The following is a 57157-nucleotide window of genomic DNA, read 5'->3' on the forward strand; positions in this document are numbered from 1 at the left end:
ACACACAAAACACTGCACGCGTCCACTATGTGGTTCCCGAACAACAACCATTGTTCCCAGGAACCAACACATAACTACATAACAACCAAGCACCACAGTTGTAACCCAAAACTTCCCACCCGGAAACCCCCCAGCACACCACTGGGAACCACCCGGGACGGGTAACAGAGTTACGGCGGTCATAGCGTGGGGGAAACGCCCGGTCCCATTCCGAACCCGGAAGCTAAGACCCACAGCGCCGATGGTACTGCACCCGGGAGGGTGTGGGAGAGTAGGACACCGCCGGACAACCATTAGCCAAGAGCCCCAACCCCCCAAAAGGGTCGGGGCTCTTGCCATTTAACAAACCAACACCACTAACACCCAACCCAGAAGCCGGACAGGCCAGCGCCCAACCGCGCTCACGAGCCTTCGTGCTTGTGAGACTTGCCACGGGTGTCCCAAATAGGGGTTCCACGTTCGGGAGTGATGGCGGGGTCGAATAGAATTGAATGAGATATACGAGTCGGGAGCTTCGGGTCTCCGGCGGCGTGACAACGAAATAAGGGTTATGAGCGACTACGCACGCGCCAGTGGTCGGCTCGCAACAGGAGGAATCCACCATGGCTGAGCACAACGGCGGCAATCGCGGCGGCAATCGCGGAAACTTCGGCGGGAACCGGGACGAACGCGGTTCGTACCGCCCTAACAATAACTCCGGCGGAGATCCTCGCGGATTCCGTTCCAGGGAAAACCGGGACAACAACGATCGTCCGGCTCGTGATGGCGAGCGTCGTCCGTTCAACAACGATCGTGGAGATCGTAAGCCGTTCGGTGATCGTCCGGCTCGTGATGGTGAGCGTCGTCCGTTCAACAACGATCGTGGAGATCGTAAGCCGTTCGGTGATCGTCCGGCTCGTGATGGTGAGCGTCGTCCGTTCAACAACGATCGTGGTGACCGTAAGCCGTTCGGTGATCGTCCGGCTCGTGATGGTGAGCGTCGTCCGTTCAACAACGATCGTGGAGATCGTAAGCCGTTCGGTGATCGTCCGGCTCGTGATGGTGAGCGTCGTTCCTTCGGTGGTGACCGTGATCGTAAGCCGTTCGGTGACCGTCCGGCTCGTGATGGCGAGCGTCGTTCCTTCGGTGGTGACCGTGATCGTAAGCCGTTCGGTGACCGCCCAGAGCGTGGCCCGCGGAACTTCGATGGTCCTCGTCGTGATGGCGATGACCGCCGCCCCTTCAACAACGATCGTGGAGATCGCAAGCCGTTCGGTGACCGTCCGGCCCGTGATGGCGAGGGTCGTTCTTTCGGTGGCGATCGTGATCGCAAGCCGTTCGGTGACCGTGGCGATCGCCCCGCCCGCGGTGACCGTGATCGTAAGCCGTTCGGTGACCGTCCGGCCCGTGATGGTGAGCGTCGGTCCTTCGGCAGCGACCGCGGCAATTCCTGGGAAGAGCGTCCTGCCCGGGTGCCCAACGCCAAGGACATCCGCAGCGCCAACCGACCTGACCGCGAACGTTCCCCCGAGATCGACGATGACGTCACGGGCAAAGAACTGGATCGCGCCACAGGACACCAGATCAAGACACTCGAAGAGCAGAGCGCAGGCTGGGTCGCGAAGCACCTGGTCATGGCCGGCCGCCTGATTGACATTGAGCCGGAGTTGGCTTTCCAGCACGCCCTGGCTGCAAGCCGCCGCGGTGGCCGTCTCTCGGCTGTTCGTGAAGCCGTGGGCCTGACTGCCTACGCTGCCGGCCACTATGGCGAGGCACTGCGGGAATTCCGTACCTACCGTCGCATCAGCGGATCCAACGTGCATCTGCCGGTGATGGCTGACTGCGAACGTGGCCTTGGCCGCCCGGATCGCGCCTTGGACATGGTCCGTTCCCCCGAAGCCCAGGATCTTGACGCCCCGGGCAAGGTGGAACTGGCTATTGTGGCCTCCGGTGCACGCACGGACCTGAAGCAATTGGATGCTGCTGTCAGCGAGCTTGAGATCCCGCAGTTGGACATCAACCGGGCGTTCTCCTACAGCCCCCGCCTCTTCCGCGCGTACGCCGAGGCATTGAGCGCTGTGGGCCGCACCGAGGAAGCTGACAAGTGGGCACGTCAGGCCCTCGTGGCCGAAAATGCTTTGGGTGTGGGCGATTTCGCTGAGCCTGAGATTCTCGATCTCGGCTGGGATGAGCAGGAAGAAGAAGCCGCACGCAGGCCGCGCTTCAAGACGCCGGCCCCGGAGGCCGACGTCGTAACGGCAGAAGGCGCGACGGCAGAAACCGAGACGGTCATCGTGGAAGCCGCAGCGGCAGACGTTGAGCACGATGACGTTGAACTCGATGACGTTGAATCTGACTACTTCGAGTCGGATGACGCCGAGTCGGACGTTGACTCGGTCGAGGACGAAGAAGAGCACAAGGAAGCAGACAACGAGGGTACCGACTCCCAGCATGGCTGATTCACTGATCTCAAGGTTTGATGCTGTCCTGTCGGACCTGGATGGCGTGGTCTACGCTGGACCGCACGCTATTCCGGGTGCCATCGAAGCCCTGCAGCGGTTGCAGTCCGTAGGCGTTGGCCTGGGTTACGTCACCAACAACGCATCCAGGACCCCATCCCAGGTTGCCGCGCACTTGCGCGAGCTCGGTGCGCCGGCCGAGGACCATCAGGTAGTCAGTTCCTCGCAGGCAGCAGGGGAGCTCCTTGCTTCCATGCTGCCTGCGGGGGCGCACGTCCTCATCACCGGCAGTGCGGCGTTGGCCCATGAGATCGAATTGGTGGGCCTCAAACCGGTGCACAGTGCCGCGGAGGCCCCAGTAGCCGTCGTCCAGGGGTTCAACCCGGACATCGGTTGGAAGGACCTGGCCGAGGCATCGTACGTGGTGGCCGGAGGGGCCATGTGGTTCGCCACCAACACGGACATGTCCATCCCGCAGGCACGCGGCATGGCGCCCGGCAACGGAACCCTCGTTGCCGCCGTCGCTGCCGCCACGGGGAAGTCTCCCTTGGTGGCCGGCAAACCGGAAGCGCCGTTGTTCCATGCGGCAGCCAAGCGGCTCAAAGCGGACCGGCCGCTGGTGGTGGGCGACCGCTTGGATACAGACATCCTGGGCGGGAACCGTGCAGGATTTGCGACGGCGGCCGTCCTCACCGGTGTTGACACTACCCACACCATCCTGGCTGCGAGGACCGACGAGCGTCCCGACTATCTGCTGGCGAACCTTGAGGACCTTTACGCTCCGTATCCCGCGATTAACGACGACGGCGGCTCGTTCCGTTGCGGGGCGGCCTCGGCGGTTGCCGAAAGCGGCACGGTGACGGTGACTGGTGACGCGGGCGACCTCGACGCATGGCGCGCCGCGTGCGCGGCATGGTGGGCCGCTGTCCCGGACGCCCCGGCAGCGCAGGCGCCGCAGTTGGAATGGCGAACTCACTAGACTGGTGCGATGACCGTGCCCAACAGCTCCCCGGTGCCCGGGACGCCCCTGTCCGAGACAGATGAGAGCCAAAAGTCCCAACTCCCCGGGCAGGGGACGCCCGACTCCGGGCCCCTTGCCGTCCAGTGGCCTGACCACCCCGAGGCTACCGTGGACGCCCTTGTCGACAGGGCCCTCGGCCGGCTGGAGGGTGTCCGGGAAGCACCCGTAGCAGAGCACGGTGAACTGTACGCCGGCATTCATGACTCCCTCTTGGCGGCTTTGGACGCGGAACCGGGTCTCCCGGCAGCGCCAAGGCCCATCACTCCGGAAGGCGACAGCTAACGCATGGCAAGACTCGATCAGGAACTCGTCACCCGCGGGCTGGCGAGGTCCCGTACCCATGCGGCCAAACTCATCAGTGACGGCAAGGTTAGTTCAGCAGGCAATGTGCTCGCCAAGGCTGCCCTGCAGGTCGACACTGAGACTGAGCTTTCCGTCGAAGCCCATCTCGAAGACATCTACGCAAGCCGGGCCGGCCACAAACTGGCTGGTGCGCTGGAGGCGTTTCCCGCCGTCGCGGTGGCAGGGAAGCGGTGCCTCGACGCCGGTGCCTCCACCGGTGGTTTTACCGATGTGCTGCTCCGGCAAGGCGCCGCCCGGGTGGTGGCGGTCGATGTCGGGCACGGACAGTTGGTGCCGCACCTTCGGGACGATCCGCGCGTGGACGTCCATGAGGGCCTCAATGTCCGGTATATGACGCCGGAGCAGATCGGCGGCACGGCCGCGCTGACGGTTGCGGACCTGTCCTTCATCTCGCTGACACTTGTGGTGGCACCGTTGGCGTATTGCACCGATCCCGGTGGGGACCTGGTCCTGATGGTCAAACCCCAGTTCGAGGTTGGCAAGGAGCGGCTGAGCCGGACCGGAGTTGTTTCTTCCGAGAATGAACGACGCCGGGCAGTTACCCAGGTTGCCCGCGCTGCGGTTGATTCGGGGTTGGATCTTCGGGGCCTTGCGGCCAGTCCCTTGCCGGGCCAGGACGGAAATGTTGAATACTTCCTGTGGATGACGCGGCGGATGTCCGCTGCGTTGCCTAAGATCGAAGAGCGGGACGAGCACGTTGCTGCGTTGTTGAAGAACCTCTGGCCAAACCACTAGAAAGCAGAACCCGATGAGCAGGCGTGTACTTGTCCTTGCCCACACTGGGCGGGAGGAATCGCTCCGCGCTGCATGGGATGCCTGTACGCAATTGCACTCGTCAGGTTTGGTTCCTGTGCTGCAGAAGTCCGAACTTGCAGATATTGAGCGGTTTTTCGGTGCCCTGGACACCCCGATTGAGATCTTGAACGACCACGTCAGCTTGGAGGACGTGGAACTGGTCATGGTCCTGGGCGGCGACGGTACCATCCTGCGCGCCGCTGAGCTGGTCCGCGAGGTCGATGTCCCGCTGCTTGGGGTGAACCTTGGGCATGTGGGCTTCCTGGCCGAAAGCGAACGTGCTGACCTCGCCCAGACGGTGGAGTGGATCGCGAGCCGCCAATACACGGTGGAAGAACGCATGACCATCGATGTCCAGGTGTGGATCAAGGGCCAGAAGATCTGGCACACGTGGGCTTTGAACGAGGCGGCGATCGAGAAAGCCAACCGGGAGCGGATGCTGGAGGTCGTGACGGAAGTGGACGAGCGTCCCTTGACCTCCTTCGGCTGCGACGGCGTGGTGATGGCTACCCCCACCGGTTCCACGGCCTACGCTTTCTCGTCGGGCGGACCTGTGGTGTGGCCCGAAGTTGAAGCACTCGTGATTGTCCCCATCAGCGCCCATGCACTGTTCGCCAAGCCCCTGGTGGTGTCTCCACGCTCCAAACTGGCGGTTGAAATCATGAACCGGACAGATGCGCTGGGTGTTCTCTGGTGCGATGGGCGGCGCTCAGTCGATCTGCCGCCTGGCGCCCGTGTGGAAGTAACCCGGTCAGCCACCCCCGTGCGGCTTGCCCGCACCCACAAGACGCCGTTCTCGGCCAGACTCGTCCGCAAATTCGAGCTTCCCATCCATGGCTGGCGTGGTCCGGCCCCCCGGAGCGGCGAAGTCCACACAGGTCCCATCCCGGTGATCCGGACCTTGTCTCCGGCTCCCTTGCCCAGTCCGCGGGATGTTGAAAGTCCCCAGGACGGTGAACCTTCCGACCCCACGAATGCGAAGTGAACCATGCTTGAAGAACTCCGAATCCGTGACCTGGGCGTCATCACCGACGCAGCACTGCCGCTGGGGCCCGGCCTCAGCGTCGTCACGGGCGAGACCGGTGCCGGCAAGACCATGGTGGTGACCGCCGTCGGGCTTCTTCTCGGTGCCCGATCAGATGCCGGTGCCGTCCGGAGCGGCGCCAAGTCCGCTTCCGCTGAGGCCGTGTTGAAGCTTGATCCCGCGCACAGCGCTGTACAGCGGGCCAAGGAGGCCGGTGGAGACGCAGAAGAGTTCGACGGCGTGGCTGAACTCCTGCTGGCCCGCACTGTGGGTGCGGATGGGCGCAGCCGGGCCTACGTTGGCGGGCGCGCGGCACCGGTAGGGGTGCTGGCTGAGCTGGGGGAGAGCCTGGTGGTTGTCCACGGACAATCGGACCAGATCCGCTTGAAGAGTGCCACTGCACAGCGCCATGCTTTGGACCGCTTTGCGGGGGCGCCCCTGGCCAAAATCCTCGGGGAGTACCAGGAGAAGTACAACCACTGGAAAGCAATCCAGTCGGAGCTCGAGACTTTGCGCAGGGAGGCCCGCGAACGCTTGCGCGAGGCTGAGTCGCTGGACGCGGCCCTCAAGGAAATTGACGAGGTGGACCCGCAGCCCGGCGAGGACGAGACCCTCAAAGCCGAAGCGGTGAAGCTGGCCAATGTCGAAGAGCTCAGGCTTGCTGCTGCAGCGGCCCACGAGTCGCTCATTGCCGAGGAATTCGGTGAGTCGGGAGACGCCACCACCATGGTGGATGCGGCGAAGCGGACACTGGAGCATGTTGCCGAGCATGACGAAGAGCTGCGCTCAGCTGCCACCCGGCTGGCGGAGGTGGGTTTTCTTCTGAACGACATCGCAGCGGAGCTGTCCAGCTATCAGGCGGCGCTCGATACGGAAGGCCCTGAACGGCTTTCCGAAATCGAGGACCGCCGTGCGGCCCTGGCCAAGCTGATCCGCAAGTATGCGCCCAGCATTGACGAGGTACTTGAGTGGGCCGCCACAGCCAGGACCCGCCTGGATGAGCTTCAGGATGACTCCAGCCGCATTGAAACCCTCGCCACGGATGTGGCCGCCACGGAGGTGGCACTCCGCAAGCAGGCCGCGGCCATCAGCAAAGCACGCGCGAAGGCTGCCAAGGACCTGTCAGGGCGCGTGAGTGCCGAACTCAAGGCACTGGCCATGGCCGATGCAACCCTGGTGATCGAGGTGGAGAGCACTGATTCATTGGGTCCGTGGGGAACCGACGAGATCGCCTTCCTCTTGCAGCCGCACTCAGGAGCGCCTGCCCGTCCCCTTGGCAAGGGAGCCTCGGGAGGTGAACTGTCCCGGGTCATGTTGGCCATCGAAGTTGTCCTGGCCGCGGTGGATCCGGTTCCGACCTTCGTCTTCGATGAAGTGGACGCGGGCGTGGGCGGCCGTGCCGCCGTCGAAATCGGACGTCGGCTGGCCATGTTGGCACGCCACGTTCAAGTGTTGGTGGTTACCCACCTGCCGCAAGTGGCGGCTTTCGCTGACCAGCACATCCGTGTAACCAAGACCTCGGTGCGGGGTTCGGACGGCAAGACGGCCACGGGCTTCACTTCCAGCGATGTGCAGTTGCTCAGTGACGACGAACGCGTCAAGGAGCTGGCCCGTATGCTGGCAGGTCAAGAAGATTCCGAGTCCGCGCAGGCCCACGCCCAGGAACTGCTGGATGATGCTAAGCTCCTGCCGCAGCGCGCCTGATGCCGTAGCGGTGCGGTGCCGTGCCCTGCGGAATCGAATGCGAGCACCATCACATCAACCGGCTTTTGGCCGCCCGGCTCTTGATTGAAACCCGGTCCTGGGCAACTATTGACCATTTGGGGAATCCGAACAGGACGCTTGGAAGGCGTAATTGATGATAAGCTCGAATTCCGTGGTGCAGCGATCAAATTCCCGTGTAAATTCCCGGTTCCCGGGCTCGTCCAAGACGACCAAACACATCTTCGTCACCGGTGGTGTGGCGTCCTCGCTCGGTAAGGGTCTGACGGCTTCCAGCCTCGGCCACCTGCTGCGGGCACGCGGTTTGTCTGTAACTATGCAGAAGCTCGATCCCTACTTGAATGTGGATCCGGGCACGATGAACCCCTTCCAGCACGGCGAAGTATTCGTGACGGATGACGGCGCCGAAACCGACCTCGACATCGGACACTACGAGCGCTTCCTTGACGAAAACCTCGAAGGGTCGGCCAACGTCACAACGGGCCAGATCTACTCCACTGTTATTGCCAAGGAACGTCGCGGCGAATACCTCGGAGACACTGTCCAGGTCATCCCGCACATCACTGATGAAATCAAGCGACGCATGCGTCTGCCGGCCGAAGGCAAGAATGCTCCGGATGTCATCATTACCGAAATCGGTGGCACCGTGGGTGACATCGAGTCCCAGCCGTTCCTGGAATCGGCCCGCCAGGTCCGCCAGGACGTGGGACGCAACAACGTTTTCTTCCTGCACGTTTCTTTGGTGCCGTACATCGGTCCTTCCCAGGAACTGAAGACCAAGCCGACGCAGCACTCCGTGGCTGCCCTTCGCTCCATCGGTATCCAGCCCGAAGCCATCGTGATCCGCTCGGACCGTGAAGTGCCCGAAGCAATGCGCGAGAAGATCGGCCGCATGTGCGACGTCGATATCGACGCCGTGGTTAACGCTGCAGACGCCCCCAGCATTTACGACATCCCCAAGACTTTGCACTCGCAGGGTCTGGACTCGTACATCGTCCGTGCGTTGGACCTGCCGTTCAAGGACGTCGACTGGAGCAAGTGGGACAAGCTGCTTGAGGCTGTCCACAACCCCAAGCATGAAATCGAGATCGCCCTGGTGGGCAAGTACATCGACCTGCCCGACGCGTACCTCTCGGTGACAGAAGCCCTCCGCGCCGGTGGGTTCGCCAACGAGGCCAAGGTCAAGATCCGCTGGGTACCGTCGGACGAGTGCGAGACCCTGGCCGGTGCCACCAAGTCCCTGGCCGGCGTCGACGCCATTTGTGTTCCCGGCGGCTTCGGCATCCGGGGCCTTGAAGGCAAGTTGGGCGCTTTGAAGTTCGCCCGCGAATCCAAGCTTCCGGTCCTGGGTCTGTGCCTTGGCCTGCAGTGCATGGTGATCGAGTACGCCCGCAACGTGGTCGGCCTTGAAGGTGCTTCCTCCAGCGAGTTCGAGCCCGACTCCAAGTACCCGGTCATCGCCACGATGGAAGAGCAGCTGGACATTGTTGATGGCAAGGGAGACCTGGGCGGCACCATGCGCCTTGGCCTGTACGAAGCCAAGCTGGACGAGGGTTCGGTCATTGCCGAGACCTACGGCACCACAACTGTCAGCGAACGTCACCGCCACCGCTACGAGGTCAACAACAAGTACCGTGACCAGATCGCGGCAGCAGGATTGGTCTTCTCCGGTACCTCTCCCGACGGCAAGCTGGTGGAGTACGTGGAGCTTCCCCGGGAAGTGCACCCGTACTACGTGGCAACCCAGGCGCACCCGGAGCTCAGCTCCCGCCCCACGCGCCCTCACCCGCTGTTCGCAGGTCTGGTGAAGGCTGCCCTGGAGCGTCGTGAAGGCACCTCCGTTGCCACCAAGACCGGCGACCGCACGGTAGCAGCCAAGTAAACAGCAAGCACTAACGAAGGACGGCGCGATGCCCGGTATTTCTGAAACCCCCCGCACATCAAGGCAGGTTTCGGACATGCCGAGCCCGCGCCGTCTTTTGTCTACCAACAAGGTTTACGAGGGACGCATCTGGGATGTGGTCAGTGACTCGTTCCAGCTCAGCGAGGGCACGGACACCCTGGTCCGTGACTACATCGACCACCCAGGCGCAGTAGCGGTGCTCCCCATGAATGTTGACGGGGAAATCCTGCTGTTGAAGCAATACCGTCACCCCGTGGGCATGGACCTCTGGGAGATTCCGGCCGGCCTGCTGGACGTGGAGGGCGAGGATTTCGTGGTGGGTGCTGCCAGGGAACTTGCCGAGGAAGCTGACCTTGTGGCGGCGACGTGGAATGTCCTGGTCGATTTCTTCAACTCGCCGGGCTCCTCCAGCGAGGCCGTGCGTATCTACCTGGCGCGCGGGTTGCGGGACGTTCCCGAAGCCGAGCGCCACGTCCGCACGGACGAGGAGGCCGAGATCGAACTCCATTGGGTTCCGCTTGAAGAAGCGGTCAAGGCCGTCCTGGAGGGGCGCCTGCACAACCCATCGGCTGTGTTGGGTATCCTTGCCGCAGCAGCCGCGAAGGCCGATGGATTCACCAACCTGCGTCCTGCCAACGCGCCGTGGCCGGCACACCCGAGCCAGCGCTGAGCATGACCGAGGCCGCTACCCGACCCATCAACGGGATTGACCGTGCGGTCACGGACTACCTGCAGCACGTAGGCGTGGAGCGTGGTCTGGCGGCGAACACCTTGGCTGCCTACCGCCGTGACCTGGCGCGATACTCCAGGTTTCTGGCAGCGCAGGGCGCGGAGCGGCCCGGAGACATCACCCGTCACCACGTGACAGCCTTTGTCCAGGCGTTGTCCGACGGTTCGGACGGAGGCGCTGTCCTGGGCGTCCGCTCGGCGGCACGGACTGTGGTTGCCGTCCGTGGACTCCACAAGTTTTGGGCCTTGGAAGGGACCACGACGGCGGACCCCGCCAGCGACGTCCATCCGCCCATGCCAGGGAAACGGCTTCCGAAAGCCATCAGCGTCGGCGAAGTGACTCGCATCCTGGAGGCAGCAGGTTCGGATACGGCGACAGGTCTCAGGGACCGGGCGCTTCTTGAGTTCCTATACTCCACCGGGGCCCGCATCAGCGAAGCCGTCGGGCTGGACGTGGACGACGTCTCGTTGGAGAACCCTGAAGCCGGACCGGCAATCGTGCGGTTGTTCGGCAAAGGTTCCAAAGAGCGGTTGGTTCCGCTGGGATCATTTGGTGCCCGCGCCGTCGGAGCTTATGTTGTCCGCGGCCGTCCCTTGCTGGCCTCCAAAGGCAAGGGCACCCCGGCGCTGTTCCTCAATGCCCGGGGAGGCCGGATCAGCCGGCAAAGCGCATGGACCATTCTGAAAACGGCTGCGGAGAGGGCGAACATCACCAAGGATGTCTCGCCGCACACCCTCAGACACTCGTTCGCCACGCACTTGTTGGAGGGTGGGGCTGATGTCAGGGTGGTGCAGGAGCTGCTGGGCCACGCATCGGTGACCACCACGCAGGTGTACACGCTGGTGACGGCCGATACCCTTCGCGAGATTTACGCTGCAGCCCACCCCCGGGCGCTCGGCTAGAACGCCCGGCTGGAACGCCCGGCTGGAACCCTCTGAGCAGGCACTTCGCCGGTAGCAGGCTAGTCCAGAACGTTCAGTGTCAGTTCAACGGCGTCCACGAAGACCGCCAACAGGGATGTTCCAAGTCCTGCCACCAGCAGCAGTCCCGGATGCGCGAGTCCCACCACCACGCGTTTCAGCCGGGGACGACCCCGCAGGAATTTCTTGGGAACCCGCGTCTTGACCGGCACTTGCCGCCAACCGCGCAGCCGCCGGAGAAACCAGGCACACCGCACAATGAAGGCCATCCAAAGGACCGAGAGCACCAGGGGAACGGCCGCCAGAATGAGGTTGAAGCCGAGGGCAGTGACTTCCTTCTCCGAGTCGCCGATGACGGACTGGACAGTGGTGGAGATGGACGCGCTCATTACCACCGAAGCGGCCCACACCATGAATGCTGCAACGAGTGCGAGGAACCGGACGAAGAAGTGGCCGAGGACTGTTGCATCCACTGCACGGAGATGGCTGCGTGGGGTGGCATGCAGCACCACAAGCGTGGAAATCAGCGTAGGCAGCGCGGCCATCAGGACCAGCAGGTACCAGGTCCATCCAGCCAGGTCCACCACTTCGTCCAGGACAATCAGCCCGGCCCACAGCAGGGTCCACGCCCATCCGGCGTACAACGGATGGGCCACCAGCCAACGCGGCAGCCAGGAGTCCCGTTCGGCTTTTGCCTCGGTGCCTTCAACAGTCGCCCCGTCCGCGGCGCTTCCGGCCGTGGACGGCATCCCGCCACCTTCCTCGACGGCGGCCGCTTTGGCGCCCGCGTCACCCCCACCTTCGCTCATGGGCTCACTGTAGCAATGGCGGCAACGGCTGGGGAGATCAGGTTAAGGTAGGCAGCATGACTGCAGCCCCTGTGACCCTGTGCTTCCTGCTCCGCGACGGCGCGGACGGCGAGCACGTACTACTCGGCACCAAGAAGACCGGTTTTGGCCGTGGCAAAGTGGTGGGCGTTGGCGGGCACGTCGAAGTGGGGGAAACCGCGTCCGAGGCTGCGTGCCGTGAGGTCATGGAAGAAATCAACGTGGTGGTTCACGCGCAGGACCTGATTCCCGCAGGAACCGTTGATTTCGTTTTTCCGGCCAGACCCGATTGGAATATGGCCACCACGGTCTTCCTCACCCGCGCCTGGGAGGGCGAGCCGTCCGAGAGCGAGGAGATCGCTCCGGCCTGGTTCCCCGTTGGTCGGCTTCCAGTGGAGCGGATGTGGGCCGATGCCGAGCACTGGTTACCGGCCATGATTTCCGGCCGACGGATCGCCGTGCGCGTCGACCTGGCGGCAGATAACGAGAATGTCGCTGATGTCCACACGGTGGAGTGGGCGGAACCTGAGGCCTAAAGAGAACGACGTCGGGCCGGCCGCCTTTCGGTGACCGGCCCGACGTCGTTCTTCCCGTCTTTCGCGCCAAAATCCCTACGGAACGTGCCGCTCTTCCGGTCCGTTGTATTCGCTCAGCGGGCGGATCAGGGAGTTCGACGCCACCTGCTCCATGATGTGGGCGGTCCAGCCGGTGATGCGGCTGGCGACGAACAGGGGCGTGAACGTCTGGGTGTCGAAGCCCATGAGGTGGTACGTGGGTCCGGCCGGGTAGTCAAGGTTGGGCTTGATGGCCTTGGCCTCGTCCATGGCCTGCTCCAGACCGTTGTAAAGTCCAAGCAGTTCAGGTCGTCCGTAGTGGGCGATCATCTTGTCCAGTGCGGCCTTCATGGTGGGCACGCGGGAGTCGCCGTGCTTGTAGACGCGGTGACCGAAGCCCATGACCTTCTTCTTCTGCGCCAGGGCGTCTTCCATCCACGTCTTCGCCCGGGAGGCGGCCTCTTCGAGGGATTCCTCGCTGCGGATACCGATTTCGTCGAAGGTGTGCATCACGGCCTCATTGGCGCCACCGTGCAGCGGGCCCTTGAGTGCACCGATGGCTGCGGTGACGGCTGAGTGCAGGTCCGAGAGCGTGGAGGTGACTACGCGGGCGGTAAAGGTGGAGGCGTTGAAGGAGTGCTCTGCGTAGAGAATCATCGAGACGTTGAAGGCCTCCACTACCTCGTCCACGGGATCTTCGCCGAAGGTCATCCAGAGGAAGTTTGCCGAGTAGTCCAGCTCCTCGCGGGGTTCCACGGGTTCCTGGCCGTGGCGGCGGCGCTGGTCGTAGGCAACGACCGCGGGCATGGCAGCCCACAGGTCGATGGCCTTCTTCATGTTTGCCTCGGGCGATGAATCCTCGGCCAGCTCGTGCCGGGCGCCGAGCACGGACGCGGCTGTGCGGCACACGTCCATGGGGTGTGCTGTGGTGGGCAGGGCATCGATAACCTGCTTTACTACCGGGTCCAGCGCGCGGCCGGCGCGCTCGCGGGCTGTGAACTCGGCCAACTGTGCCTCGTTGGGCAGTTCCCCGTTCCACAGCAGATAGGCGACCTCTTCGAAGCTGCACTTGGCGGCCAGTTCCTGGACCGGGTATCCGCGGTACAGCAGGGAATTGGTGTCCGGGTTGACCTTCGAGACGGCGGTGTAGTCAACCACGACGCCGGCGAGGCCCTTTTTGATGTCAACAGCGGCCATGCTGCTCTCCTTCGTTCATAGTGCAGGGGCCGGGTAGATCCGGAGTGCCTGCTTTCCCCTTGATTGATCCGGAACCTAGCGGACGCCAGGAACCTGGAAGTTGAAAACGCCGGTATCGAATTTGTTGTATGCCTCGTAGTCGACGAGTTCGTAGAGGCGCGCACGCGTGAGCATGTTTTCCACTTGCGCTTCTTGGGTCCCCGCAGCCTTAATCGATTCCAGAGTACGCTCTGCAGCGCCCATGGCAATGCGGAGGAGGGTGACGGGGTAGATGACCATATTCACGCCGACGGTTTGGAGTTGGGCAACGGTGAAGAGGTCGCTTTTGCCGAACTCGGTCATGTTGGCCAGGATGGGCACGTCAACGGCGTCGCGGATGGCCTGGAATTCTTCCAGGGTGGCCATGGCTTCGGGGAAGATTGCGTCTGCCCCGGCGTCCACCAGTGCTTTGGCGCGGTCTTGTGCGGCCTGGATTCCCTCGACGGCGCGGATGTCGGTGCGGGCCATGATGAGGAAGTTCGGGTCGCGGCGTGCGTCTGCTGCGGCGCGGATGCGTTTGGTGGCGGTGTCGGTGTCCACCACGTTTTTGCCGTCCAGGTGTCCGCAGCGTTTGGGGTTGAATTGGTCCTCGATGTGGCAGCCGGCCAGGCCGGCGTTTTCGAGTTCCTGGATGGTGCGGGCCACGTTCATGGGTTCACCGAAGCCGGTGTCCGCGTCCACCAGGGAGGGCAGGTCCGTCATGCGGGCGATCTGCCCTGCGCGGGTGGCTACTTCGGTGAGCGTGGTGAGTCCGATGTCGGGCAGGCCGAGGTCGTTGGCGAGGACGGCGCCGGAGATGTAGACCCCGGCGAAGCCTTTTTCCTCGATCAGCCGGGCCGAGAGCGGGTTGAAGGCTCCCGGGAATTGCTGCACGGTCCCGGAGGCCAGCAGCTCCCGCAGCTTGAGGCGTTTCTGTTCGGGGGTGACTTTGGAGTACAGCATTTAGAACAGTCCCTTGGGTGCGTTGTTGAGGTCGATCACGCCGGGTGCTGCGGTGATGTTGAGTTGGTCCAGTTCGCCCTCGCCCAGTTCGGTGACGCGTTCGACGGCGGCGAGGAACCTTTCGATTTCGGCGTCCTCCACGAGTCCGGCAGCGAGGGTGCGGAACTTGTTGATGTATTGCTCGCGGGCGAACGGGCGGGCACCGAGGGGGTGGGCGTCGGCCACGGCGATCTCGTCCGTGACAACAGACCCATCCGTGAGTGTGATGACAACAGTGCCGCCGAAGGCCTTCTCCGCGATGTCCAGGGAGTGGTAGCGGCGGGTCCATTCCGGGTCTTCAACGGTGGTGACCTTGTGCCAGAGTTCCACCGTGTCCGGGCGGGCGGCGCGTTCGGGGGCGTAGGAGTCCACGTGGTGCCAGGCGCCGTCCTGCAGGGCGACGGTGAAGATGTACGGGATGGAATGGTCCAGGGTTTCGCGGGACGCAGTGGGAGAGTACTTCTGGGGATCGTTCGCGCCGGAACCGATCACGTAGTGCGTGTGGTGGCTGGTCTTGATCAGCACCGACTCCACGTTGGCCGGGTCCGTGGTCTCCGGGTGCTCGCGGTGGAGCTTGCGGGCGAGATCGATCCACGCCTGGGCCTGGTACTCGGCGGAGTGTTCCTTGGTGTAGGTGTCCAGGATGGCGCGCTTGGCTTCACCGGGCAGCGGCAACGGAACCTCGTAGGAGGAGTCCGGGCCGTCGAGCATCCAGGCGATGACGCCGTCTTCGCCTTCGTAGATCGGCACGGGGGAGGTCTGGCCGCGCATGGAGCGGTCCACGGCTTCCACAGCCATTTTGCCCGCGAAGGCCGGGGCGTGGGCCTTCCAGGTGGAGATCTCGCCCTTGCGGGACTGGCGTGTGGCCGTGGTGGTGTGGAGTGCCTGGCCCACGGACTGGAAGATCGTCTCAACATCCAGTCCCAACAACGTGCCGATGCCGGCGGCGGCGGAGGGGCCCAGGTGGGCCACGTGGTCGATCTTGTGTTTGTGCAGGCAGATGGCCTTGACCAGGTTCACCTGGATTTCGTAGCCGGTGGCGATGGCACGGACCAGGTCGGCGCCATTGGAGCCAACGTGCTGGGCCACTGCCAGGATCGGCGGGATGTTATCTCCCGGGTGGGAGTAGTCCGCAGCCAGGAAGGTGTCGTGGTAGTCGAGTTCACGGACGGCCACACCGTTCGCCCACGCTGCCCACTCGGGGGAGACCTGCTCGCTGATACCGAAAACATGGGCACCCTTGCCGCCGGTGGAAGGGCCGTGAGTGAGGGCCTGCGCGCGGGCCGCGACGATCGGTGCCCGGTTCAACGAGGCGATGGCCACGGAGGCGTTGTCGATGATCCGGTTGATCACCATGTCGGTGACCTCGGGGGTTACTTCGACGGGGTCGGCGGCGACCACGGCGATCTTGTGCGCCAGCTGCTCCTCACGGGGCAGGTTCTCTTCGCTCTTGTAGACACGGACGTGGTTGTTCTTGACCATTATGCTCCTTCTGGTGGGACGTTCAGCCAGCTGTTTGAGCGGCTTTGAGGTGAGTGAGGCTGCGGTGCAGGTGAACCATCGTGGCGGCTTCGGCCAGGCGCGGATTGGCGGTGGCGATTGCTTCGGCGATGGCGGCGTGTTCGGCGGCCGCTGCCTGGAGTCTGGCGGTGTCGTCGGCAGCCAGGCGGCGGACCCGGGCCAGATGGACCCGGAGGCTTCTCATGGCGTTGGCCATATACACATTGGAGATCGCGGCATCGATGGCTTCGTCCAGTCGGCCCACCAAGGCGTAGTAGTCGTGCCTGGCTGGATCATCGTCGCCCAACAACGTGGGAGCCAGAAGGAGTTCCGCATGCAGTTCCGAGAAAACACCGGGCTCGCCGCGTTGGGCGGCGAGGGAAGCGGCCCTTACTTCCAGGGTTTCGCGCAGTTCGAACAGTTCGTCGATGCTGTCCAGTGAGATATCGGTGACGACGACGCCGCGGCCGCCTGCCGCCGTCGTCAGCCCTTCCGCAGTGAGTCGCCCCAGCGCTTCCCTGACCGGCGTGCGCGACACCCCGAGGCGTTCGGACTGCTCCACTTCCGCCAGGACAGTACCCGGGCGCAGGCGCCACTCGAGAATGTCCTCTCGGAGGGCCGTGTAAGCCCGATCACTTGCGCGCATGCCCTCAGTGTATACATTGATGGCCAGCTATACCAGCATCAGGAGCAATGATCGGCGGTTTGTATACATTGCCTCCTAGTTGCGGTTCCACCCATACTCGTTCTCCGGGCGGCCCGGAGTACCGTAGCGCGGCGCGCGGGTCACTGTTCCGGCGTCGGCCAGATACTCCAGATACCTGCGGGCGGTGACCCTGGACATGCCCAGGGCGTCCATGACTTCACTAGCGGAAACGGGATCCTCCCGTCCCCTCACCAGGTCCTTGACCGACTCGAGTGTGGAGCCGGACAAGCCCTTGGGCAGCGGCAGCTCCGTCGGAGCCCGGAGGCTCGCAAACGCCTGGTCAACATCACTTTGTGATGCGCCGGCTTTGGAAATACCGGACAGCGAACCCGCCAACTGTTCCCGGAACGTCCGGTAGCTGCGCAGTTTGTCCGCGAAGGTAGCGTAAGTGAAAGGCTTGATGAGGTACTGCACGACGCCGATGGATACGGCACTGCGGACAATGTTCAGTTCACGGACGGCTGTGATGGCGATGATGTCGGCAAAGACACCTGCAGAGCGCATGCGCCGCGCGACGTCGAGCCCATGCAGGTCCGGGAGGTTCATGTCCAACAGGACCAGATCCACGGGGGAGCCTGACGCTGCGAACTCGCCGAGGATGCGCAGGGCCGATTGTCCGTCGGGTGCTGTTCCCACCAGGGTGAATCCGTCCAGGCGGCCGATGTAGACGGAGTGGGCATCCGATGCGATTGGCTCGTCCTCCACAACCAGGACGCGGATGTCTGTCATGCCTTCTCTTCCTCGGGAACCGGCGAAGGCAGCACAACATGGAACTGTGCACCGCCCGGATTGCTGATGGTCATCGTACCGTTCAGCCGCTGGACAGCCTGCCGCACCAGTGCAAGGCCCACGCCCCGGCCGTGCGCGCCACGGGAGTTTCCCTCCGCAGACTTTGTGCTGAATCCGTACTGCAGGACGTCGTCGATCGAACCGGGGTCGATGCCGGCGCCGGAATCACGCACGGTGAATTCGACGGCGGTGGGACCGGCGTCCACGTCCATCTCCACCTGGCGGGGGAATTCCCCGGCTGCCGCGGCATCGATCGCATTGTCCAACAGGTTACCCAGGATGGTGACGAGGTCCTGGATCTCCAGTCCGCGGACACCGCCGCTCCCTGATGTCCTGACCACCAGTTCAACACCGCGCTCGTGCGCTTCGGCCGCCTTGCCCATCACCAGGGCGCTCATGACTGGCTCATCTACCGAGGCCACCATGTCATCAGTGAGCTGTTGGCTGAGTTCCAGGTCCTTGGTGGCGAAGTCCAGGGCCTGCGGAGTCCGGCCCAGCTCCAGCAGGGAGACGATCATATGGAGGCGGTTGGCATGTTCGTGGGTCTGGGCACGCAGGGCATCTGAGAGTGTCTTCATGGTTTGCAGTTCCGTACCCAGGGATTCGATTTCGGTGCGGTCCCTGATGGTGGCCACAGTTCCATAAACCGCTGGCTTCTGACGGCTGCGCGCCGGAACGGGTCCCACCGCCGGAGCCTGGTTGATCACCAGGATGCGGGAGCCGGTGAGGTGGATTTCGTCATGGGCGGGCCGGCCGGACTCCAGCAGTGCCCGCAGGCTGCCTTCGATCGGCAGCTCGGCAAGCTTTGGTGCCGCGGTGGGTGACCTGTCGGCGTCGGAAGGCTCCAGTCCCAACAGTTCCGCCGCCTGGTCGTTGTACATCACGGCCTTGCCGTGGGTGTCGAGGAGAATCAGGCCTTCACGCACTGAGTGCAGGACCGATTCGTAGTAGGCGAACAGCTGTGCCAACTGTTCCGGCCCCCAGCCGCGGGTGACCGAGCGAAGGTATCGGCCAAGGAGCCAGGCAGCAAATGACCCAAAAGCCAGCACCACCAAAGCAATGCTGCCAATGACGCCCAACCGTTCAGCAACGTCGGTGTCCACTGTACGGACCGTAACCCCAGCAGCAACCAAAGCCTTGATGGATCCATCCGGTGCCCTGACCGGTGCAATGGTCCGGACCGAAGGGCCCAGGGTCCCGGCGGTGACTTCCGTGAAAGTTTCGCCGCGCAGCGCGGGCTCGATTGTCCCGATGTAGGGCTTGCCGAGCTCCTCAGTCCTGGGGTGGGTCCACCGGGTACGGTCCGGGGCCATGATGGTGATGAAATCGGCGTCGGCATCGTGCATGACCTTCAGGGCATAGGGCTGGAGAGTCTCCGACGGGTTGCTGGTGGCGGCCGCCTCCAGCACCAGGGGATTGTTGGCAATCGATGTGGACAGGGCAAGCATCCGCCCGCCGGCGTTGTCGTAGGCCCTGTCCCTGGCTTCAAGTACGGAAAACGTCCCGAAGACCGCCGTCATCACCAGGACGAACAATAAGTTCGCGACGAACAAACGCCGGGCAATGCTCCAGCTGTGAAACACATGGACCTCCATGACCAATATGACCGCAACGGTGATGTATGTCACCAACGGCTCAATGATGGATATCACACAAGGGCAGCGGATTGGACATCAGTGCAGGACCGCAGCGCCTTACACAGTATCCAGAAGGAGAATCCCATGACCTCTCAACGAGGAGAGTCGGCAACAGCTGCCAAAAGTGGACGCAAGGGGCTCGACAAGTCGCACTACCTGTACATCGCCGTCATCCTGGCCGTAGTACTTGGCGCTGTCGTTGGCCTCGTGTTCCCGGAGGTCGGAAAGTCACTCAAGCCGCTGGGTGACGGCTTCATCAAACTCATCAAGATGATGATCGCCCCCGTAATCTTCTGCACCATTGTCCTTGGCATCGGGTCGATCGCCAAGGCTGCGACCGTTGGCAAGGTCGGCGGGCTCGCCTTGGGCTACTTCGTAGCGATGTCGACGTTCGCGCTCGCCATCGGCCTCGTGGTCGGCAACCTCATCCACCCCGGTGAGGGACTCAAGCTGACCCCTTACGACCCCAACAAGAAGGCTGCAACGGACAGCACCGTTGACTTCCTCCTCGGCATCATCCCCGGCGACATCCCCGTCCTGCCCACGCTGCTTGCTGCAATCCTGGTTGGCTTCGCGCTGCAGAAGATGGGCAAGCAGGGCCAGCCCATCCTCACTGCGATCGGCCACGGGCAGCGACTGGTGTTCCGCATCCTCATCATGATCATGTGGCTGGCCCCCGTGGGCGCATTCGGTGCGATTGCCGCCGTCGTCGGTGCAACGGGTGCCCAGGCCATTCTGAGCATGTTCACCCTGATGCTGGCCTTCTACATCACCTGTGCCCTCTTCATTGTGGTGATCCTGGGAACGTTGCTCCGCGCAGTGGCCGGCGTGAACATCTTCCGTCTTATGAAGTACCTGGCCCGTGAATACCTGCTGATCTTCTCGACGTCTTCCTCCGAAGCGGCCCTTCCCCGCCTCATCGCCAAGATGGAACACCTGGGTGTCTCCAAGCCGGTAGTTGGCGTGACCGTCCCCACGGGCTATTCCTTCAACCTGGACGGCACGGCCATCTACCTGACCATGGCCTCGCTCTTCGTTGCCAACGCCATGGGCACTCCGCTTGACCTCGGCGCGCAGATCTCGCTGCTGGTCTTCATGATCATCGCCTCCAAGGGAGCCGCAGGCGTGACTGGCGCCGGGCTGGCCACCTTGGCCGCCGGACTCCAGGCACACAAGCCCGAACTCCTGGGCGGAGTTGGCATGATCGTCGGTATCGACCGCTTCATGTCGGAAGCCCGCGCTCTGACCAACTTCACCGGCAATGCAGTGGCCACGGTCCTCATCGGTACCTGGGTCAAGGAAATCGACAACGGCCAGGTTGAGCGCGTCCTCTCCGGAAGCGAGCCTTTCGACGAGCAGACAATGATGGCCCATGGTGACGAAGAAGCAGTCGCCGCCGACGCTGAAACCCGCAGCAAGGCTGTCGTCTAGCAGCCAAAGCACGGGAACCTTACTGCAACGCCACAGGCCGGCACCATCCAGGTGCCGGCCTGTGGCATTTTCAATTCCCGGACAACCTCCGGATCCCAACCTTCGACCTCAACTAGAGGGTCAAGGCTCAAACAAGGGACAAAGTCAAGTTCCCCGAATTACCGTGTCGGGACATGTAGCCTAAAGGGGTAGTAGCGCTGCGGCCGGGGGTACAGCGGCAGGGAAGATCGTCGTCGAAAGAGTGGTTAGATACGTGAGCATCGAACGGGGAACAGCTACGCTGGAAGGCACCGAGCTCGATCTGGAAGACGCCGTCATGGGGCCAACGGGCCGTCCTTACCGCGAATTCCCGGAACCCGCACCCCTTGCCTCCCACGGGCCGGCGCGAGTCATCGCCATGGTCAACCAGAAGGGTGGCGTTGGTAAAACGACATCCACCATCAACCTTGCAGCAGCGCTCGCAGAGTACGGACGGCGGGTACTGTTGGTGGACTTTGACCCACAGGGCGCCTTGTCGGCTGGCCTGGGTGCCAATCCGCATGAACTCGACCTCACGGTTTACAACGTCCTGATGGACCGCAAGGTCAATATCCGTGACGCCATCCAGCAGACCGGGGTGGAGGGCGTGGATCTCCTTCCCGCCAACATCGACCTCTCTGCGGCCGAAGTGCAGCTCGTTAACGAGGTAGCCCGGGAACAGGTCCTTGACCGTGCGCTCAAGAACGTCGAAGACGACTACGACGTCGTGCTCATTGACTGCCAGCCTTCATTGGGTCTCCTGACCGTCAACGCGCTCACGGCAGCCCACGGCGTCATCATCCCGTTGATCTGCGAGTTCTTTGCACTGCGCGCAGTGGCACTGCTTGTCGAGACCATTGAGAAAGTGCAGGACCGCCTCAACCCGCGACTGCAGGTGGACGGCGTCCTGGCCACGATGTACGACGCCCGGACCCTGCACAGCCGCGAAGTCATCTCCCGCCTGGTGGAAGCTTTCGGAGACAAAGTCTTCGAGACCGTCATCAAGCGCTCCATCAAATTCGCTGACGCCACGGTGGCGGCAGAGCCGATCACCAGCTACGCCGGTAACCACATTGGTGCCGACGCCTACCGCCGCCTTGCCAAGGAACTGATCTCGCGCGGCGGCGCGCCGTAGCTGACCGTGGGACCGTCACTGGCCCCGGCATCGGAAGCGATCGCCGAACGGGGAACGCCCGACGCCGAGACTTCCGCCGCTCCCAAAGCGGGCTTTGAGGTCCGACTCGCCAACTTCACCGGCCCCTTCGACCTCCTGCTGGGACTGATTTCCAAACACAAGCTGGACATCACCGAAGTGGCATTGGCTACGATCACCGATGAGTTCATCAAGTACATCCGCCGCCTCCAGGAATTGGGGGAGGACTGGGCGCTGGACGAAGCCAGCGAATTTCTGGTGATCGCTGCAACCTTGCTTGACCTGAAGGCCGCCCGCCTCTTGCCCGCAGGAGAGGTGGAGGACGCCGAGGACATTGCCTTGCTGGAGGCCCGGGACCTCCTGTTTGCCCGTCTGCTGCAGTACAAGGCCTTCAAGCAGATCGCCGGGATCATGGGCGAAACGCTGGAGCAGGAAGCCATGCGGTACCCGCGCCAAGTGGCCCTTGAAGCACACTTCGCGGCGCTGCTCCCGGAGCTCGTGTGGCGGCACACCCCTGAACAATTCGGGGAACTGGCAGCCAAAGCCCTCAAGCCCAAGGACTCAACGCCTGAACAAGTGGGTTTGGGCCACCTCCACGCCCCGCCGGTCAGTGTCAAGGAGCAGGCCGGGATCATCGGCTACCGCCTGAAGCTGGGTGCACCGCTGTCCTTCCAAACGCTGATTGCCGACGCCGAAACCACCTTGGTGATGGTGGCGCGGTTCCTGGCGTTGCTGGAGATGTTCCGCGATCGCGTGATCGCTTTCGAACAGCCAGGGCCACTGGCGGAGCTGACGGTGCGGTGGACCGGCGACGACGCGGAATGGGACAGCTCACGGCTGAGCGAGGAATATGAGGCAAGCATCAATGAGTGAAGAAGAAGCGGTCCAGGATGGCCTCGCGGAGCTGGAAGCTTTACCCGGCGGAGCCCGGGCTGCGCTGGAGGCCGTGCTCATGGTCATCGACCAGCCGGCGACTTCCGAAGAGCTGGCCGCCGGCCTCAACGTGACGGTCGCCGTCGTCGAGGATTTGCTGGAGGACCTGCAGCGGGAGTATAGCGGCTATACTGTTAAAGCCCCGGACGTGGATGCTGTCGGCTTTGCCGTTGCCAGCACTGCACCCCGGGGTTTTGAATTGCGGAACGTCGCCGGTGGGTGGCGGATCTATTCACGGTCGGATTTTGCCGACATCGTGGGGAGGTTCGTCCTCGAGGGGCAGACCACCAGGCTCACTCAGGCCGCGCTTGAGACCCTGGCGGTTATTGCCTACCGGCAACCGGTCTCCAGGGCCCGGGTTTCCGCCATTCGCGGCGTTAACGTCGATTCCGTGGTCAGGACCCTGACGCAGAGGGGCTTGATCGAGGACTCCGGGACGGATCCCGAATCCGGGGCTGTCCTGTACAGGACAACCTCGTACTTCCTGGAACGGATGGGCATCGGATCGGTGGCTGAACTGCCGCAGCTCTCGCCGCACCTTCCAGGTTTGGAAGGGATTGACGAATACTACGACGCAAGCCGGATGTAGCCACGTGCTCCTGCAGGCTGTGCGACACAACTTCATACTGAATTTCGGCACCTTATCAAGGTGCACAGCGACAAGGGGCAGACGATGTCTGCCCGGCTGGCTAGTGTTGATTGCAGCACGGAATGCCGGCCATTACTACACAAGGACGGGTCATGACACAGGCGGGACGCCAGAGTTCACCACGTAACGGTTCGGGACGCAACAGCTCCGGACGCAATGAGGCCAAGGGCGGCGCAGGCCGCTCCAACGCAGGCGGCTTCTCCGGCCGCGGCGGCAGCGCCGGCGCAGGCAAGCGCAACTTCACCCAGGGGGAGGGACGCCCCTTCAAAGCTTCGAAGCCCCGCGAGGCTGCGCCCTTCGATCCCGACAATCCCACGACGGCCGGCGACTACGACCGCGGCCAGGCTGCAAGGCCTGCCAAGCCATTCCGCAAGCCCGGCTCCAACAAGCCCGGCTTCGGCAAGGCGCCCGGTACGCCAGGTGCCTTGAAGCCCAAAGCAAAACAAGCCAAGCAATTCGGTTCCAAGGCGTTCGGCAGCGAGCGTTTTGGCCAGAACCTTGGTCCCATCCGCAAGCCGGGCCGCAACCGTGGTCCCCGCCAGGAGGTCCCGCAGTCGGACCTTCACGATGTCGACGGCGTGCGCCTGCAGAAGGTCATGGCCCAGGCCGGAGTTGCTTCCCGCCGTGTCTGCGAGGAAATGATCCTCGAAGGCCGCGTTGAAGTAGACGGTGTGGTCACCACCGAACTCGGAATGCGCGTGGACCCCACGTCCGCCGTGATCCACGTTGACGGCATCCGCATCCAGCTGGACGAAACCCTCGTCTACATGGTGTTCAACAAGCCCAAGGGCGTTGTCTCCACCATGGAAGACCCCGAGGGGCGCCCCTGCATCAGCGACTTCCTCAAGAACAGCAAGAACAAGGGCGAACGCCTGTTCCACGTAGGACGCCTCGACGTCGCCACCGAGGGACTGCTTCTGCTGACGAACGACGGCGAGCTCGCCAACCGTCTGACCCACCCTTCCTACGAGGTACCCAAGACGTACCTGGTCCAGGTACGTGGTCCCTTCCCGCAGGGTGTCGGCGCCAAGCTGAAGAGCGGCGTTGAGCTCGAAGACGGCGTGGCAGCTGTGGACTCCTTCCGGCTGGTTGACTCCACGCCGGGCCACGTCCTGATCGAGGTTGTCCTCCACTCCGGAAAGAACCGCATTGTGCGCCGCATGTTCGACGCCGTCGGGTTCCCGGTTGAACGGCTTGTCCGCGTCAAGGTTGGTCCCATTGGCCTGGGTGACCAGCGCCAGGGCAGCATCCGCAACCTCGGCAGGCAGGAAGTCGGACACCTCCTGGCATCTGTAGGGCTCTAGGGCATGTCGGCATTCGGTACGCACGGCCGGGGCCATCTTGATGGTCCGGTCGTCGTTCTCGGTACAGGGCTGCTGGGGGCCAGTATTGGCCTTGGGCTGCGTGGACGCGGGGTTCCGGTCTTCCTTTTCGATCCTTCGCCCACCAACCAGGCGGTTGCTGTGGACATCGGTGCAGGCAGGCCTTTGGCTGAATTGGATGAAGAACCCCAACTGGTGGTTGTCGCCGCACCGCCTGACGTGACGGCCGACGTCGTGCAAAAAGCGCTGGCGGACTATCCGTCCGCCGTCGTCGTCGACATCGCGAGCGTCAAAGCAACAATCGTGGCGCAGCTGCGCGAACGTGGCGTTGATCTCACCCGGTACGTGGGGACACACCCCATGGCCGGGCGGGAGAAGTCAGGGCCCGTTGCAGCCAGGGGCGAGCTTTTCACGTCCATGCCGTGGGTTGTTTGCCCTTCCGAGGAGACCTCGGCAGCGGCCGTGCAGGTAGCGCGTTCGCTCGCCGGTGACCTGGGCGCGATTGTCTCCCAGTTCACGGCGGACGAGCACGATGAAGCTGTTGCCTTGGTGTCGCATTTGCCGCAGATCATGTCGTCGCTGCTGGCCAGCCGCTTGCAGGGTACGCCACTGCATGCCCTTTCCCTGGCTGGGAACGGGCTCCGGGACACCACCCGGATTGCTGCCAGTGATCCAACCCTCTGGGTACAGATCCTGGGCGGCAACGCTGACAAGGTGGTGTCCATTCTGCACGGTGTGCGTGAGGACCTTAACCGGTTGATCGGCACGTTGGAAGCACCGTCCGCGCCCGGCGCCAGGCTTGACCTTGCCCAGCTGATCAGCGAAGGCAACGCCGGTCAGGCCAGAATTCCAGGCAAGCACGGCGGACCGCCGCAGGCCTACTCGTGGCTCACCATCCTGGTGGACGACAAGCCGGGCCAGATCGCGCAGCTCCTGACCGAGATCGGTGAAATCGGCGTGAACCTTGAGGACCTTCGGCTCGACCATTCGTCGGGGCAGAACGTGGGCATGGTGGAGCTCTCCGTGCTTCCGAGCAAGCATGACCTCCTTGTTGAAGCTTTGACTGACCGTGGATGGCGGGTACTCCAGTAATGACACGTGAATTCTTTGGCCCCGAGACGGTCGCCCGCCCCGGCAAGCCGTTGGTGATTGCGATCGATGGCCCTTCAGGCTCAGGAAAATCGAGCGTCAGCAAGGAAGTGGCCCGCCGCTTGAAGCTTGCTTACCTTGATACGGGTGCAATGTACCGGGCCTTGACCTGGTACTGCCTCAAGACCGGAGTGGACCTGCACGACGGCGCCGCCGTTGAGCACGCTTCCAAAACCATGCCCTTGGAAGTGAGCACGAGTGCTGCCAAGGAATACGTGGCCGTGGACGGCACAGACATCACCGATGAGATCCGGGAACCCCTGATCTCTTCCTCCGTCAGTGCCGTGGCCACAACCCTGGGTGCACGCACCGAATTGATCCGCCGGCAGCGTGAGCTGATCGACCAGCACCACCATCGCATGGTGGTGGAAGGACGCGACATCACCACTGTCGTCGTTCCGAATGCCGAGGTCCGCATGCTTCTGACCGCCAGCGAAGAGGCCAGGCTCCGGCGTCGTGGAATCCAGTTGGGTGGCACGCAGAGCAAAGAGCAGCTCGCCGCCCAGGTGATCCAGCGCGACGCCAAGGACTCCACGGTGGTGAACTTTACCCAGGCAGCCGACGGCGTTGTGACGCTCGATTCTTCCGACCTCAACTTCGAGGAAACCGTCGACACCGCCCTGGCAATCGTCAGCAAGGTCATCTATGGCGACTAGCAATGAACTCCCCGCAGCGTGGACGCGTCTTTGGAGCCGGCCAGTTGGTTGGTTCCTGGACCACGTCCTCTACCGGACCGTGGTATCGGGCAAGAGCAACGTGCCCGCTGCAGGCCCGGTGGTCTTCGCCGCAAACCACATCAGCTTCCTGGACGGACCGGTGATGTTCGGCGCTTCCCCGCGTCCGATGCACATCCTGGTCAAGAAGGAGATGTTCACAGGGTTCCTGGGCAAGGTCCTTAGGGGATCCGGACAGATTCCCGTGGACCGGTCCGGAGACCGCACCGCGTTGCACATCGGCAAGCAACTGCTCGACGACGGCCGTTGCGTCGGGATTCTTCCTGAAGGAACCCGGGGGAGCGGCGCCGCCGAGAACATCAGCAACGGCGTTGCCTGGCTCGCCATCAATTCCGGAGCAACAGTAATTCCGGTCGCCATCCTCGGAACCCGACAGGGCGACGAGCACCGCGACCATATCCCCAAACCACGCCGCAAGCTTCATGTGAGCTTCGGCGAACCCATCACGGTGAAGCGCCGGAAGGGCGAACCGGGGCGTGTTTCAATGGACAGGGCAGCTGCGGAGATCCGTGAAGCCCTTGCCGGACATGTCCAGGATGCCATCCGGGCCACGGGCCAGGGCCTGCCTACGGAGCCTGTGCCCGGGGTAGCCCTTCTGCAGCACCGCCCATCAGAAGTAGCCGGGACGCCGGCAGACCACCACTAAGGAAAGTGCAATGAGCGATACGACTCAAAAATCCGGCCTCCACGGAGCCGGCGACGACGAATACACGCCCACCGGCACCGACCAGGTGGCTGAAAACCTGGCTGCCCTGGACGACGACGAGGCCGAGCTGCGCGCAGCTACCCTCCGGGCAGGCCTGGACGACTACGAACTCGACGAAGAAGATGCTGCGCTGCTCAGTGGCGAGTACGGCGATGAAGGAGACGAAGGTCCCCTCAAGCTGGACCCCGTCCTGGCCATCATCGGCCGTCCGAACGTCGGAAAGTCCACGCTGGTCAACCGCATCCTGGGCCGCCGCGAGGCAGTTGTCGAAGATACTCCGGGCGTCACCCGCGACCGCGTCATGTACTCGGCCCGCTGGAACGGCCGCAACTTCACCCTGGTGGACACTGGTGGTTGGGAGCACGACGCCAAGGGTATCCACGCCCGCGTCGCCGAGCAGGCAGAGATGGCAGTGGAGCTCGCTGACGCCGTTCTCTTCGTGGTGGACTCCGCCGTTGGTGCGACAGCCACGGACGAGGGCGTCATGAAGATGCTCCGCAAGAGCAAGAAGCCGGTCATCATGGTGGCCAACAAGGTGGACGACTTTGCGCAGGAAGCCGATTCGGCAGCACTGTGGGGACTGGGCTTCGGTCAGCCGTACCCCGTCTCGGCACTGCACGGACGCGGCGTAGCAGATCTCCTTGACCATGTCATGGACACTCTTCCCGAGTTCTCCCTGGTCGAAGGTGTGGAGCGCTCCGGCGGTCCGCGACGCATCGCCTTGATCGGACGCCCCAACGTTGGCAAGTCTTCGCTGCTGAACAAGCTCGCAGGCTCCGAGCGTGTTGTGGTGGATCCGCTGGCCGGCACCACCCGCGACCCCGTTGACGAGTTCATCGAGCTGGGCGACCGCACCTGGCGTTTCGTGGATACCGCCGGAATCCGCCGCCGTCAGCACATGGCCCAGGGTGCAGACTTCTACGCGTCCCTGCGTACGCAGGCCGCGCTCGAAAAGGCGGAGGTCGCCGTCGTGCTTCTTGCCGTGGACGAAGTCCTCAGTGAGCAGGACGTCCGCATCCTTCAGCTGGCCATCGAATCCGGTCGCGCCCTGGTGCTCGCGTTCAACAAGTGGGACCTGCTGGACGACGAACGCCGGCGCTACCTTGAGCGTGAGATCGAGCAGGACCTGGCCCACGTTGAATGGGCTCCGCGCGTCAACATCTCGGCCAAGACCGGCTGGCACAAGGACCGTTTGGTTCCTGCCCTGGACATCGCCTTGGAGAGCTGGGACCGCCGTATTCCCACCGGACGCCTCAACGCGTTCCTGGGTGAACTGGTCGCAGCCCACCCGCACCCTGTCCGTGGCGGAAAGCAGCCCCGCATTCTCTTCGGCACCCAGGCTTCCAGCCGCCCGCCGAAGTTCGTGCTCTTCACTACCGGGTTCCTGGACCCGGGATACCGTCGCTTCATCACCCGCCGCCTGCGCGAAACGTTCGGCTTCGAGGGCACGCCCATCGAGGTCAACATGCGCGTACGCGAAAAGCGTGGCAAGAAGCGCTAAGTGAGACGCGCATCACAGCGCAGATTGGCTGTGATGGCGTCTCCGACCTCCAACTTCGTGTAAGCTTTTGGAGGTGGTTCGGCCGGACTGCTTAGGTGGGACTCTTCGGAGGAAAACTTAGGCGGAGAACGGTGGAACCAGCGGGCTGTAGCGCAGCTTGGTAGCGCACTTGACTGGGGGTCAAGGGGTCGCAGGTTCAAATCCTGTCAGCCCGACCATAAAGGCCGGAATCACGTGGAAACGCGTGATTCCGGCCTTTGGTCGTTAAGCGGTGTCGTGATGGCACAAAGTATCCCGGGCTTGTGCGCGGCACCCGCCGTTCGGGGCGGAGTTACGCAAGTAAGCCCGGGATCCGGCCTAGACCTTTTGCAGCGCCCCGAGGGCCCTTACCAGTGGCTCCAGTTCCGGCACGGCCTCAGCGGCCTCCAAGGCGGCGGCCAAGGTCTCGTCGTGAACGGGCTTGGCTGCTTCGAGGAGCTTTTGACCGGCGCCCGTCAGCTCCGTGTAGATCCCGCGCCGGTCGTCGGCGCACAGGATGCGGGTGAGCAGCCCCCGGTCTTCCAGGCGATTGACCAGGCGCGTCGTGGCGCTGCTGGAGAGGGCGGTGGCGCGGGCCAGCTGTTGCATCCGCATGTGCCAGCCGTCCTGGCGGCTCAGCGCATCCAGCACGGTGTACTCCACAACGGACAGTTCGTTGGACGCCTGGAGCGCCCGCTCCAGTTCCGCTTCGATGCTTCCGTGCAGGGCGGCAAGGGTCCGCCAACCCTGTGCCCGTACTTCTACGGCGTCATCCTTGATGCCCATGTCTGCTGTGCTCCTGCCTTGATGTTGAGTCGATCGCGGACGCCCGGAAAGTAGTTGCTTGCGCAAGTATCTAGCGTGTGCAACTATATATAGAGCGTCTGCAACTATTATTCTACGGTTCCCGGCGGCGCACTTCCACTTTCCAGGGGAACCGGTCATCTAAGGAGTTCCACATGCCCGCAGGGTTGATTGCCCTTGCCCTCGGCGGATTCGGTATCGGACTGACCGAATTCGTGATCATGGGCCTCTTGCCGGAGGTTGCCGCCGATTTCCACGTGAGCGAGGCTTCGGCGGGGTGGTTCATCTCCGGCTACGCCCTCAGCGTCACCGTCGGAGCCCTCCTCGTGACCGCCGCAGTGACACGGCTGCCCCGCAAACCGGTACTCATGGGCCTGCTAGTACTCTTCATCGCAGGCAATTTCCTCTCCGCAATTGCCGACAACTACTCAGCCATGCTGCTCGGACGCATCGTCGCCGCTTTGTGCCACGGCGCCTTCTTCGGGATCGGCTCCGTGGTGGCTGCAAGCCTGGTGCCCGCGCATAAGAAGGCCGGCGCGATCGCGATCATGTTCACCGGGCTCACCGCGGCCAACGTCCTGGGTGTTCCGTTCGGGACGCTGCTGGGCCAGAACTTCGGCTGGCGTTCAACGTTCTGGGCCATTACCGTCATCGGCGTCGTGGCACTGCTCGGCATCGCATTCATGGTGCCCAAAGCCAGCACGGAGCCCACCAAGGGCCTTCGAAGCGAACTGGGTGCCTTCACGTCCGGTCAGGTGTGGTTGTCGATCATCGTCACCATCCTCGGCTTCGGCGGCATGTTCGGCGCCTTCACGTACATTGCCTTTACCCTTACCGAGGTCTCGGGATTTGAGTCAGGTGCCGTCCCATGGTTGCTGGTGCTGTTCGGGGGAGGCCTGTTCGTGGGCAACTTCCTGGGCGGCAAGGCTGCCGACAAAGCTCTGGACAGGTCACTCATCGTCATCCTGGCCGGTCTTGTGGTGGTCCTGGTCTTCTTCGCCCTGACCGCTTCCAGCAGCATTGCAACCCTGGTGTCCCTGGCCCTGATGGGCGGTTTCGGTTTCGCAACTGTTCCGGGCCTGCAGATGCGCGTGATGCACTTTGCCTCCACGGCGCCGACGCTGGCATCGGGCGCGAACATTGGTGCCTTCAACCTTGGCAACGCGCTGGGCGCATGGCTGGGCGGCGTCACCATCACCGCCGGTCTCGGCTACACCTCGCCCATCTGGGCAGGCGCAGGGATCACTGTTGCTGCCCTGCTGGTCATGATTGCCGCAGCTGCGGCCGCCAAGCGCGGGGGAGCGGCCGCGCCGGCGTCAACCCCCGACGTCGAACGCGAACCTGATGGGGCCACCGTCGCCTGACGCCGGCCGCAGCCATGACAATGCCCGCCGCGGACGTCCGTGGCGGGCATTTTCGTGTCCTACTGGGTGGGCGAGGGGTTCTGCGCCTCCGGTTCAGCGTTTCTGTTGTTGTTGGCCTTGATGCGTTCGTTCTCCGCTTGCCTCAGGGCCTTCACCTGTTTGCCCCGACGCCGCCAGATCGACCACATGATTGTCACCGCAATGAAGACAACTACCGCGGCCACGGCGGAGATGGCCGTCCAGGTGGTGAAGAAGCCCGCATCCACACTGAGGGTCCGCTGGCCTGCGTGGGCTGATTCCGTTGAACCGAACACAATTCCGGCGGTGAGCAGATTGGGCGTGGCAAAGGCGACCGCCACCAACACAATCACTGCCTTCCAGGGCCAGCCAACTGCTTTCCGCGTGGCCTGCCACGCCACCAGCAGTGGAATAAAAGTAAATACGAAGCCGTAAAACATGCCGACCAGCACACTGGCGCCAAGGTCACGCCTGATTTGTCCGGCGATGACATCGGACCACCACCTGGGAAGAATTGCCCCAAGAATGAACCAGGCGGCCACGGCGACCAGCAAAAACACGAGGACCAGGATTATTTTGGCGCCCCGATTGCTCTTTTTCGCAGCTGGTACTTGTGCTTGTTCAGTCATGGGTCAATCATGGCAGAGACCCCATCAGGCGCAGGGGAATTGTGCCTATACTTTCAGCGGTGGCCAGCTGCGCAGGCCGCCGTCGAGGTTCGTCATTGTCCCGATGAAAGGCCACCCGTGAGCAATATTCCAGAAGAACTTTCCTACACCGCAGAACACGAGTGGGTTACCGCTCCGGATTCCGACGGCGTCGTGCGCATTGGCATTACCGACTTCGCCCAGGACGCGCTGGGTGATGTGGTCTACGCACAGATGCCTGAGCCGGGGACAAAAGTCACCGGCAATGAGGTTGTTGGAGAAGTCGAATCGACCAAGAGCGTCAGCGACATCTACGCTCCGGTTTCCGGAGAGGTCACCAATCGCAATGACGCTTTGGATACCGACCCCGCTCTGATTAACTCCGACCCGTACGGCGAAGGTTGGCTCATTGAAGTAAAGCTCGCAGAACCTGACGCAGTGGATTCCCTGCTCAGTGCATCGGAGTACGAACAACAGGTAGGCTAAAGTTATCTGGCCCGCCAGGCTGTTTTCCCATTACCGGGGAAATGGAAGGGCGGGCCAGCAACCGATTTGCCCGGCGGTACCGGGATGCGGAAGTTGCTGGCAGGGTATGGAACTGCCAGCGGATGAGGAGGAAATTCCATGGTTGGCGGCGAACAGAATCAAGCCAATGTCGGGAACGGCGCGGAGGAACAGCCGACGTCGGAGACCACCTCAATCAGCATCACGCCAACGTGGGACGAGCCAAGCATTGCCCCCAAGCTGGCTCCTGAAGAGCGTGCATCCGTGGACGCACTGCCGCCTAACTCGGCCTTGCTCATTGCGCACAGCGGACCCAATGCTGGAGCCCGTTTCCTGCTGGATGCCGACACCACCACTGCCGGCCGGCACCCTGACGCGGACATCTTCCTGGACGATGTCACGGTTTCCCGCAAGCACGTGCAGTTCATCCGCACCGCGTCGGGATTCGAACTCGTGGACATGGGCAGCCTCAACGGTACGTATGTCAACCATGACCGCGTTGACCGCGTGCAGCTCAAGAGCGGCAACGAGGTTCAGATCGGTAAGTTCCGGTTGACCTACTACATCAGCCCTGTCCGCCCAGCAGGCCAAGTCTGACGGGGAACCTGCCTGTGGCTATTGCCCAGCCGGACCGTCGCGGACCGCAGGTCCTGAACATCGGGGAAGTCCTCGCCCAACTGAGCGATGACTTCCCTGGAATGACTGCGTCCAAGATCCGCTTCCTGGAGGAAAAGGGCCTCATCAATCCGAAGAGGACCCCTGCCGGATACAGGCAGTACGCGGACAGTGACGTGGAGCGTCTGCGCTTCGTCCTTGCCCTGCAGCGGGACCAGTACCTGCCGCTGAAGGTCATCAAGGACTACCTCGACGCAATCGACCGCGGTGAGCGGCCGGAGAACCTTCCCCCGGGGGTCACCGTCTCGCCGAGGGTCGTCTCGCCGGAGATGGCGGCGGAGATGCAAGGACGCGCCCGTGCCCTGAGCGAGGAGCAATTGCGTGCCGAATCCGGTGCCAGCGTGCCATTGCTGGAATCGCTCCTGAGCTTCGGGTTGATCTCCCATGTCGGTGGCAAGTTTGACGAACATGCACTCCAGGTGGCCAGGGCATGCGTTCAGTTGGAGGGCCATGGCCTTGAGCCCCGGCACCTTCGTCCCTTCCAGGCTGCAGCCGAACGGGAGTTCGGCTTGGTCGAAAGGGCGGTCGCGCCGTTGACATCACGGCGTGATGCAGCATCCCAGGCAAGGGCTGCGGACGCCGCGCGCGAGATCAGCGAGCTCTGCCTCACCCTCCACCGGGCCCTCGTCCACGACCGAATCTCCCGGATGGACAGCTGATGATCGAAGTGGAAATCGTCGGTGTACGGATCGAACTGCCGTCCAACCAGCCGTTGGTGCTCCTGCGCGAACTCAATGGTGAACGGCATGTGCCGATCTGGATAGGCACGCCGGAAGCCAGTGCCATTGCCCTCGCCCAGCAGGGCGTGGTCCCTCCTCGCCCCATGACGCATGATCTCCTGATCGATGTCGTGGAATCGTTGGGGCACACGATCATCAGCGTGAACATCGTGGCGGTAGAGGACAACATCTTTTATGGTCAGTTGCAGTTCGACGACGGCACGGTGGTCAGTTCCCGCGCGTCGGACGCCCTCGCCTTGGCCCTTCGGGCCAAATGCCGTATCTGGTGCGCTGACGCTGTCATGGAAGAGGCAGGTGTCCGGATCACCGAACACGATGAAGGCGAGGATTCGGAGCCGGACCCCACAGTGGACGAGGAGCGTGAAATGCGCCGCTTCCGTGAGTTCCTTGATGATGTGGAACCCGAAGATTTCGAAGGCTGAAACACCCTCAACCTAAAGTTGAGGGTGAAAGTTTCGACACGACGGGATTTTGGGCCCAGGGTCTTTGACCTGGGCCCCTCACGGGCCTAACGTCGAAGTATCAAGTTCCCGTTGCATACACTGCCTGCGCAAGTCACACTGGAAGGTGCCGACTTGCGGGAATTACACTGCTGCATTTTGTTGTTGTGTCAGGGGTATGCACCGTCCCCAAGGGAGCTGAGAACAAGGAGGTCACGTGAGTCCGAAAGGCGAAGCAGGCGAGCTGAAGCAGCCCTCTGCCGGCATTGCTGCGCCCGCATCCGGCGCCCAAGGTCTACTCTTCACAGAGGATCTTCCCGTGCTGGACGAGGACGCGGGATACCGCGGCCCCACCGCATGCAAAGCGGCAGGCATCACCTACCGCCAACTGGACTACTGGGCACGCACAGGACTTGTTGAACCCGCTGTTCGAGGCGCTGCCGGCTCCGGATCACAGCGGCTCTACGGATTCCGCGACATCCTGGTTCTCAAAGTGGTCAAGCGTCTCCTTGATACCGGCGTATCACTCCAGCAGATCCGGACCGCCGTGGAGCACCTTCGCGAACGTGGCGTGGAGGACCTCGCGCAGATCACCCTGATGAGCGACGGCGCCAGTGTCTACGAATGTACCTCCGCAGATGAGGTCATCGACCTCGTGCAGGGCGGTCAAGGAGTCTTCGGCATAGCCGTTGGCCGCGTATGGCGGGAAGTTGAGGGCAGCTTGGCCGCGTTGCCGAGCGAGCACGCCGCCGAGCAATCCTTTCCCGACGACGAACTGAGCAAGCGCCGCGTAGCCCGCCGCATAGGCTAGGCAGCCGCCCCATGACATAAAGAAAGCCTCTTCCCGGCAGGGAAGGGGCTTTCTTGTGTGCAGGCCAGGTCGTTGATATGAGGCAGGTGCCCGTCAGACTTGACGGCGTTCCCTGGGTGAACCCTGCCCTTCAAGAAGGCTCTCAAGCAGGGCGTCGAAGAGTTTGGCCGCGTTCTTCGCCGAATCTCCCGGCCAGTGGTGGACAGAATGCGCCGCGCCTTGGATCTGCTGCCAGTTCGCCTGTTCCGGAATGTGCGGCGTCAACAGCAGCTCGCCGAACATGGACTCCATTTCGGCCAGGCGGAATGTGTGCTCGGCTGATCCACTGCGCACGCGGTTGGCTACGATGCCTGCCGGGGCCAGGTTGGGTGCGAATTCCTGGCGGAACAGTTGAATGGCCCTCATGGTCCGTTCGGTGCCCGCAACGGAGAACAGTCCGGGCTCGGCCACGAGTACTACGCGGTCGCTGGCGCTCCAGGCCATACGAGTCAATCCGTTCAGGGACGGAGGGCAGTCCACCAGCACCAACTCATAGTTGGTGGTGCCGGCCAGGACTGTGGAGAGCCTGCGGAGGTCGCGGCGGCCGAGGTCCGGGCGGTCATAGATTCCGGTGAAGGCTGAGCCTACTGCGACATCCAAGGTGCCGTTGCTGGAACCGTTGGAGACCCAGCTGCTGCCTGCGACGTTGTCCTGGAGCCTGGCGCGCCGGGGGCTTTTCAGCATCCGCCCGATGTCCTGCTGGCTGCCGGGTTGAACACCGAGTGCCGTCGTGGCGTCGGCATGGGGATCGAGGTCCACCACCAAGGTAGGTATGCCGGCAGCGAGGGCCGCGGACGCCAGACCGGTGGTCACGGACGTCTTTCCCACTCCACCTTTGAGGCTGCTGATGCTGACTACTTGCACTTGAAAACCCAAAACCTAACGCCGGTTGCCGTATCGCGCTCATTCGCCTCCGGAATCACCGGAGCCGGGGCTTGCCGAAGCCCCCTCAACATCATATGGTGCTTCGGCATCGAATCCCGCTTTCTACGCGCCCGGCCGGGGGAGATCGCCGTGGGCAATAGCATGCCGTTTGATCGCGCGCACGCATATACAGCCCACATGACGATTCCTTTGTGATGGTTGCCACAAAGATTTGTGTTTGATGCTGGCGGCACTACACACTGTGACCACCGACCGATCCACCCGCAATGATGCAGGAGAAGTATGTTTTCGAAAATTCTGGTGGCCAATCGCGGAGAAATCGCGATCAGGGCGTTTCGCGCTGGTTATGAACTGGGCGCCAAGACCGTAGCCGTCTTTCCGCATGAGGACCGTAACTCGATCCACCGTCAGAAAGCCGACGAAGCTTACCTGATCGGCGAGGTGGGCCATCCCGTCCGCGCCTACCTGGACGTGGAGGAGGTTGTCCGCGTCGCCAAGGAAGCCGGCGCAGACGCCATCTACCCCGGCTATGGTTTCCTGTCAGAGAACCCGGATCTTGCGCGTGCCGCGAAGGCGGCGGGAATCACCTTTGTGGGTCCGCCCGCCGAGGTCCTGGAACTCGCCGGCAACAAAGTTGCAGCCTTGGAAGCCGCCCGCAAGGCCGGCGTTCCCGTCCTGAAGTCGAGCAAGCCCTCCAAGGATCTTGACGAGCTCATTGCGGCAGCTGACGAGATCGGTTTCCCGATCTTCGCCAAGGCCGTTGCCGGCGGTGGCGGCCGTGGCATGCGTCGCGTCGAGACGCGCGAAGCCCTCCCCGAAGCCCTGCAGTCGGCCATGCGCGAGGCGGACGCAGCCTTTGGCGATCCCACGATGTTCCTTGAACAGGCCGTGCTGCGTCCCCGCCACATCGAGGTCCAGATCCTGGCCGATGCCGAGGGCAACGTCATGCACCTCTTCGAGCGTGACTGTTCCCTGCAGCGCCGCCACCAGAAGGTGGTTGAAATCGCCCCGGCACCCAACCTGGATGAGAACATCCGGCAGGCGCTGTACCGCGACGCCGTGGCTTTCGCCAAAGCACTTAATTACGTCAACGCCGGAACGGTCGAGTTCCTCGTCGACACCGAAGGTGAGCGTGCCGGTCAGCACGTCTTCATCGAAATGAACCCCCGTATCCAGGTGGAGCACACCGTCACCGAGGAAATCACCGACGTCGACCTCGTGCAGGCACAGATGCGTATTGCGTCGGGGGAGACGCTGGCGGATCTGGGCTTGAGCCAGGAGACCGTGTCCATCAAGGGCGCTGCGCTGCAGTGCCGCATCACCACCGAAGACCCCGCCAATGGCTTCCGGCCGGACGTCGGAAAGATCACCGGCTACCGTTCAGCCGGTGGCGCCGGTGTAAGGCTCGACGGCGGCACGGTCTACTCGGGTGCCGAGATCAGCCCCCACTTTGACTCCATGCTGGTGAAGCTGACCTGCCGTGGCCGCGACTACCCTGCCGCTGTAGCCCGCGCCCGGCGTGGACTCGCCGAGTTCCGGATCCGCGGTGTGTCCACCAACATCCCGTTCCTGCAGGCCGTCCTCGCCGATCCTGACTTCAATGCCGGCAACGTGGCCACGGATTTCATCGACAAGCGCCCTGAACTGCTCAAGTCCCACATCTCCGCCGACCGTGGCACCAAGCTGCTCACGTGGTTGGCTGAGGTGACTGTGAACAAGCCGAACGGCGAACTCAAGGTCCACACCGATCCCGCGAGCAAGCTGCCCGCCGTCGAAGGTCCCGTTCCGACATCAGGTTCGCGCCAGAAGCTGATCGAGCTCGGCCCGGAGGGCTTCGCCAAGGCGCTGCGCGAGCAGAACGCTGTGGCGGTCACGGACACCACGTTCCGCGACGCCCATCAGTCGCTTCTTGCCACCCGCGTCCGCACCCGCGACCTCGTTGCGGCCGGCCCTGCAGTGACCGCCCTGATGCCGGAGCTTCTTTCGGTGGAGGCGTGGGGTGGTGCCACGTACGACGTCGCGCTGCGTTTCCTGGGCGAAGATCCCTGGGACCGGTTGGCCGCCCTGCGGCAGGCCCTTCCGAACACCTGCCTCCAGATGCTCCTCCGTGGACGCAACACCGTGGGTTACACGCCCTACCCGGAAGAAGTGACGGAGGCCTTCGTCAACGAAGCCGCCGCCACGGGCATCGATATCTTCCGTATCTTCGACGCGCTCAATGACGTCAACCAGATGGCCCCGGCCATCCGGGCGGTTCGGGCAACGGGAACGGCTGTGGCCGAAGTTGCCCTGTGCTACACCGGCAACCTCCTGGATCCCAACGAGGATCTGTACACGCTGGACTACTACCTGGACCTGGCCCAGAAGATCGTCGACGCCGGTGCGCACATCCTGGCCATCAAGGACATGGCCGGCCTCCTGCGCCCGGCCGCCGCGGCGAAACTCGTTACGGCTCTGCGTGAGCGCTTCGACCTGCCGGTACACCTGCACACGCACGACACCGCCGGGGGCCAGTTGGCCACCCTGCTGGCTGCCGTCGACGCCGGCGTGGACGCAGTGGATGTCGCTGCAGCTTCCCTGGCCGGTACCACCAGCCAGCCTGCTGCTTCCGCGCTGGTTGCCGCTTTGGCCAACACGCCCCGCGACACCGGCCTTAGCCTTGCCAACGTCGGCGCCATGGAGCCGTACTGGGAAGCTGTGCGACGCGTTTACGCACCGTTCGAATCCGGTCTTCCGGGCCCCACGGGCCGTGTCTACCAGCACGAGATCCCGGGCGGGCAGCTGTCCAATCTGCGCCAGCAGGCCATCGCCCTGGGGCTGGGAGAACGGTTCGAAGCGATCGAGGACATGTACACTGCGGCTGACCGCATCCTCGGCCGCCTCGTCAAGGTGACACCGTCCTCCAAAGTCGTTGGCGATCTCGCCCTGCACCTGGTGGGACTCAACGCGGACCCGGCAGACTTCAACGAGAACCCGCAGAACTACGACATCCCGGACTCTGTGATCGGATTCCTGTCCGGCGAACTTGGCAATCCTCCCGGTGGATGGCCTGAGCCTTTCCGCACCAAGGCCCTTCAAGGCCGCAGTGTGAAGGTCCGCGACGTCGACATCAGCCCGGAAGACAGTGCCGCCCTCAAGGGTGATTCCAAGACGCGCCAGCACACGCTGAACCGCCTGCTGTTCGCCGGTCCCACCAAGGACTACCTGAAGAGCGTGGAAACGTACGGCAACCTCTCCGTTCTGGACACCCGCGATTACCTCTACGGCTTCCAGCAGGGCTCCGAGCACGTCATCGAACTGGAAAAGGGCGTCCGCCTCATCGCGCAGCTCGAAGCAGTCTCCGAAGCCGACGAGAAGGGCATGCGCACGGTCATGTGCACCCTCAACGGCCAGTCGCGGCCTGTGGTCGTCCGTGACCGTTCAGTGGTCAGCAACGTCAAGGCGGCAGAGAAGGCCGACCCCGCCCAGCCCGGACAGGTTGCAGCACCGTTTGCCGGCGCCGTGACTGTCACGGTCAAGGCCGGCGACGCCGTGAAGGCCGGTGACACCGTGGCCACCATTGAGGCGATGAAGATGGAGGCATCCATTACGACGCCGGTGGCCGGCACTGTTTCGCGCCTGGCCATCTCAGCGGTGGAGCAAGTGCAGGGTGGCGACTTGCTGCTGGTCATCAGCTAGCGGCCCACCCCGAAAAAAGTACCCCGCCCATCCGGGCGGGGTACTTTTTTGCTCTCCGGTTGTTGTGGCCGGAAGCCGGGCTATTAGGCGCGGGGAGCTGAGTACATTTCCTCGATCACTGCGTCAAAGTCCTTCATGACCTGCGCGCGCTTGACCTTCAGCGACGGTGTCAGGTGGCCGGAGGCCTCGGTGAAGTCCGCCGGAACCACGCGGAAGGCCTTGATGGCCTCGGCCTGGGATACGGACTGGTTTGCCTTGCTGATGAGTTCCTGCACTGCAGCCTTGACCGTGGCGTTGCCGGTGGCCTCGGCCAGGGTGGTGCTCGCCGGAAGCCCGTGGCGTTCCAGCCAGCCGGGGAGAGCTTCCTCGTCCAGGGTCACCAGCGCGCCGATGAAGGGACGGTTGTCACCGACCACCAGGACCTGCGACACCAGGGCGTCCGATCGGATCTGGTCCTCCAGCAGGGCCGGCACTACATTCTTGCCGCCTGCAGTGACGATGATCTCTTTCTTGCGTCCGGTGATCTTCAGGAAGCCGTTGCTGTCCAGCTCGCCGATGTCGCCGGTGCGGAACCACCCGTCGGCCGTGAAAGTCTCTTCAGTGAGGTCCGGCCGCTTGTAGTAACCGCGCATCACGCAGACGCCCTTGGCGAGGATTTCGCCGTCGTCGGCAATTTTTACTGAGTTCCCCGGCAGGGGAGCGCCCACAGTACCGATCCTGATCATAGAGGGAGTATTGACGGAGATCGGAGCCGTGGTTTCGGTCAGTCCGTACCCTTCCAGGATCTGCAGGCCGATGCCTTGGAAGAAGTGGCCCAGGCGTTCGCCGAGCGGGCCGCCACCGGATACCGCATGGGCGACGTGGCCACCCATGGCTGCCCGGAGCTTTCCGTAGACCAGTTTGTCGAACACGGCGTGCTTGATCTTCAACCCCAGGCCGAGCTTTCCGTCCTGGCGTGCCTTCGAATAAGCGATCGCGGTGTCTACCGCCCGGTGGAAGATGGCGCCCTTGCCACCGTCTTCGGCCTTGGTAAGCGCCGAGTTGTAAACCTTTTCGAACACCCGGGGCACGGCAAGGATAAATGTCGGCTGGAAGCTTTGGAGGTCGCCCAACAGATTTTTGATGTCCGGAGTGTGGGCCACCTGGACGCCTCCGGCCACGGCCAGGACAGAGATGAACCTGGCAAAAACGTGCGCCAATGGCAGGAACATGATGGTCTTGCCGGACTCGTTGATGATTTCCGGAAGGGAGGCCCGGGCATTCTCGGAAAGTTCCACGAAGTTTCCGTGCGTCAGTTCGCATCCCTTCGGCCTGCCCGTTGTGCCGGAGGTGTAGATAATGGTTGCGATGTCCCGCAGTCCGGCAGCGGAGCGCCGGGACTCCAGTTCGTCGTCGGGAACTCCAGCTCCTGCGGCTCGCAGGGCATCGAGGCCGGCGCCTTCGAGTTGCCAGACGTTGGCAACGGAGGTGATGTCCTCCGCGACGACGGCCTGGCGGATGATGTCCTCATGGTGGGCTGACTCGCCGAAGGCCGCTACTGCGCCTGAGTCTCCAAGGTTCCATGCCACCTGCGACGGCGAAGACGTTTCGTAGATCGGGACGGACACGGCTCCGGCGAACCAGATCGCGAAGTCCACCAGGGACCACTCGTAGCGCGTCCTGGACATGATGCCTACGCGGTCGCCCTGACCCACGCCGCTGGCAATGAGGCCCTTGGCCAGGGCCCTGACGTCAGCGAGGAAGTCTGTGGCGCGGATGTCCGTCCACTGCCCGCTGCCATTGAGCTTGGAGAACAGCGGGGGATTGGACGCCTTTCCCGCCTCCCGAAGCACGAGGTCCGTGATGTTGGTTTCAGGGGAGATGTTCACGAGGGGAGGAACACTGATTTCACGCACGGTAGCTCCTTTGATATCCACGGGCCACGAGGGGCTTCTTTCACTCTAGTATGCCCGCTCGCGGTGGTGTGTTCTATTTCACCTACTGGCGAGTAACTTTACGTATCGAGCCCCATTTCAAGCAACTCGGGTACTTCTGGACCCGGCGATGCGGAGGCGCGCCCGGTAGCGGAATAGGATGATGGGATGCCCGCATTCCGGTCCCGAACCCGCATAAACTCCAGGCCCCCGGCCGCTGCCTGGAAGGACGTTCCCTGGGCCGCCCGGCGAAGCCATCTGGGCCGCAGGGGACTGGCCATCGGGATCGACATCGGCGGCACCAAAGTTGCAGCCGGTGTGGTGGACGCCGATGGCAGGATCCTCGCCGAGGCGCGGCGGTCCACCCCGGGAGCCGATCCCCGGGCAGTTGAACAGACCATTGTGGAACTCGTGGATGAACTCAGCGCCGGGCACAGGGTCGCCTCCGTGGGTATAGGCGCCGCCGGTTGGATGGACCTCGACGGCGGGACGGTGCTGTTCAGCCCGCACCTCGCCTGGCGCAATGAACCCCTCAGGGCCAGCCTGCAGAAACTGCTCAGGCGCCCGGTCCTGCTCACGAACGACGCCGATGCCGCAGCATGGGCCGAATGGCGCTTCGGCGCCGGCCAAGGGGAAAGCCGGCTCGTGTGCGTCACCCTCGGTACAGGCATCGGCGGTGCCATGGTGATGGACGGCCGGGTGGAGCGGGGCCGCTATGGCGTCGCCGGAGAATTCGGCCACCAGATCATTTTTCCCGGCGGCCACCGATGCGAATGCGGGAACCGCGGATGCTGGGAACAGTACGCCTCCGGAAACGCGCTGGGACGTGAAGCCCGCCAACTGGTACGGACCAACTCACCCGAGGGCCGGGCCTTGCTCGAGCGCGCCGGAGGCACAGCGGACAACATCACGGGAGCAGTGGTCACCACCCTCGCCCTTTCCGGGGACGCCACGTCGCGGGAGCTGCTGGCGGACCAGGGCGAATGGCTGGGCCTGGGGCTGGCCAATCTTGCAGCTGCCCTGGACCCGGGGATGTTCGTCATCGGTGGCGGACTATGCGACGCCGGAGACCTCCTGGCCGGTCCTGCCCGGGACTCTTTTGCCAAGAACCTCACAGGACGCGGCTTCCGGCCCATGGCCAGGATTGAACTTGCTGCCCTGGGCCCGCGGGCCGGCATGATTGGTGCTGCGGACCTTTCGCGGGTCAGCGGCAGGTCGCACAACTAGGCCTGGTCAACAGGGCCGGAGCGTCGGCACCTAGATGCGGGCGCCGTCGTCGTCCTCATTCTTTTCCTGCGGAAGCCTCATGATGAGGAACACCACCGAGACCACGAACGCCGCGACGATTCCCAGGACGGCAGCCAGCGGCGCCGATCGCCAGAACATGGCAGTGAAGAGCAACGCGACCGGCCCACCCACGGCACCCACCCAGGCCAGCATCGTCAGCGGCTCGGTACCTGCCAGGCTCGGCGGTTCTTCCGGGATGAACGTCCCATCATCGTCGTCCACCTCAAAGTCACGCGGTCCCAGGGCGCGGCCCTGTCCCTCTCCGGCTGCCGGAACCTCCTGCGGCACTGCAGAGGACGGGGAAAGGCCGAGGGGATCGAAATCCCGGAAAGACCTGGCGGAGCCACCCCGCGCCTGGCCGGGGTCGGTGGTGGGTTCCGCTTCTCCGTCGTCCGGTCCTTGCTCGTCGGGGGTGGACCGGGTTGCCTCAAGCCGGGCCACCAGGTCCAGCCAGACCGCGTCGTCGTCCTTATTGGCACTTTGGTCAGCGGAGTTGGGATCAGGCCTGTTCATGGGCTGCGTCCTTATCGGGAGATGGCCCGTGTCCGGCCAGGGCGGCGAGTGTCTTTTGAATGAAATCGACGGTGCCGGAGAAGATTTCCGGAGCATCGTTGTCGAGGGTGGCCACGTGGTGGCTGTTGTGAAGGTAGCTGACCTCCACCGGAGCGTGGACGCGGGAGCGGAGAAATTCCAGGCTGGCATTCGATATGACGTTGTCCACCGTTGACCGGTACACGCGCACGGGGGCACTGATGCGGGGCAGGATCGCGGCCGTGTCCTTGTACATCTTCTTCAGCTGATGCGCCGCAGCAACAGGGGTTCGTGCGTAGGCGCCTTCGTCCTGGTCCGGTTTAAGGATGTCGTTGGCGATGGCAGGTGTCGTCTTCACCACGTACTTGAGCGCCGCGACGATCACGGCGCGTGGATCGTCCAAAACGAGACCGGGATTCACCACGACGGTGCCCGCGACGGGTCGCGTGGCTGCTATCCGCAATGCCAACGTACCGCCCATGGACAAGCCCGCAGCGAAGACGTAGTCGCACTCGGCAGCCAATTCCAGGTAGGCATCATCCACTGCGCGGTGCCATTCCTGCCAGGATCGCTTTGCCATGTCCTGCCACGTGGTACCGTGACCCGGCAGCAACGGCAGGCGGACGGCATAACCGGCAGCTGCCAGGTGTTCGGCCCAGGGGCGCACACTGTGCGGGCTTCCAGTGAAGCCGTGCGACATGACCACGCCAACGCGCGGTCCAGTTCCGCTCCAGCTGCTGAGGAACGGTGAGAAATCCGGGGTCATGTTCATGATGACTCCGAGGCTACTCTGTGATTGGCGTGCCGGCGGAAAAATGCTGCGGATTCTTCGAAAATGGTGGGCGCGTCAACATCCAGGGTGGCCACGTGCCCGCTCTGTGGAAGGGTCACCACTTTCAGGCGGGCCGAGTCGATGTGCTTTCGGATCGTGTCCACCGAGCTGGGGGGAATAACCCCATCAACCGACGATTTGAAGACCAATGCCGGCGCCTTCACCTGCTTCAATCCCCGGGTTGCGGACCGGAACAGCTTCTTGAGCTCGTGTACGGACTGCAACGGCGTCTTGGAGTAGTCGCTGTCCTCGATGAGCTCCGGTGCAGGAGAATCCTCCACGATGGGGGCGGTAGTGCGCATGACGTATTTCAGCGCGCCCACGTACTTCACGCGCCGGTCATAGAAGCTCAAACCAGGGTTGACCAGCACCACGCCCGGAACATCGTGGAGTGACGCCAAGCGGAGGGCTACAGCCCCACCCATGGACAGCCCCGCCACGAAACAGCTTTCCGTTGTGGCAGCGAGGTCCAGATAGCTCTGTTCAAAGGCCCGGTACCAGTCCTGCCAACGGGTTGTTGCCAGGTCGTGCCAGCTGGTCCCATGGCCCGGAAGGAGGGGGACCGTGACAGCGAACCCTTGCCCGGCCAGGTACTCAGCCCACGGCAGCATACTCAACGGGCTGCCGGTGAATCCGTGGCAGATCGCCACGCCGGTTGAGGCGTTCGGCCCATGTCCGGCGTAGTGGAAAGCGGCCGCGGCTGGTGGTTTGCGTTCCGTCATGCGTTCCATCGTGTCATTGTTCCGGACATTTCACACTGGAGTAGGGTTGCAGTTGAATGCCGGCCGGGTTGCCGGACGCATGCCTGCCAACGGCCGTGAGAGGACAAACGTGTTCTATTGGGTCATGAAGAGGATCTTTCTGGGTCCAATCCTCAAACTCCTGTTCCGCCCCTGGGTCAAAGGCCTGGACAATGTCCCCACGGATGGCGCCGCAATCCTGGCGTCCAATCACCTTTCCTTTTCGGACTCCATCTTTCTCCCCCTGATGGTGCATCGCCCGGTGATCTTCCTGGCCAAGTCGGAGTACTTCACCGGCAAAGGGCTCAAAGGGCGCCTCACAGCATTGTTCTTCAGGCTGAGCAACCAGCTGCCCATGGACCGTTCCGGGGGTGCCGCGTCCGAGATGTCGCTGCAGGCAGGCAAAGACGTCCTCACGTCGGGCGGCCTCCTGGGCATCTACCCCGAGGGCACGCGGAGCCCCGATGCCAGGCTCTACCGCGGCAAAGTGGGGGTTGCCCGGCTTGCACTGCAGACCCGTGTCCCGGTGGTTCCCGTCGCAATGATCGGCACTGAGAAGGTCCAGCCCATCGGCAAGAGGCTCCCGAGCATCCGCAGGATCGGCATCATTTTCGGACAGCCGCTGGACTTCAGCCGCTACTACGGCATGGAAGACGACCGGCTGGTCCAGAGGGCGGTAACGGACGAAATCATGTACGAACTGATGCGCCTCTCCGGCCAGGAATATGTGGACGAGTATGCCGCCGTCGTCAAAGCACGGCTGGCCGGCAAGGGGCCGGAGCCACTCCACAAGCTTGAGGGAACCCAAGAGGCCGTCACGGACATTGCCGAGGACAGGGACGACCCCCGTCCCGACGGCCAATAACCACCGGGAAACTGTGACGCAGACAGCAGCATCAGTTACGCCTGCAGTGCCTCAACCCCGCCGGAGGCTACTACTCTTGAAGGGTGACTGAGCTAACCGCGAACACCGCACCTTCCACAGTAGATCCACTCGCCAGCACCGCCCAGAGCGGAGCAGCAAACTATCCCGGGCTGGACGCCTGGCGTGACCTGCCGATTTCGCAGCAGCCAACGTGGTCGGATGCCGATGTCTTCAAGGCCTCGGTCAATGAACTCTCCGTTGTTCCGCCCTTGGTCTTCGCCGGGGAAGTGGATGTCCTCCGGGAGCGCCTGGCGGCCGCAGCCCAGGGCAAGGCGTTCCTGCTCCAGGGTGGCGACTGCGCGGAAACATTCGAGGCTGCCACGGCCGACAAGATCAGCGCACGCGTCAAAACCATCCTCCAGATGGCCGTGGTCTTGACCTATGGCGCGGCAATGCCCGTGATCAAGATGGGGCGGATGGCCGGCCAGTTCGCCAAGCCGCGTTCGTCCAATGACGAGACCCGCGACGGCGTAACATTGCCCGCTTACCGCGGGGACATCGTCAACGGCTACGAGTTCACTCCCGAGTCCCGTGCTCACGACGCCGGCCGCATGCTGAAGGCCTACCACACCTCTGCCTCCACGCTGAACCTGATCCGCGCCTTCACGCAGGGCGGCTTCGCCGACCTCCGCCTGGTGCACCAGTGGAACAAGGGGTTCACCGAAAACCCGGCTCACGCCCGCTACGAGTCTTTGGCCCGTGACATCGACCGAGCCATTATGTTCATGGATTCCTGCGGGGCGGACTTTGAAGCTCTGAAGCGCGTTGAATTCTTCGCCAGCCATGAAGCACTGTTGCTGGACTACGAGCGGGCACTCACGCGCATCGACTCCCGCACCGGCCTCCCATATGACACTTCCGCCCACTTCCTCTGGATCGGGGAGCGGACCAGGGAACTCGACCACGCGCACGTGGACTTCCTGTCGCGTGTCCGGAACCCCATCGGCGTCAAGCTCGGGCCGACCACCAGCGGCGACGACGCCCTGCGCCTCATCGACAAGCTGGACCCGAACCGCGAACCCGGCCGCCTGACGTTCATCACACGCATGGGCGCCCGGAACATCCGCGAAAAGCTGCCGGCCGTCGTCGAGCGTGTCACGGCTTCCGGTGCCCAGGTGCTGTGGGTAACCGATCCGATGCACGGCAACACGGTAACCTCGCCCAACGGCTACAAGACCCGCAACTTCGACGACGTCATTGATGAAGTCCGTGGCTTCTTCGAGGTGCACCACTCCCTGGGCACCGTCCCCGGTGGCCTGCACGTTGAAATGACGGGTGACGACGTCGCGGAGTGCCTGGGCGGCGCTGACCCGATCGACCAGGACGCCTTCCTGGACCGCTACGAGTCCGTCTGCGACCCCCGCCTCAACCACATGCAGTCCCTGGAGATGGCCTTCCTGGTGGCCGGCGCCCTGTCCAAGAGGTAGCCTGGCAGCCCTATCGAGACAAAGAAGGCGCGGTCCGGATTTTTCCGGGCCGCGCCTTCTGTATATCGATTCGGTATATCGCTTGGCTGGTGGGTGAAAACTAGACCACTGTCAGCGTCACGACGGATTCTTCCGGCACTTCGGTATTGACGGGACTCTGGTCCCGTACTGTTCCAAAGAAGCCTCCGAGGATCTTGTTGGTCTCTACCTTGAAGCCGAGCTTCTTGAGTTCTCTCTCGGCTTCAGCAGCCTGTTTACCGATGAAACTGGGGACCTTGACCATTCGTGGGCCCTTGGAAACGGTGAGGGTCACCGTCTGGCCTTTGACGAGGGTGCCGTTGGCGGGAGCTTGTGAGACAACCGAGCCCTTGGGGACGGACTTGTCGTTGACCGTCTCCGGGGCGATCACTGCCTTCAGCCCGGCATCCTGGATCGCTTTGACTGCCGCGTCCTGTGCAAGACCCCGCACATCGGGGACGGGGATGGGCTGCGGTCCTTTGGAGACGACCAAGGCAACGGGAGTGCCGTGCCGGACTTCCTTGCCCTTCGCCGGATCCTGGGCGATAACAACACCCGCTGGCACCTTTTCATCAAACGCCTCGGTGACGTTGCCCAGCGCCATTTGGGCTGAATTCAGGGCCGTTTTGGCGTCATCCAGGGTGCCGCCGGTGAGGTCCTGGAGCGGGAAGAGCTGGGCGCCCTTGGACACGAAAAGGGTGATGGGCTGAAACTTCCGGACTTCGGCACCTGATTCCGGTTTGGTGCCTACAGCGAGACCGGACAGGATGTCGTCGTCGAAAACGTCCTGGGGTTCAGACTGGAAGCCGGCGGTGCGGAGCAATTGCTGGGCCTCGGCTACTGTCTTGTTCTTGACGTCCGGGACCGTGCCAGGTGACCCAGGTCCCATGCCGAAAAACCAGCCCGCACTTGCCGCGAGCAGCGCCAGAATCACGATCACCACGGTCCAGATCAAGCCACGACGGCGGGGATTGCCTTCCCGGAGTGGTCGAACCGGAGTGGCCGCTGCCCGTGCGTGGTCCTTGGCCTGTTGCCGTTCGAGCCGCTTCAGGTCCCTTTTTCCCGGCGGGCGTGATTCCAGGTCCGTGGCACCCTGTGGCGACTGGAAGGACGGGCCACCGGCGGCCATGATCGTGGTGGGGTTGCTTGGCCGGGCAATGAATTCCGTTGGCGACGCCGTGGTGGGGAGGAACTCCGTGGCGTTCGTGTCCGGCCTGGAAGCGGCCATAGCCGTTGTGGGCGCGGCAGCTAAGTTGCCCGTCGCCGGCTGTTGCTTGAGATCCAGTTGCTCGTCGGTGAGCGTCGTACGGATGTGGCGCAGTTCAGTCAGCAGTGCGGATCCGTCGATTGGCCTGTTCTCCGCGTCAACGGAGGTGCACCACTGAACCAGTTCGTCCAGGTCTTCGGCCAGCCCGGGCGCTGCCTCTGAGGGACGGCCGACAGCGGCGTTTACGTGCTGGTAGGCCACGTGGATGGGGGAGTCGCCGTTGTACGGTTGCTTGCCGGTCAGCATTTCGTAGAGCATGATTCCGGCTGAATAGATGTCGCTGCGCGCATCGGCGGGCTGGCCCAGGACCAGTTCGGGGGCCAGATAGGCCACCGTCCCGATCAGGGCCCCGGTGCTGGTGTTCGCGGAGATGGCCCTGGCCAATCCAAAATCGCCAACCTTGATACGCCCGTCGTCTGCGATCAGGACGTTCTCGGGCTTGATGTCGCGGTGAATCAAGCCTGAAGAATGGGCAGCCGCCAGGCCCTCGATCACGGGATCGATCAAGGCCAAGGCGAGCCGCGGGGGCAGCGCCCCTTGCGTATTGAGGACATCACGCAGGGTGTGGCCCTTGACGTACTCCATGACGAGGTATGCGATGTGGCCGTCTTCGCCTTGATCCAGCACGCCGACAATGTGGGGATGGGAGAGGCTGGCGGCGGCTTTTGCCTCGCGGCTCAAGCGCTCCAGGAACGTTTGGTCATTCGCCAGATGCGGGTGCAGGACCTTCAGGGCCACATCGCGCTCCAGGCGCCTGTCAGTGGCCAGGTAAACGGTGGACATGCCACCTTTCGCCAAGCGGGAACGGACCACGTAGCGCCCGTCCACGGTGGTACCGATGAGGTGGTCCTGCGTTGCTTCTTGCACCATACGATCCTAAACGAGACAGGGAAGGGGCCCGAATCCCCGTGGGATGCGGGCCCCTTCCGAGGTGCCGTGAAAGGCCTAGCCAAACGTGCGCTGACGTGCCTTGATCGATTCGACGTAGCGCTTGGTGTCGTCGTACATACCGTACTTGCTCACCGAATACTGCCCCTGGTAGTAACCGGCAATGGCCGTATCAAGGTCCTTGCTGGTGGCCACCAGGGTGCGGATGATCGCGACACCGGCCGTGGCGTTGTCATAGGGGTCCAGGAGGTTGAGCTTGCGGCCGACCAGATCGGACGCCCACTGGCCCGAAGACGGAATGACCTGCATGGTGCCAATGGCGTTGGCAGGGGAAACAGCCCGCTGGTCAAAACCGGATTCCTGCTCTGCGAAAGCCAGGGCCAGCGACGGGCTGACACCCATGCGTCGTGCCGTGTCAGCCACGATGGTCTTCATTTCAGCGCGGCTGGGCACCGGCGAAGCATTCAGGAGGGCCTTGTTCTCATTCGCGGAGCTGACAACAGCCGGGGGATAGGTAAACCCCAGGAATGTGCTGGGTACCAGCGGGGTGGTCTCTCCTGCTGGTTGCAGGCTGCCGCCGGGGATGGTCAGTTTCTGGCCCGGGTAGATGACCGTACTTGCGGTCACGTTGTTGGCCGACATGAGTGCGGACAGCGATACGCCCAACCTTGAGGCGATGGAGCTGAGGGTGTCGCCGGCCTTGATGGTGTAGGAACCCGTGCTTGCCAGGGGAGCAGGCGCCGGCGTCGGGGCGGGGGCCGGAGCTGCAGGCGCGGACGGCGCCGATCCGCCGCTGACCTTGATCTTTTGGCCGGGGTAGATGATGGAGCTGCCATTGAGGTTGTTCCAGCTGAAGATGCTGGACAGCGGAACGCCGTGCTTGGCCGCAATACCGCCGAGGGTGTCGCCGGAGACCACCGTGTAGACGGTGGCAGTGCTCGTGGTGCCCGATGCGGCTGGAGTGCTGGGCGCGGGGGCCGCTGTAGCCGTTCCGCTGAGCTTGATGCTCTGTCCGGGGTAGATCAACGTGGTGGGAGTCAGGTTGTTCAGCTGCAGCACTGCGGACGTGTCGAGGTTGAAACGTCGGGCAATGGCGCTGATGGTGTCGCCGCGAACCACGGTGTAGCTGTCCGGAGTTGCGGGGGCCATGGGGCGGAGAGCCGCGGGAAGTGTGGCGGCAACTGCCTGTGCGGGGATCACCGTACCGGGCGTGACAGCCTGGGCCTTCATGGCGGCAGCGAGGGTGGCCGGAATTTTGCGGGGTTGGGGTGCGGGCGCTGCGATGGACGGTTGAGCCAACGCAAGCGACGACAAAACCACAGCGGGAAGCGCGGCCGTGGTTGCCGCGATAACGGGCATGCTCATGGTTCGTTTCGGCGAGCGGGGCGTCGTCATGAAGGAATCCTCATCTCAAACAGCGGGGGTTGATTGTTAACGCTGTTGTCAGTGTTGCCAATGTTACTGATGTTATCAATGGTGCAAGTGTGATCAGTGTGAATCTCTCATACTTATTCCGTCGACACAACAATTCCTGCCGGGGAAGATTCTTTATGCCAATTGTTGGTAGGGGAATTGCGGGCCAAACGGGCATCTGTGCCGTCCCTTTAGGCCTCCGGCTAGGCGACGGGCAGGGCGGCATGGCAACCTTGATCCGTGAGTAATGTAGAAAGCCTTGTTTCCGAGTGGTTGCCGCTTCCGGACGTTGCCGGGTTGCTGGAAGTTTCCATCACCAAAGTCCACGGACTTTTGGATGAGCGTGCGCTCGTCGCCATCAGGCGGGGAGAACGGAATATCCGCTCAATCCCGGCCTTGTTTATCCAGGATGGACATGTTGTGGACAGCTTGAAGGGGACCATCGCGGTCCTTAGCGACGCCGGCTACAACGACGAAGAGCTGATCACCTGGCTGTTCACTTCGGATGAATCGCTGCGTGGCCGTCCCATTGACGCCCTGCGTGAGGGGCGCAAAACGGAGATCAGGCGCCGCGCCCAGTCTCTGGCCTGGTAATTGCGCCGGTTTAGTTCCTAACGCGGCAACTGCTTGGAGCGACGACGACGGCGGTCCCCAACCGCCGTCGTCGTCTCATGTCTGCTTGTCGTGTCATGTCTGCTTTGCCCGGCTCCGCGCAGCCAGGGCCGTTTCGCGGGGTCAGGCTGCGCGGCTGACGGCCGCTTCGGCCAATTGCCCCAAAGCCTGCAGCGCAAGCCCATCCAGCGGCAAGCGTTCCAACGCCTCGAATGCGTCAGTACTAAGCTGTGCGATCAGCGACTCCGTTGCGTCCAAAGCCCCGCAATCGACCATGAGGTGGCGGATCCTGGCAACGTCCTCCCCGGCGAGTCCGGGATTGCCCAGCATGCGGTCCAGGTAAGCGGCTTCGGCCGCTGAAGCCTGATTAAGGGCGAAGCCGACAAGCACGGTGCGCTTGCCCTCCCGCAGGTCATCGCCCGCTGGCTTTCCTGTGGTTGCAGGGTCCCCAAAAACCCCAAGAACGTCGTCACGCATCTGGAAGGCTTCGCCGAGTGGGAGCGAAAACCCGGAGTACCCGGCCAGCAGTTCTGCGGACGCGCCGGCCAGGGCGCCGCCCAAAGCCAGTGGATGTTCCATGGAGTACTTGGCCGACTTGTAGCGGATGATGGAGCGTGCGCGGTCCACCGACCCCGCCCGGTCGCGCACGGGTCCGGCTACCTCTTCAAGGATGTCAAGGTATTGACCGGCCATCACCTCTGCCCTCATCACGTTGAACATACGGCGGGCAGGGCTTCCTGAAGCGGCGCGGGTTCCAATGTCACTGAAAGCCTCTTCACTGAAGGAGAGGCAGAGATCGCCGGTCAAGATGGCGGCAGCATCGCCAAAGTGCTCGCTGTCCAGGGCCCAGCCATTCGTTTCATGGAGTTGGCTGAACCGTTTGTGCACGCTTGGGCCGCCGCGCCGGGTATCGGACCGGTCGATGATGTCGTCGTGGATCAGTGCCGCGGCCTGGAAGAGTTCCAGCGCGCATCCGGCAGTGACGATGTCCGGGTCTTCGGCGGGACCGCCTGCGCCGCGCCAGCCCCAGTAGCACATCAAAGCCCTCAGCCGCTTGCCGCCGGTTACCAATGATGAAATGGCGCCGATCAGTGGGTCCACGTCCGGTGAAACCGTAGCCATGACGCCACGTTGTTCCGACAGGAAACTGCTGAGGCTGCCGGCGACGCCTTCGATGAATCGGGCTTGCTCGGACGCCACGGGGGAGGTGAACGTCACTTGACGGACCCGGCCGCCACATTGGCTCCGATGGTGAAGGTGGAGACACCTTCTTTTTGCATGATCGAGACGTTCACGGTTTCACCATCACCGCGGATAAAGTCCAGGGAAGTGACGTTGCCAACGGCTTCGGGTCCGGGAACAAGCTTGAAACCCTGGGCCTCCAGTGAGGACTTGTAGTAGTCCACCACGCCCTGCGGAGGCGCTTTGATGGTCCCCACCAGCGCCACAGTGGCCAGGGAAGCGTTCTTGTCGAAGCTGCTGGACCGCACCGAGGTCTTGGGCATGACCGGAATGAGCTTCTCCGGGAATCCGGGAACAAGCGCATTGACCGTGGCCGTGGCGTTGGCGTCGGGTGCGCTGGACTCGGTGAAGCCCGTGGTGTCGGGAGAGGGGGTGCTGCTGGCCGGGGACGCGGTCCCCGCGGGTGACGGCGCCGACGAAGCTGACGAAGATGAAGCAGCGCCGGTGGGCGACGGGCCCGCCGAGCCGCTGGGGGACGGCGTGCATGCGGAGGCCGCCACTGCGACACTGACTGCGAGCAGGGCAAACCCTCGCGATTGAGGAGTTCCAAAGAGCTTCACAGGGTATCCTTCCTGGGGCTGAGCCGGACTTTGCCTCCAGTTTAGTCAGTGCCCGGGCATAGTATTGCCGTTGTGAGGCAGGAAGCACCCGGCGGCGAGTCAAGCGCCGGACACAGACCGGCCCGCAGTGCTGAAGAGGCGCTGCGGGAATTGAGGCGAACCAGCATCCTGCACGTGGACATGGACGCGTTCTTTGTCTCCGTGGAACTCCGCACCCGTCCCGAACTGCGGGGCAAGCCTGTGATCGTGGGATTCCCCGCGGACCGCTCCGTGGTCCTTTCTGCTTCCTACGAAGCCCGGGCCACAGGGGTCAAGTCCGCCATGCCGATGTCCATTGCGATGAGGCGCTGTCCATCGGCCGTGGTCATCAATCCCCGCCACACTTTGTACTACGAGGTTTCGGCGCAGCTGATGGAAATCTTCGGGTCCATCACGGACCTGGTGGAGCCTCTGAGCGTGGACGAAGCTTTCCTGGATGTTCGTGGGGCCATCCGCCGGCTGGGGGCACCTTTGGATATTGGCCACCTCATCAGGCGAAAGGTCCAATCAGAACTTGGCATCACGGCTTCGGTGGGGATTGCCGGCACCAAGTTCGTTGCCAAGATCGCCTCTACCCGGTGCAAGCCTGACGGCATCCTGCAGATCGACGCCGAAGACACTCTTTCCTACCTTCACAGCCTTCCTGTCAGCGCCCTCTGGGGTGTGGGTGGCAAGACAGGGGAGGTCCTGGCGCGAATGGGCATCCGAACGGTCGCTGATGTGGCTGCCACGCCCTTGTCCTCCCTGAAAAAGGTTCTTGGCGCAAGCGGGGAACATGTGCACAGGCTCTCCATGGGCGTTGATCCGCGGCCGGTGACGCCCACCAGGATTGAAAAAAGCATTGGTGCCGAAGAGACCTTCTCCGTGGACACGGCAGATGATGGGTTGCTGCACAGGGAGTTGTTGAGGTTGTCCCATCGGACAGCCAGCCGGCTCCGGAGTTCCGGAATGCTTGCGCGGACCGTCGCCTTGAAGATTCGGTACGCCGATTTCTCCACCGTGTCCCGAAGCCGCACGGTGCACACGCCAGTAGACAGTGCCCAACTGATCTACCAGGTGGCCGTGCAACTCCTCGAGTCCCTGGGCCCGCGTTCCATGAGCGTCAGGTTGGTGGGAGTCCGGGCAGAGCAGTTGGAACCGGCCGGTCAGACATCGATGCAGTTGAGCCTGGACCGCCGGGATGACAACTGGCGGGCTGCCGAGCAAGCCCTGGACAGGGTTTCCCAGCGCTTTGGTTCCAAAACCCTGCTTCCGGCCCGGCTCCTGGAGCCCGGTAAACCTGCTTCGGATGCCTGAACGCTGTGACCTTGGTCCCGCGCGGCCCAAGCGTCTTTCAGAACGGCCCCGGACAAACTATCCTATTTATTACAGAGATTTAGATCGTCTGGACAAACTGTTTCCTGAACAGTCGGCCCTGAGGTATCCGCTGAACCAAGAGGGTATTTCGGGAACGAAATTCTTGGTCCGATCGTTTGGGTAAACAGACGCACAGGACGCGTTGTGTCCAGACGCTGGCTGACTAAAGGAGGTCGCGATGCCCCTCTCGGAGCACGAACAGAAGCTGCTTGAGCAACTTGAAAAGCAACTTCATGAGGACGATCCGAAGTTTGCCAACACCATGGGTTCGGATCCCATCCGCAGCTGGTCGACCAGGCACGTCATCATCGGCGTCCTTGGGGCAATCGCCGGCATCCTTCTCCTGCTTGTCGGCGTATCGCTGCAGGCGATTCCTGTGGGTGTCCTCGGCTTCATCGTCATGGGTGCTGGCGTGTACTTCGCGACGTTGCGTGGAGCGGCCTTCGGAAAGTCCAGTAAGGGAAAGCCCGCCAGGACCAAGCCCAAGAGTACTTTCATGAGCAGCCTTGAAGAGCGCTGGGATGAACGGCGCCGCGACGACCACTGAGGACCGGGGTGCCGGTGCTTCCGGCAACAGAGCCAATGTTGAGTCAGTTGTGCCCCTTGGCCCGCTGATGGTGTAAGTCTTACGGAGTTTTGACGGACTTCCGGAGTTTGGACAAGGACCCGCTATGCGGGTCCTTTCGCATTTAAAGAGTGGCTGCACCCTGCCCCTCCATTTCCCACCACCCACTCCACTTTCCTCCCACCCCAAGCAGCTTTGAGGTCCCCAGCCCCTTCCAGGCTCTTCCCAGCTTCCCGGTGTGCGAGCCCCAGGTCGAAAACTGCTCCCTTACCTCCACTTCTCTCCACCCCCCTGAAATCCGCGGCAATCCGGCCCGGAGGAATCTCAAAGTGGTGGAGAAACACCCTCGTGTGCGTTGACTGTGGTGCGTTGTGGAGTAAAGTGGAGCACATAAGAGGGTAGTGGCAGTGTTGGGTATGTGCGGGCACCTTGACTGAGGGGCGGTGGGGCCAGTGTTTCTGGGCACTCACTCGCCGCGTCTCGATGAAAAGGGCCGGATCATACTTCCCGCCAAGTTTCGGGAGGAACTTGCAGAGGGATTGGTCCTCACCAGGGGCCAGGAACGCTGCATCTACGTCTTCAGCCAGAAGGAATTCGAACGTATCCACGAGTCGATGCGGGAGGCGCCATTGTCTTCCAAGCAGGCCCGTGACTACATCCGGGTCTTTCTGTCCGGAGCCTCGGACGAAGTACCCGACAAGCAGGGGCGCGTGACCATTCCGCCAGCGCTCCGTGCCTACGCAGGCTTGGGAAGGGAACTGGCAGTGATTGGTGCCGGTACCCGGGCTGAGATCTGGGATGCCGACGCTTGGAATGAGTACCTCAACGAGAAGGAAGCAGTCTTCTCGGAAACGGACGACGACAATCTGCCCGGGTTCATCTAACCGGTCGGTGGAAGCAGTACCGCTTCTTGAATGGGATCTCCAGCCGCCCATCGGACAGTCTTCCTGGCTCAACTTCCCCTGAGCCAGGCCGGCCGACGATAGGCGCGGATGGGGATCCGATTCAAGAATCACCATGCACGTAACTGAGGAAAGAGGAGGCAGCGTGGAAGAGCAGGACGCGGCAAAGCCCACATCGGAGCGCCACGTGCCCGTCCTGAAAGACCGCTGCATCAACCTGCTCGCTCCCGGCTTTGAGGCCGCCAGGAGCCGGGGTGAGACCCCCGTCGCCATCGACGCGACCCTTGGCATGGGCGGCCACTCCGAAGCGATGCTGCAGCGTTTTCCCGACCTTCACCTTGTTGGCATTGACCGGGACGAAGAGGCGCTTTCCCTGGCCGGCGCCCGGCTGGAACCCTTTTCGCAACGCACTGACCTGGTGCATGCCGTGTATGACGAGATCGAGGACGTGCTGGCTGACCTTGGCATCCCGGAGGTCCACGGCATCCTGATGGACCTCGGCGTTTCTTCGTTGCAGTTGGACGAACGCGAGCGTGGTTTCGCCTACTCCTATGACGCTCCGCTGGACATGCGTATGGACACGAGCCGCGGGCAGACCGCCGCCGACGTCGTGAACACCTACAGCGAAGAAGACCTTGTCCGCATCATCCGCAAATGGGGCGAGGAGAAGTTCGCCGGACGGATTGCCAACAGGATCGTGAACGCAAGGGCAGAGAAACCCTTTGCCACCACGGGCGAGCTCGTGGAGCAGATCCGCAGCGTGGTTCCTGCCGCAGCGGCCAAGAGCGGCGGACACCCTGCCAAGCGGACGTTCCAGGCTTTGCGCATCGAGGTCAACGAGGAACTCGATGTGTTGGAACGCGCAGTCCCGGCCGCAGTGGGCGCCACGGCGTTGGGTGGCCGCGTGGTGGTGATGTCCTACCACTCCCTGGAGGACAAGATCGTGAAGTCCGTGTTCCAAAAGGGCTCCAAGTCCTCGGCGCCGCTGGGCTTCCCCGTGGAACTTGAAGAACACAAACCTGAATTGAAGACCATCACCAAAGGCACGGAAGTGCCCACTGCCGCAGAAATCGCCGAGAACCCGCGCGCGGCTTCTGCACGGCTGAGGGCCGTCGAACGCATCAAACCGAGGAGAGACGCATGAGCAACGCCGCAGCGAGGACTTTGCCCTCCGTGGTGGGCAACACTGCCCGCGCGCTTCCAGTACCGGCAGGGAAGCCGGATGTCGCCCGCCGGCCCCGCACGCCGCTCTCAGTGGTACGCAGTGCTCCCGGC

55 protein-coding genes, 1 tRNA gene and 1 rRNA gene (1 of these 57 cut by a window edge) are annotated in these 57157 nt (G+C 63.2%); 38 read left to right on the forward strand and 19 right to left on the reverse strand.

Annotated elements, in window-relative coordinates; genetic code table 11:
- Positions 1-171 precede the first annotated feature (171 nt).
- Positions 172-288, forward strand: a 5S ribosomal RNA gene (gene rrf / locus IEY62_RS08035).
- A gap of 260 nt (positions 289-548) precedes the next feature.
- Here the strand turns inward: rrf and IEY62_RS21650 are convergent.
- Positions 549-1607, reverse strand: coding sequence for a hypothetical protein (locus IEY62_RS21650; RefSeq protein WP_229785145.1), 1059 nt, complete (start codon positions 1605-1607; stop codon positions 549-551).
- A gap of 6 nt (positions 1608-1613) precedes the next feature.
- Between IEY62_RS21650 and IEY62_RS21655 the strand changes: the two genes are divergently transcribed.
- The 9 genes from IEY62_RS21655 (at position 1614) to xerD (ending at position 10898) form a co-directional block, all read left to right on the forward strand.
- Positions 1614-2438, forward strand: a complete 825-nt coding sequence (locus IEY62_RS21655; RefSeq protein WP_229785146.1) for a tetratricopeptide repeat protein — start codon at positions 1614-1616, stop codon at positions 2436-2438.
- A complete protein-coding gene (locus tag IEY62_RS08045; RefSeq protein WP_189015792.1) occupies positions 2431-3417 on the forward strand; it encodes an HAD-IIA family hydrolase in 987 nt (328 codons plus the stop codon). Before IEY62_RS21655 ends, IEY62_RS08045 begins: the two co-directional genes overlap by 8 nt.
- A 9-nt stretch (positions 3418-3426) precedes the next feature.
- Positions 3427-3741, forward strand: a complete 315-nt coding sequence (locus tag IEY62_RS08050; protein WP_189015794.1) for a hypothetical protein — start codon at positions 3427-3429, stop codon at positions 3739-3741.
- 3 nt (positions 3742-3744) lie between these two features.
- Positions 3745-4557: a TlyA family RNA methyltransferase gene (locus IEY62_RS08055; protein WP_189015796.1), complete on the forward strand. Its 813-nt coding sequence runs from the start codon at positions 3745-3747 to the stop codon at positions 4555-4557.
- Between the two features lie 13 nt (positions 4558-4570).
- A complete protein-coding gene (locus tag IEY62_RS08060; protein WP_189015798.1) occupies positions 4571-5602 on the forward strand; it encodes an NAD kinase in 1032 nt (343 codons plus the stop codon).
- Between the two features lie 3 nt (positions 5603-5605).
- Entirely contained in the window at positions 5606-7345 is a 1740-nt protein-coding gene (gene recN, locus IEY62_RS08065; RefSeq protein WP_189015801.1) for a DNA repair protein RecN, read from the forward strand.
- 154 nt (positions 7346-7499) lie between these two features.
- Positions 7500-9245 (forward strand): CTP synthase, encoded by a 1746-nt coding sequence (locus IEY62_RS08070; protein ID WP_189015803.1) that lies wholly within the window; start codon positions 7500-7502, stop codon positions 9243-9245.
- A 28-nt stretch (positions 9246-9273) separates the two neighbouring features.
- Entirely contained in the window at positions 9274-9936 is a 663-nt protein-coding gene (locus IEY62_RS08075) for an NUDIX domain-containing protein (RefSeq protein WP_189015805.1), read from the forward strand.
- Between the two features lie 2 nt (positions 9937-9938).
- A complete protein-coding gene (gene xerD / locus IEY62_RS08080) occupies positions 9939-10898 on the forward strand; it encodes a site-specific tyrosine recombinase XerD (protein ID WP_189017204.1) in 960 nt (319 codons plus the stop codon).
- Between the two features lie 59 nt (positions 10899-10957).
- Here xerD and IEY62_RS08085 read toward each other — a convergent pair whose 3' ends face one another.
- Positions 10958-11725 (reverse strand): hypothetical protein, encoded by a 768-nt coding sequence (locus IEY62_RS08085; protein ID WP_189015808.1) that lies wholly within the window; start codon positions 11723-11725, stop codon positions 10958-10960.
- Between the two features lie 56 nt (positions 11726-11781).
- On the opposite strand from IEY62_RS08085, the gene IEY62_RS08090 reads away from it, so the two are divergent.
- A complete protein-coding gene (locus tag IEY62_RS08090) occupies positions 11782-12279 on the forward strand; it encodes an 8-oxo-dGTP diphosphatase (protein ID WP_189015810.1) in 498 nt (165 codons plus the stop codon).
- 75 nt (positions 12280-12354) lie between these two features.
- On the opposite strand, the gene IEY62_RS08095 is transcribed toward IEY62_RS08090, so the two are convergent.
- The 6 genes from IEY62_RS08095 to IEY62_RS08120 form a co-directional block, all read right to left on the reverse strand.
- Positions 12355-13494 (reverse strand): bifunctional 2-methylcitrate synthase/citrate synthase, encoded by a 1140-nt coding sequence (locus IEY62_RS08095; RefSeq protein ID WP_189015814.1) that lies wholly within the window; start codon positions 13492-13494, stop codon positions 12355-12357.
- A 75-nt stretch (positions 13495-13569) separates the two neighbouring features.
- Complete coding sequence (gene prpB / locus IEY62_RS08100; protein ID WP_189015818.1) at positions 13570-14475, reverse strand: methylisocitrate lyase; 906 nt, start codon at positions 14473-14475, stop codon at positions 13570-13572.
- Positions 14476-15996, reverse strand: coding sequence for an MmgE/PrpD family protein (locus IEY62_RS08105; RefSeq protein WP_189015821.1), 1521 nt, complete (start codon positions 15994-15996; stop codon positions 14476-14478).
- 22 nt (positions 15997-16018) lie between these two features.
- Complete coding sequence (locus IEY62_RS08110) at positions 16019-16660, reverse strand: GntR family transcriptional regulator (RefSeq protein WP_189015824.1); 642 nt, start codon at positions 16658-16660, stop codon at positions 16019-16021.
- 75 nt (positions 16661-16735) lie between these two features.
- Complete coding sequence (locus IEY62_RS08115) at positions 16736-17449, reverse strand: response regulator (protein ID WP_189015827.1); 714 nt, start codon at positions 17447-17449, stop codon at positions 16736-16738.
- Complete coding sequence (locus IEY62_RS08120; protein WP_189017207.1) at positions 17446-19092, reverse strand: sensor histidine kinase; 1647 nt, start codon at positions 19090-19092, stop codon at positions 17446-17448. Before IEY62_RS08120 ends, IEY62_RS08115 begins: the two co-directional genes overlap by 4 nt.
- A gap of 138 nt (positions 19093-19230) precedes the next feature.
- Here IEY62_RS08120 and IEY62_RS08125 point away from each other — a divergent pair, with 138 nt between their 5' ends.
- From IEY62_RS08125 to IEY62_RS08170, 10 genes are all read left to right on the forward strand, one after another.
- Entirely contained in the window at positions 19231-20577 is a 1347-nt protein-coding gene (locus IEY62_RS08125) for a cation:dicarboxylate symporter family transporter (protein WP_189015830.1), read from the forward strand.
- A gap of 253 nt (positions 20578-20830) precedes the next feature.
- Positions 20831-21730, forward strand: a complete 900-nt coding sequence (locus IEY62_RS08130; RefSeq protein WP_018779251.1) for a ParA family protein — start codon at positions 20831-20833, stop codon at positions 21728-21730.
- Positions 21731-21736: 6 nt separating this feature from the next.
- Positions 21737-22621 (forward strand): segregation and condensation protein A, encoded by an 885-nt coding sequence (locus IEY62_RS08135; RefSeq protein WP_189015833.1) that lies wholly within the window; start codon positions 21737-21739, stop codon positions 22619-22621.
- On the forward strand, positions 22614-23270 hold the full coding sequence (scpB, locus tag IEY62_RS08140) for an SMC-Scp complex subunit ScpB (protein WP_189015836.1): 657 nt from the start codon (positions 22614-22616) through the stop codon (positions 23268-23270). The genes IEY62_RS08135 and scpB overlap by 8 nt, the downstream gene beginning before the upstream one ends.
- A gap of 152 nt (positions 23271-23422) precedes the next feature.
- Positions 23423-24634, forward strand: a complete 1212-nt coding sequence (locus tag IEY62_RS08145; protein WP_189015838.1) for a pseudouridine synthase — start codon at positions 23423-23425, stop codon at positions 24632-24634.
- A 3-nt stretch (positions 24635-24637) separates the two neighbouring features.
- Entirely contained in the window at positions 24638-25744 is a 1107-nt protein-coding gene (locus tag IEY62_RS08150) for a prephenate dehydrogenase (protein ID WP_189015841.1), read from the forward strand.
- A complete protein-coding gene (cmk, locus tag IEY62_RS08155) occupies positions 25744-26457 on the forward strand; it encodes a (d)CMP kinase (RefSeq protein WP_189015844.1) in 714 nt (237 codons plus the stop codon). The genes IEY62_RS08150 and cmk overlap by 1 nt, the downstream gene beginning before the upstream one ends.
- Positions 26447-27181 (forward strand): lysophospholipid acyltransferase family protein, encoded by a 735-nt coding sequence (locus IEY62_RS08160; RefSeq protein WP_189015847.1) that lies wholly within the window; start codon positions 26447-26449, stop codon positions 27179-27181. The genes cmk and IEY62_RS08160 overlap by 11 nt, the downstream gene beginning before the upstream one ends.
- Before the next feature lie 10 nt (positions 27182-27191).
- Positions 27192-28742: a ribosome biogenesis GTPase Der gene (gene der, locus IEY62_RS08165; protein WP_018779258.1), complete on the forward strand. Its 1551-nt coding sequence runs from the start codon at positions 27192-27194 to the stop codon at positions 28740-28742.
- A gap of 141 nt (positions 28743-28883) precedes the next feature.
- A tRNA-Pro gene (locus IEY62_RS08170) sits at positions 28884-28960 on the forward strand.
- Between the two features lie 139 nt (positions 28961-29099).
- On the opposite strand, the gene IEY62_RS08175 is transcribed toward IEY62_RS08170, so the two are convergent.
- Positions 29100-29546 (reverse strand): MarR family winged helix-turn-helix transcriptional regulator, encoded by a 447-nt coding sequence (locus IEY62_RS08175; protein ID WP_189015850.1) that lies wholly within the window; start codon positions 29544-29546, stop codon positions 29100-29102.
- A gap of 173 nt (positions 29547-29719) precedes the next feature.
- Between IEY62_RS08175 and IEY62_RS08180 the strand changes: the two genes are divergently transcribed.
- Entirely contained in the window at positions 29720-30928 is a 1209-nt protein-coding gene (locus IEY62_RS08180; protein ID WP_189015853.1) for an MFS transporter, read from the forward strand.
- Between the two features lie 59 nt (positions 30929-30987).
- On the opposite strand, the gene IEY62_RS08185 is transcribed toward IEY62_RS08180, so the two are convergent.
- Positions 30988-31575: a hypothetical protein gene (locus IEY62_RS08185; protein ID WP_189015856.1), complete on the reverse strand. Its 588-nt coding sequence runs from the start codon at positions 31573-31575 to the stop codon at positions 30988-30990.
- 117 nt (positions 31576-31692) lie between these two features.
- Between IEY62_RS08185 and gcvH the strand changes: the two genes are divergently transcribed.
- From gcvH to IEY62_RS08210, 5 genes are all read left to right on the forward strand, one after another.
- A complete protein-coding gene (gene gcvH / locus IEY62_RS08190; protein ID WP_189015860.1) occupies positions 31693-32079 on the forward strand; it encodes a glycine cleavage system protein GcvH in 387 nt (128 codons plus the stop codon).
- A 138-nt stretch (positions 32080-32217) separates the two neighbouring features.
- Positions 32218-32694, forward strand: a complete 477-nt coding sequence (locus IEY62_RS08195; protein ID WP_189015862.1) for an FHA domain-containing protein — start codon at positions 32218-32220, stop codon at positions 32692-32694.
- Between the two features lie 20 nt (positions 32695-32714).
- Positions 32715-33431: a transcriptional regulator FtsR gene (gene ftsR, locus IEY62_RS08200; protein WP_189017210.1), complete on the forward strand. Its 717-nt coding sequence runs from the start codon at positions 32715-32717 to the stop codon at positions 33429-33431.
- On the forward strand, positions 33431-33934 hold the full coding sequence (locus IEY62_RS08205) for a bifunctional nuclease family protein (RefSeq protein ID WP_018779265.1): 504 nt from the start codon (positions 33431-33433) through the stop codon (positions 33932-33934). Before ftsR ends, IEY62_RS08205 begins: the two co-directional genes overlap by 1 nt.
- Before the next feature lie 235 nt (positions 33935-34169).
- Positions 34170-34763 carry a MerR family transcriptional regulator gene (locus IEY62_RS08210; RefSeq protein WP_189015864.1) on the forward strand — a complete coding sequence of 198 codons (594 nt, stop codon included), beginning with the start codon at positions 34170-34172 and terminating at the stop codon, positions 34761-34763.
- 93 nt (positions 34764-34856) lie between these two features.
- On the opposite strand, the gene IEY62_RS08215 is transcribed toward IEY62_RS08210, so the two are convergent.
- A complete protein-coding gene (locus IEY62_RS08215; protein WP_189015867.1) occupies positions 34857-35666 on the reverse strand; it encodes a ParA family protein in 810 nt (269 codons plus the stop codon).
- A 303-nt stretch (positions 35667-35969) separates the two neighbouring features.
- On the opposite strand from IEY62_RS08215, the gene IEY62_RS08220 reads away from it, so the two are divergent.
- Positions 35970-39365, forward strand: a complete 3396-nt coding sequence (locus tag IEY62_RS08220) for a pyruvate carboxylase (RefSeq protein ID WP_189015870.1) — start codon at positions 35970-35972, stop codon at positions 39363-39365.
- Positions 39366-39448: 83 nt separating this feature from the next.
- On the opposite strand, the gene IEY62_RS08225 is transcribed toward IEY62_RS08220, so the two are convergent.
- Positions 39449-41260, reverse strand: coding sequence for an AMP-dependent synthetase/ligase (locus IEY62_RS08225; protein WP_189015872.1), 1812 nt, complete (start codon positions 41258-41260; stop codon positions 39449-39451).
- A gap of 186 nt (positions 41261-41446) precedes the next feature.
- Between IEY62_RS08225 and IEY62_RS08230 the strand changes: the two genes are divergently transcribed.
- The gene (locus IEY62_RS08230; protein ID WP_189015874.1) at positions 41447-42505 is read left to right on the forward strand and encodes an ROK family protein; all 1059 of its coding nucleotides are present in this window, start codon (positions 41447-41449) and stop codon (positions 42503-42505) included.
- A gap of 30 nt (positions 42506-42535) precedes the next feature.
- Here IEY62_RS08230 and IEY62_RS08235 read toward each other — a convergent pair whose 3' ends face one another.
- The 3 genes from IEY62_RS08235 to IEY62_RS08245 are packed head-to-tail and all read right to left on the reverse strand — an operon-like array spanning position 42536 to position 44650.
- A complete protein-coding gene (locus IEY62_RS08235) occupies positions 42536-43078 on the reverse strand; it encodes a hypothetical protein (RefSeq protein WP_189015877.1) in 543 nt (180 codons plus the stop codon).
- Positions 43065-43868 carry an alpha/beta hydrolase gene (locus tag IEY62_RS08240; protein ID WP_189015880.1) on the reverse strand — a complete coding sequence of 268 codons (804 nt, stop codon included), beginning with the start codon at positions 43866-43868 and terminating at the stop codon, positions 43065-43067. Before IEY62_RS08240 ends, IEY62_RS08235 begins: the two co-directional genes overlap by 14 nt.
- Complete coding sequence (locus IEY62_RS08245; RefSeq protein WP_189017213.1) at positions 43865-44650, reverse strand: alpha/beta hydrolase; 786 nt, start codon at positions 44648-44650, stop codon at positions 43865-43867. Before IEY62_RS08245 ends, IEY62_RS08240 begins: the two co-directional genes overlap by 4 nt.
- A 109-nt stretch (positions 44651-44759) precedes the next feature.
- Here IEY62_RS08245 and IEY62_RS08250 point away from each other — a divergent pair, with 109 nt between their 5' ends.
- Positions 44760-45533 (forward strand): lysophospholipid acyltransferase family protein, encoded by a 774-nt coding sequence (locus tag IEY62_RS08250; protein ID WP_189017216.1) that lies wholly within the window; start codon positions 44760-44762, stop codon positions 45531-45533.
- Between the two features lie 83 nt (positions 45534-45616).
- Positions 45617-47020: a class II 3-deoxy-7-phosphoheptulonate synthase gene (locus IEY62_RS08255; protein ID WP_039240719.1), complete on the forward strand. Its 1404-nt coding sequence runs from the start codon at positions 45617-45619 to the stop codon at positions 47018-47020.
- 100 nt (positions 47021-47120) lie between these two features.
- Here IEY62_RS08255 and pknB read toward each other — a convergent pair whose 3' ends face one another.
- Both pknB and IEY62_RS08265 read right to left on the reverse strand, forming a co-directional pair.
- The gene (pknB, locus tag IEY62_RS08260; protein WP_189015883.1) at positions 47121-49175 is read right to left on the reverse strand and encodes a Stk1 family PASTA domain-containing Ser/Thr kinase; all 2055 of its coding nucleotides are present in this window, start codon (positions 49173-49175) and stop codon (positions 47121-47123) included.
- A gap of 75 nt (positions 49176-49250) precedes the next feature.
- On the reverse strand, positions 49251-50588 hold the full coding sequence (locus tag IEY62_RS08265; protein WP_189015886.1) for a LysM peptidoglycan-binding domain-containing protein: 1338 nt from the start codon (positions 50586-50588) through the stop codon (positions 49251-49253).
- A 258-nt stretch (positions 50589-50846) separates the two neighbouring features.
- Here IEY62_RS08265 and IEY62_RS08270 point away from each other — a divergent pair, with 258 nt between their 5' ends.
- On the forward strand, positions 50847-51200 hold the full coding sequence (locus IEY62_RS08270; protein WP_189015889.1) for an Rv2175c family DNA-binding protein: 354 nt from the start codon (positions 50847-50849) through the stop codon (positions 51198-51200).
- A gap of 141 nt (positions 51201-51341) precedes the next feature.
- Here IEY62_RS08270 and IEY62_RS08275 read toward each other — a convergent pair whose 3' ends face one another.
- Positions 51342-52436, reverse strand: coding sequence for a polyprenyl synthetase family protein (locus IEY62_RS08275; RefSeq protein WP_189015891.1), 1095 nt, complete (start codon positions 52434-52436; stop codon positions 51342-51344).
- Positions 52433-52723: a hypothetical protein gene (locus IEY62_RS21855; protein ID WP_308424483.1), complete on the reverse strand. Its 291-nt coding sequence runs from the start codon at positions 52721-52723 to the stop codon at positions 52433-52435. Before IEY62_RS21855 ends, IEY62_RS08275 begins: the two co-directional genes overlap by 4 nt.
- On the opposite strand from IEY62_RS21855, the gene IEY62_RS21860 reads away from it, so the two are divergent.
- From IEY62_RS21860 to IEY62_RS08305, 6 genes are all read left to right on the forward strand, one after another.
- Complete coding sequence (locus IEY62_RS21860; RefSeq protein ID WP_308424484.1) at positions 52722-53000, forward strand: hypothetical protein; 279 nt, start codon at positions 52722-52724, stop codon at positions 52998-53000. The two genes, IEY62_RS21855 and IEY62_RS21860, sit on opposite strands and share 2 nt — an antisense overlap.
- A gap of 92 nt (positions 53001-53092) precedes the next feature.
- Positions 53093-54355, forward strand: coding sequence for a DNA polymerase IV (dinB, locus tag IEY62_RS08285; protein ID WP_189015908.1), 1263 nt, complete (start codon positions 53093-53095; stop codon positions 54353-54355).
- Between the two features lie 238 nt (positions 54356-54593).
- A complete protein-coding gene (locus tag IEY62_RS08290) occupies positions 54594-54962 on the forward strand; it encodes a DUF3040 domain-containing protein (RefSeq protein WP_189015911.1) in 369 nt (122 codons plus the stop codon).
- A gap of 470 nt (positions 54963-55432) precedes the next feature.
- Positions 55433-55864: a division/cell wall cluster transcriptional repressor MraZ gene (gene mraZ / locus IEY62_RS08295; RefSeq protein ID WP_189015914.1), complete on the forward strand. Its 432-nt coding sequence runs from the start codon at positions 55433-55435 to the stop codon at positions 55862-55864.
- 133 nt (positions 55865-55997) lie between these two features.
- Positions 55998-57026, forward strand: coding sequence for a 16S rRNA (cytosine(1402)-N(4))-methyltransferase RsmH (gene rsmH / locus IEY62_RS08300; protein ID WP_189015917.1), 1029 nt, complete (start codon positions 55998-56000; stop codon positions 57024-57026).
- On the forward strand, positions 57023-57157 hold the beginning of the coding sequence (locus IEY62_RS08305; protein WP_189015920.1) for a hypothetical protein. It continues 537 nt past the right edge of the window; only the first 135 of its 672 coding nucleotides appear in the window; its start codon is at positions 57023-57025; the stop codon falls past the right edge of the window. The genes rsmH and IEY62_RS08305 overlap by 4 nt, the downstream gene beginning before the upstream one ends.

Origin of the sequence: Paenarthrobacter histidinolovorans (assembly GCF_014647595.1) — a bacterium.
GTDB lineage: Bacteria > Actinomycetota > Actinomycetes > Actinomycetales > Micrococcaceae > Arthrobacter > Arthrobacter histidinolovorans.

Bases quoted from the DNA above. Each gene is read 5' to 3' on its own strand.
- IEY62_RS21655 (WP_229785146.1), top strand. From the start codon at position 1,614: ATGGCCGGCCGCCTGATTGACATTGAGCCGGAGTTGGCTTTCCAGCAC.
- IEY62_RS08045 (WP_189015792.1), top strand. From the start codon at position 2,431: ATGGCTGATTCACTGATCTCAAGGTTTGATGCTGTCCTGTCGGACCTG.
- IEY62_RS08050 (WP_189015794.1), top strand. From the start codon at position 3,427: ATGACCGTGCCCAACAGCTCCCCGGTGCCCGGGACGCCCCTGTCCGAG.
- IEY62_RS08055 (WP_189015796.1), top strand. From the start codon at position 3,745: ATGGCAAGACTCGATCAGGAACTCGTCACCCGCGGGCTGGCGAGGTCC.
- IEY62_RS08060 (WP_189015798.1), top strand. From the start codon at position 4,571: ATGAGCAGGCGTGTACTTGTCCTTGCCCACACTGGGCGGGAGGAATCG.
- recN (WP_189015801.1), top strand. From the start codon at position 5,606: ATGCTTGAAGAACTCCGAATCCGTGACCTGGGCGTCATCACCGACGCA.
- IEY62_RS08070 (WP_189015803.1), top strand. From the start codon at position 7,500: ATGATAAGCTCGAATTCCGTGGTGCAGCGATCAAATTCCCGTGTAAAT.
- IEY62_RS08075 (WP_189015805.1), top strand. From the start codon at position 9,274: ATGCCCGGTATTTCTGAAACCCCCCGCACATCAAGGCAGGTTTCGGAC.
- xerD (WP_189017204.1), top strand. From the start codon at position 9,939: ATGACCGAGGCCGCTACCCGACCCATCAACGGGATTGACCGTGCGGTC.
- IEY62_RS08085 (WP_189015808.1), bottom strand. From the start codon at position 11,725: ATGAGCGAAGGTGGGGGTGACGCGGGCGCCAAAGCGGCCGCCGTCGAG.
- IEY62_RS08090 (WP_189015810.1), top strand. From the start codon at position 11,782: ATGACTGCAGCCCCTGTGACCCTGTGCTTCCTGCTCCGCGACGGCGCG.
- IEY62_RS08095 (WP_189015814.1), bottom strand. From the start codon at position 13,494: ATGGCCGCTGTTGACATCAAAAAGGGCCTCGCCGGCGTCGTGGTTGAC.
- prpB (WP_189015818.1), bottom strand. From the start codon at position 14,475: ATGCTGTACTCCAAAGTCACCCCCGAACAGAAACGCCTCAAGCTGCGG.
- IEY62_RS08105 (WP_189015821.1), bottom strand. From the start codon at position 15,996: ATGGTCAAGAACAACCACGTCCGTGTCTACAAGAGCGAAGAGAACCTG.
- IEY62_RS08110 (WP_189015824.1), bottom strand. From the start codon at position 16,660: ATGCGCGCAAGTGATCGGGCTTACACGGCCCTCCGAGAGGACATTCTC.
- IEY62_RS08115 (WP_189015827.1), bottom strand. From the start codon at position 17,449: ATGACAGACATCCGCGTCCTGGTTGTGGAGGACGAGCCAATCGCATCG.
- IEY62_RS08125 (WP_189015830.1), top strand. From the start codon at position 19,231: ATGACCTCTCAACGAGGAGAGTCGGCAACAGCTGCCAAAAGTGGACGC.
- scpB (WP_189015836.1), top strand. From the start codon at position 22,614: ATGAGTGAAGAAGAAGCGGTCCAGGATGGCCTCGCGGAGCTGGAAGCT.
- IEY62_RS08145 (WP_189015838.1), top strand. From the start codon at position 23,423: ATGACACAGGCGGGACGCCAGAGTTCACCACGTAACGGTTCGGGACGC.
- IEY62_RS08150 (WP_189015841.1), top strand. From the start codon at position 24,638: ATGTCGGCATTCGGTACGCACGGCCGGGGCCATCTTGATGGTCCGGTC.
- cmk (WP_189015844.1), top strand. From the start codon at position 25,744: ATGACACGTGAATTCTTTGGCCCCGAGACGGTCGCCCGCCCCGGCAAG.
- IEY62_RS08160 (WP_189015847.1), top strand. From the start codon at position 26,447: ATGGCGACTAGCAATGAACTCCCCGCAGCGTGGACGCGTCTTTGGAGC.
- der (WP_018779258.1), top strand. From the start codon at position 27,192: ATGAGCGATACGACTCAAAAATCCGGCCTCCACGGAGCCGGCGACGAC.
- IEY62_RS08175 (WP_189015850.1), bottom strand. From the start codon at position 29,546: ATGGGCATCAAGGATGACGCCGTAGAAGTACGGGCACAGGGTTGGCGG.
- IEY62_RS08180 (WP_189015853.1), top strand. From the start codon at position 29,720: ATGCCCGCAGGGTTGATTGCCCTTGCCCTCGGCGGATTCGGTATCGGA.
- IEY62_RS08185 (WP_189015856.1), bottom strand. From the start codon at position 31,575: ATGACTGAACAAGCACAAGTACCAGCTGCGAAAAAGAGCAATCGGGGC.
- IEY62_RS08195 (WP_189015862.1), top strand. From the start codon at position 32,218: ATGGTTGGCGGCGAACAGAATCAAGCCAATGTCGGGAACGGCGCGGAG.
- IEY62_RS08205 (WP_018779265.1), top strand. From the start codon at position 33,431: ATGATCGAAGTGGAAATCGTCGGTGTACGGATCGAACTGCCGTCCAAC.
- IEY62_RS08220 (WP_189015870.1), top strand. From the start codon at position 35,970: ATGTTTTCGAAAATTCTGGTGGCCAATCGCGGAGAAATCGCGATCAGG.
- IEY62_RS08230 (WP_189015874.1), top strand. From the start codon at position 41,447: ATGCCCGCATTCCGGTCCCGAACCCGCATAAACTCCAGGCCCCCGGCC.
- IEY62_RS08235 (WP_189015877.1), bottom strand. From the start codon at position 43,078: ATGAACAGGCCTGATCCCAACTCCGCTGACCAAAGTGCCAATAAGGAC.
- IEY62_RS08240 (WP_189015880.1), bottom strand. From the start codon at position 43,868: ATGAACATGACCCCGGATTTCTCACCGTTCCTCAGCAGCTGGAGCGGA.
- IEY62_RS08245 (WP_189017213.1), bottom strand. From the start codon at position 44,650: ATGACGGAACGCAAACCACCAGCCGCGGCCGCTTTCCACTACGCCGGA.
- pknB (WP_189015883.1), bottom strand. From the start codon at position 49,175: ATGGTGCAAGAAGCAACGCAGGACCACCTCATCGGTACCACCGTGGAC.
- IEY62_RS08265 (WP_189015886.1), bottom strand. From the start codon at position 50,588: ATGACGACGCCCCGCTCGCCGAAACGAACCATGAGCATGCCCGTTATC.
- IEY62_RS21860 (WP_308424484.1), top strand. From the start codon at position 52,722: ATGACCGGAATGAGCTTCTCCGGGAATCCGGGAACAAGCGCATTGACC.
- IEY62_RS21855 (WP_308424483.1), bottom strand. From the start codon at position 52,723: ATGCCCAAGACCTCGGTGCGGTCCAGCAGCTTCGACAAGAACGCTTCC.
- IEY62_RS08290 (WP_189015911.1), top strand. From the start codon at position 54,594: ATGCCCCTCTCGGAGCACGAACAGAAGCTGCTTGAGCAACTTGAAAAG.
- rsmH (WP_189015917.1), top strand. From the start codon at position 55,998: ATGCACGTAACTGAGGAAAGAGGAGGCAGCGTGGAAGAGCAGGACGCG.